General features: G+C 73.6%; 51 protein-coding genes, 1 pseudogene and 1 riboswitch (1 of these 53 running past the window's edge). Of the genes and pseudogenes, 21 read left to right on the forward strand and 31 right to left on the reverse strand.

Features of this window, described 5'->3' with window-relative positions:
- Nucleotides 1-42 precede the first annotated feature (42 nt).
- Entirely contained in the window at nucleotides 43-531 is a 489-nt protein-coding gene (locus tag ACZ3KJ_RS19520; RefSeq protein ID WP_401695461.1) for a MarR family transcriptional regulator, read from the reverse strand.
- A 178-nt stretch (nucleotides 532-709) separates the two neighbouring features.
- Between ACZ3KJ_RS19520 and ACZ3KJ_RS19525 the strand changes: the two genes are divergently transcribed.
- The 6 genes from ACZ3KJ_RS19525 to ACZ3KJ_RS19550 all read left to right on the forward strand — a co-directional run bounded on the left by ACZ3KJ_RS19525 (nucleotide 710) and on the right by ACZ3KJ_RS19550 (nucleotide 6302).
- Complete coding sequence (locus ACZ3KJ_RS19525; protein ID WP_467528617.1) at nucleotides 710-1852, forward strand: PP2C family protein-serine/threonine phosphatase; 1143 nt, start codon at nucleotides 710-712, stop codon at nucleotides 1850-1852.
- A 195-nt stretch (nucleotides 1853-2047) separates the two neighbouring features.
- Nucleotides 2048-2230, forward strand: a riboswitch (cobalamin riboswitch).
- Nucleotides 2231-2260: 30 nt separating this feature from the next.
- Entirely contained in the window at nucleotides 2261-2968 is a 708-nt protein-coding gene (locus tag ACZ3KJ_RS19530; protein WP_467528463.1) for an energy-coupling factor ABC transporter permease, read from the forward strand.
- Nucleotides 2965-3408 carry an energy-coupling factor ABC transporter substrate-binding protein gene (locus tag ACZ3KJ_RS19535; protein ID WP_467528465.1) on the forward strand — a complete coding sequence of 148 codons (444 nt, stop codon included), beginning with the start codon at nucleotides 2965-2967 and terminating at the stop codon, nucleotides 3406-3408. The genes ACZ3KJ_RS19530 and ACZ3KJ_RS19535 overlap by 4 nt, the downstream gene beginning before the upstream one ends.
- A 5-nt stretch (nucleotides 3409-3413) precedes the next feature.
- Nucleotides 3414-4163, forward strand: a complete 750-nt coding sequence (gene cbiQ / locus ACZ3KJ_RS19540; RefSeq protein ID WP_467528466.1) for a cobalt ECF transporter T component CbiQ — start codon at nucleotides 3414-3416, stop codon at nucleotides 4161-4163.
- Nucleotides 4160-5014, forward strand: coding sequence for an energy-coupling factor ABC transporter ATP-binding protein (locus tag ACZ3KJ_RS19545; RefSeq protein ID WP_467528468.1), 855 nt, complete (start codon nucleotides 4160-4162; stop codon nucleotides 5012-5014). The genes cbiQ and ACZ3KJ_RS19545 overlap by 4 nt, the downstream gene beginning before the upstream one ends.
- Nucleotides 5015-5102: 88 nt before the next feature.
- Nucleotides 5103-6302: an amidohydrolase gene (locus ACZ3KJ_RS19550; RefSeq protein ID WP_467528470.1), complete on the forward strand. Its 1200-nt coding sequence runs from the start codon at nucleotides 5103-5105 to the stop codon at nucleotides 6300-6302.
- A 122-nt stretch (nucleotides 6303-6424) separates the two neighbouring features.
- Here the strand turns inward: ACZ3KJ_RS19550 and ACZ3KJ_RS19555 are convergent, their stop codons facing one another.
- The 10 genes from ACZ3KJ_RS19555 to ACZ3KJ_RS19600 form a co-directional block, all read right to left on the reverse strand.
- The gene (locus tag ACZ3KJ_RS19555; RefSeq protein ID WP_467528471.1) at nucleotides 6425-7972 is read right to left on the reverse strand and encodes an ABC transporter ATP-binding protein; all 1548 of its coding nucleotides are present in this window, start codon (nucleotides 7970-7972) and stop codon (nucleotides 6425-6427) included.
- Entirely contained in the window at nucleotides 7969-8772 is an 804-nt protein-coding gene (locus tag ACZ3KJ_RS19560) for an ABC transporter permease (RefSeq protein ID WP_467528473.1), read from the reverse strand. The genes ACZ3KJ_RS19555 and ACZ3KJ_RS19560 overlap by 4 nt, the downstream gene beginning before the upstream one ends.
- Complete coding sequence (locus ACZ3KJ_RS19565; protein WP_467528618.1) at nucleotides 8769-9722, reverse strand: ABC transporter permease; 954 nt, start codon at nucleotides 9720-9722, stop codon at nucleotides 8769-8771. The genes ACZ3KJ_RS19560 and ACZ3KJ_RS19565 overlap by 4 nt, the downstream gene beginning before the upstream one ends.
- A 2-nt stretch (nucleotides 9723-9724) precedes the next feature.
- Entirely contained in the window at nucleotides 9725-11293 is a 1569-nt protein-coding gene (locus ACZ3KJ_RS19570; protein ID WP_467528476.1) for an ABC transporter substrate-binding protein, read from the reverse strand.
- A gap of 66 nt (nucleotides 11294-11359) precedes the next feature.
- Complete coding sequence (locus tag ACZ3KJ_RS19575; RefSeq protein WP_467528619.1) at nucleotides 11360-12202, reverse strand: class I SAM-dependent DNA methyltransferase; 843 nt, start codon at nucleotides 12200-12202, stop codon at nucleotides 11360-11362.
- A gap of 80 nt (nucleotides 12203-12282) precedes the next feature.
- Entirely contained in the window at nucleotides 12283-13545 is a 1263-nt protein-coding gene (locus tag ACZ3KJ_RS19580; RefSeq protein WP_467528478.1) for an MFS transporter, read from the reverse strand.
- Nucleotides 13542-14582, reverse strand: a complete 1041-nt coding sequence (locus tag ACZ3KJ_RS19585) for a dipeptide epimerase (RefSeq protein WP_467528479.1) — start codon at nucleotides 14580-14582, stop codon at nucleotides 13542-13544. Before ACZ3KJ_RS19585 ends, ACZ3KJ_RS19580 begins: the two co-directional genes overlap by 4 nt.
- Nucleotides 14579-15667 (reverse strand): PLP-dependent cysteine synthase family protein, encoded by a 1089-nt coding sequence (locus ACZ3KJ_RS19590; RefSeq protein ID WP_467528481.1) that lies wholly within the window; start codon nucleotides 15665-15667, stop codon nucleotides 14579-14581. The genes ACZ3KJ_RS19585 and ACZ3KJ_RS19590 overlap by 4 nt, the downstream gene beginning before the upstream one ends.
- A complete protein-coding gene (locus tag ACZ3KJ_RS19595) occupies nucleotides 15664-16473 on the reverse strand; it encodes a Rossmann-like domain-containing protein (RefSeq protein WP_467528621.1) in 810 nt (269 codons plus the stop codon). The genes ACZ3KJ_RS19590 and ACZ3KJ_RS19595 overlap by 4 nt, the downstream gene beginning before the upstream one ends.
- A gap of 332 nt (nucleotides 16474-16805) precedes the next feature.
- A complete protein-coding gene (locus ACZ3KJ_RS19600; protein ID WP_467528483.1) occupies nucleotides 16806-18062 on the reverse strand; it encodes an ATP-grasp domain-containing protein in 1257 nt (418 codons plus the stop codon).
- A 261-nt stretch (nucleotides 18063-18323) separates the two neighbouring features.
- On the opposite strand from ACZ3KJ_RS19600, the gene ACZ3KJ_RS19605 reads away from it, so the two are divergent.
- Nucleotides 18324-19883: a hypothetical protein gene (locus ACZ3KJ_RS19605; RefSeq protein WP_467528484.1), complete on the forward strand. Its 1560-nt coding sequence runs from the start codon at nucleotides 18324-18326 to the stop codon at nucleotides 19881-19883.
- 66 nt (nucleotides 19884-19949) lie between these two features.
- Entirely contained in the window at nucleotides 19950-20606 is a 657-nt protein-coding gene (locus tag ACZ3KJ_RS19610; protein WP_467528486.1) for a DUF6629 family protein, read from the forward strand.
- On the opposite strand, the gene ACZ3KJ_RS19615 is transcribed toward ACZ3KJ_RS19610, so the two are convergent.
- A complete protein-coding gene (locus tag ACZ3KJ_RS19615; protein ID WP_467528622.1) occupies nucleotides 20591-21118 on the reverse strand; it encodes a flavin reductase family protein in 528 nt (175 codons plus the stop codon). The genes ACZ3KJ_RS19610 and ACZ3KJ_RS19615 overlap by 16 nt on opposite strands.
- A gap of 426 nt (nucleotides 21119-21544) precedes the next feature.
- Here ACZ3KJ_RS19615 and ACZ3KJ_RS19620 point away from each other — a divergent pair, with 426 nt between their 5' ends.
- The 3 genes from ACZ3KJ_RS19620 (at nucleotide 21545) to ACZ3KJ_RS19630 (ending at nucleotide 24065) form a co-directional block, all read left to right on the forward strand.
- On the forward strand, nucleotides 21545-21949 hold the full coding sequence (locus tag ACZ3KJ_RS19620) for a DUF4247 domain-containing protein (protein ID WP_467528488.1): 405 nt from the start codon (nucleotides 21545-21547) through the stop codon (nucleotides 21947-21949).
- A 71-nt stretch (nucleotides 21950-22020) separates the two neighbouring features.
- Nucleotides 22021-22458 carry a DUF350 domain-containing protein gene (locus ACZ3KJ_RS19625; RefSeq protein ID WP_467528489.1) on the forward strand — a complete coding sequence of 146 codons (438 nt, stop codon included), beginning with the start codon at nucleotides 22021-22023 and terminating at the stop codon, nucleotides 22456-22458.
- Between the two features lie 8 nt (nucleotides 22459-22466).
- Complete coding sequence (locus tag ACZ3KJ_RS19630) at nucleotides 22467-24065, forward strand: polyamine aminopropyltransferase (protein ID WP_467528490.1); 1599 nt, start codon at nucleotides 22467-22469, stop codon at nucleotides 24063-24065.
- Between the two features lie 488 nt (nucleotides 24066-24553).
- Here the strand turns inward: ACZ3KJ_RS19630 and ACZ3KJ_RS19635 are convergent, their stop codons facing one another.
- The 3 genes from ACZ3KJ_RS19635 to ACZ3KJ_RS19645 form a co-directional block, all read right to left on the reverse strand.
- Nucleotides 24554-25792, reverse strand: a complete 1239-nt coding sequence (locus ACZ3KJ_RS19635; protein ID WP_467528492.1) for an FAD-dependent monooxygenase — start codon at nucleotides 25790-25792, stop codon at nucleotides 24554-24556.
- A gap of 80 nt (nucleotides 25793-25872) precedes the next feature.
- Nucleotides 25873-26691, reverse strand: coding sequence for an SAM-dependent methyltransferase (locus ACZ3KJ_RS19640; protein ID WP_467528493.1), 819 nt, complete (start codon nucleotides 26689-26691; stop codon nucleotides 25873-25875).
- A gap of 117 nt (nucleotides 26692-26808) precedes the next feature.
- Nucleotides 26809-27468: a TetR/AcrR family transcriptional regulator gene (locus tag ACZ3KJ_RS19645; RefSeq protein ID WP_467528495.1), complete on the reverse strand. Its 660-nt coding sequence runs from the start codon at nucleotides 27466-27468 to the stop codon at nucleotides 26809-26811.
- 148 nt (nucleotides 27469-27616) lie between these two features.
- Between ACZ3KJ_RS19645 and ACZ3KJ_RS19650 the strand changes: the two genes are divergently transcribed.
- Together ACZ3KJ_RS19650 and ACZ3KJ_RS19655 are read left to right on the forward strand one after the other, a co-directional pair.
- Nucleotides 27617-28906, forward strand: a complete 1290-nt coding sequence (locus tag ACZ3KJ_RS19650) for an MFS transporter (protein WP_467528497.1) — start codon at nucleotides 27617-27619, stop codon at nucleotides 28904-28906.
- Between the two features lie 12 nt (nucleotides 28907-28918).
- Complete coding sequence (locus ACZ3KJ_RS19655) at nucleotides 28919-30697, forward strand: glycoside hydrolase family 3 protein (protein WP_467528499.1); 1779 nt, start codon at nucleotides 28919-28921, stop codon at nucleotides 30695-30697.
- Between the two features lie 175 nt (nucleotides 30698-30872).
- Here ACZ3KJ_RS19655 and ACZ3KJ_RS19660 read toward each other — a convergent pair whose 3' ends face one another.
- Entirely contained in the window at nucleotides 30873-32324 is a 1452-nt protein-coding gene (locus ACZ3KJ_RS19660; protein WP_467528501.1) for a catalase, read from the reverse strand.
- Nucleotides 32325-32500: 176 nt separating this feature from the next.
- Here ACZ3KJ_RS19660 and ACZ3KJ_RS19665 point away from each other — a divergent pair, with 176 nt between their 5' ends.
- Nucleotides 32501-32944, forward strand: coding sequence for a Fur family transcriptional regulator (locus tag ACZ3KJ_RS19665; protein ID WP_467528503.1), 444 nt, complete (start codon nucleotides 32501-32503; stop codon nucleotides 32942-32944).
- A gap of 175 nt (nucleotides 32945-33119) precedes the next feature.
- Here ACZ3KJ_RS19665 and ACZ3KJ_RS19670 read toward each other — a convergent pair whose 3' ends face one another.
- The 7 genes from ACZ3KJ_RS19670 to ACZ3KJ_RS19700 all read right to left on the reverse strand — a co-directional run bounded on the left by ACZ3KJ_RS19670 (nucleotide 33120) and on the right by ACZ3KJ_RS19700 (nucleotide 39478).
- Entirely contained in the window at nucleotides 33120-33380 is a 261-nt protein-coding gene (locus tag ACZ3KJ_RS19670; protein WP_467528504.1) for a type B 50S ribosomal protein L31, read from the reverse strand.
- A gap of 115 nt (nucleotides 33381-33495) precedes the next feature.
- Entirely contained in the window at nucleotides 33496-33660 is a 165-nt protein-coding gene (rpmG, locus tag ACZ3KJ_RS19675; protein WP_467528506.1) for a 50S ribosomal protein L33, read from the reverse strand.
- Between the two features lie 45 nt (nucleotides 33661-33705).
- On the reverse strand, nucleotides 33706-34620 hold the full coding sequence (locus tag ACZ3KJ_RS19680) for a bifunctional 5,10-methylenetetrahydrofolate dehydrogenase/5,10-methenyltetrahydrofolate cyclohydrolase (protein ID WP_467528508.1): 915 nt from the start codon (nucleotides 34618-34620) through the stop codon (nucleotides 33706-33708).
- 453 nt (nucleotides 34621-35073) lie between these two features.
- Entirely contained in the window at nucleotides 35074-35982 is a 909-nt protein-coding gene (gene purU / locus ACZ3KJ_RS19685) for a formyltetrahydrofolate deformylase (RefSeq protein ID WP_467528509.1), read from the reverse strand.
- On the reverse strand, nucleotides 35979-36851 hold the full coding sequence (locus ACZ3KJ_RS19690; protein WP_467528511.1) for a methylenetetrahydrofolate reductase: 873 nt from the start codon (nucleotides 36849-36851) through the stop codon (nucleotides 35979-35981). The genes purU and ACZ3KJ_RS19690 overlap by 4 nt, the downstream gene beginning before the upstream one ends.
- Before the next feature lie 111 nt (nucleotides 36852-36962).
- Nucleotides 36963-38309: an aminomethyl transferase family protein gene (locus ACZ3KJ_RS19695; RefSeq protein WP_467528513.1), complete on the reverse strand. Its 1347-nt coding sequence runs from the start codon at nucleotides 38307-38309 to the stop codon at nucleotides 36963-36965.
- Between the two features lie 185 nt (nucleotides 38310-38494).
- The gene (locus ACZ3KJ_RS19700; RefSeq protein ID WP_467528514.1) at nucleotides 38495-39478 is read right to left on the reverse strand and encodes an Lrp/AsnC family transcriptional regulator; all 984 of its coding nucleotides are present in this window, start codon (nucleotides 39476-39478) and stop codon (nucleotides 38495-38497) included.
- 481 nt (nucleotides 39479-39959) lie between these two features.
- Between ACZ3KJ_RS19700 and ACZ3KJ_RS19705 the strand changes: the two genes are divergently transcribed.
- A complete protein-coding gene (locus tag ACZ3KJ_RS19705) occupies nucleotides 39960-40892 on the forward strand; it encodes a LacI family DNA-binding transcriptional regulator (protein ID WP_467528516.1) in 933 nt (310 codons plus the stop codon).
- A 146-nt stretch (nucleotides 40893-41038) separates the two neighbouring features.
- Here ACZ3KJ_RS19705 and ACZ3KJ_RS19710 read toward each other — a convergent pair whose 3' ends face one another.
- Complete coding sequence (locus ACZ3KJ_RS19710) at nucleotides 41039-41230, reverse strand: hypothetical protein (RefSeq protein ID WP_467528626.1); 192 nt, start codon at nucleotides 41228-41230, stop codon at nucleotides 41039-41041.
- Here ACZ3KJ_RS19710 and ACZ3KJ_RS19715 point away from each other — a divergent pair.
- Nucleotides 41160-42147: pseudogene (locus ACZ3KJ_RS19715) on the forward strand (molybdopterin dinucleotide binding domain-containing protein); the annotation flags it as partial. The gene ACZ3KJ_RS19710 and the pseudogene ACZ3KJ_RS19715 overlap by 71 nt on opposite strands.
- 84 nt (nucleotides 42148-42231) lie before the next feature.
- On the opposite strand, the gene ACZ3KJ_RS19720 reads toward ACZ3KJ_RS19715, so the two are convergent.
- Nucleotides 42232-43629: a hypothetical protein gene (locus ACZ3KJ_RS19720; RefSeq protein ID WP_467528518.1), complete on the reverse strand. Its 1398-nt coding sequence runs from the start codon at nucleotides 43627-43629 to the stop codon at nucleotides 42232-42234.
- 395 nt (nucleotides 43630-44024) lie between these two features.
- Between ACZ3KJ_RS19720 and ACZ3KJ_RS19725 the strand changes: the two genes are divergently transcribed.
- On the forward strand, nucleotides 44025-45452 hold the full coding sequence (locus ACZ3KJ_RS19725) for a hypothetical protein (protein ID WP_467528520.1): 1428 nt from the start codon (nucleotides 44025-44027) through the stop codon (nucleotides 45450-45452).
- Between the two features lie 184 nt (nucleotides 45453-45636).
- Here ACZ3KJ_RS19725 and ACZ3KJ_RS19730 read toward each other — a convergent pair whose 3' ends face one another.
- The gene (locus tag ACZ3KJ_RS19730; RefSeq protein WP_467528522.1) at nucleotides 45637-47007 is read right to left on the reverse strand and encodes an NAD(P)-binding domain-containing protein; all 1371 of its coding nucleotides are present in this window, start codon (nucleotides 47005-47007) and stop codon (nucleotides 45637-45639) included.
- 204 nt (nucleotides 47008-47211) lie between these two features.
- Here ACZ3KJ_RS19730 and ACZ3KJ_RS19735 point away from each other — a divergent pair, with 204 nt between their 5' ends.
- On the forward strand, nucleotides 47212-47586 hold the full coding sequence (locus ACZ3KJ_RS19735; RefSeq protein ID WP_467528524.1) for an ArsR/SmtB family transcription factor: 375 nt from the start codon (nucleotides 47212-47214) through the stop codon (nucleotides 47584-47586).
- 112 nt (nucleotides 47587-47698) lie between these two features.
- Here ACZ3KJ_RS19735 and arsB read toward each other — a convergent pair whose 3' ends face one another.
- Nucleotides 47699-48796 (reverse strand): ACR3 family arsenite efflux transporter, encoded by a 1098-nt coding sequence (gene arsB, locus ACZ3KJ_RS19740; RefSeq protein WP_467528526.1) that lies wholly within the window; start codon nucleotides 48794-48796, stop codon nucleotides 47699-47701.
- Nucleotides 48793-49101, reverse strand: coding sequence for an ArsR/SmtB family transcription factor (locus ACZ3KJ_RS19745; protein WP_467528528.1), 309 nt, complete (start codon nucleotides 49099-49101; stop codon nucleotides 48793-48795). Before ACZ3KJ_RS19745 ends, arsB begins: the two co-directional genes overlap by 4 nt.
- An 81-nt stretch (nucleotides 49102-49182) precedes the next feature.
- Between ACZ3KJ_RS19745 and ACZ3KJ_RS19750 the strand changes: the two genes are divergently transcribed.
- From ACZ3KJ_RS19750 to ACZ3KJ_RS19760, 3 genes are all read left to right on the forward strand, one after another.
- Nucleotides 49183-49599 (forward strand): arsenate reductase ArsC, encoded by a 417-nt coding sequence (locus tag ACZ3KJ_RS19750; RefSeq protein ID WP_467528530.1) that lies wholly within the window; start codon nucleotides 49183-49185, stop codon nucleotides 49597-49599.
- Nucleotides 49600-49865: 266 nt separating this feature from the next.
- On the forward strand, nucleotides 49866-50975 hold the full coding sequence (locus ACZ3KJ_RS19755; RefSeq protein ID WP_467528532.1) for a DUF3500 domain-containing protein: 1110 nt from the start codon (nucleotides 49866-49868) through the stop codon (nucleotides 50973-50975).
- Nucleotides 50975-52384 carry a HupE/UreJ family protein gene (locus ACZ3KJ_RS19760; RefSeq protein ID WP_467528534.1) on the forward strand — a complete coding sequence of 470 codons (1410 nt, stop codon included), beginning with the start codon at nucleotides 50975-50977 and terminating at the stop codon, nucleotides 52382-52384. The genes ACZ3KJ_RS19755 and ACZ3KJ_RS19760 overlap by 1 nt, the downstream gene beginning before the upstream one ends.
- 120 nt (nucleotides 52385-52504) lie before the next feature.
- Here ACZ3KJ_RS19760 and ACZ3KJ_RS19765 read toward each other — a convergent pair whose 3' ends face one another.
- From ACZ3KJ_RS19765 to ACZ3KJ_RS19775, 3 genes are all read right to left on the reverse strand, one after another.
- Nucleotides 52505-53779 carry an MFS transporter gene (locus ACZ3KJ_RS19765; RefSeq protein ID WP_467528536.1) on the reverse strand — a complete coding sequence of 425 codons (1275 nt, stop codon included), beginning with the start codon at nucleotides 53777-53779 and terminating at the stop codon, nucleotides 52505-52507.
- A gap of 341 nt (nucleotides 53780-54120) precedes the next feature.
- Entirely contained in the window at nucleotides 54121-54984 is an 864-nt protein-coding gene (locus tag ACZ3KJ_RS19770; RefSeq protein ID WP_467528538.1) for an ABC transporter permease, read from the reverse strand.
- A 43-nt stretch (nucleotides 54985-55027) separates the two neighbouring features.
- Nucleotides 55028-56017: the 3' portion of an ABC transporter substrate-binding protein gene (locus ACZ3KJ_RS19775; RefSeq protein ID WP_467528540.1), read on the reverse strand. The gene runs 105 nt beyond the window's last position; only the last 990 of its 1095 coding nucleotides appear in the window; the start codon falls outside the window, past its right edge — the gene reads right to left on this strand; the stop codon is at nucleotides 55028-55030.

The raw sequence follows: 56017 nt of genomic DNA on the forward strand, positions 1-56017 counted from the left end.
CGGCCGCGGAGACGGCCACGGAGCGGGAGGGAGCGGGAATGGTCAGGCGATCCGGCTGCCGGAGTTCCCGGCGTCGTCGTGTATCAGCGTCGCCGCCGCGTCGCAGAAGGCCTCCAGCCCCTCCAGCAGCGCGACCCGCCGGGCGGCGGGCATCACCGCCAGCACCGCCTGCAACTGCTGTTCCCGGCGCACGCGCAGATCCGCGAGGAAGGCCCGCCCCCGGCCGCTGAGACGCAGCCGCACCTCGCGCCGGTCGGCCGGGCTCACCGCGCGTTCGACGAACCCGGAGGCCTGCAACCGGTCGCAGAGCCGGCTGGTCGACGGCGGGGTGGAGGCGAGCGAGTCGGCGAGGGTGCGCAGATTGATGCCCTCGTGGTGTTCGAGGATCAGCAGCACGCGCAGCTGGGAGGCGGAGGCGGGGGCGGTCGAGGCCCTGCCCCACAGGACTTCCAGCAGCTCCGCGGCCGTCGCGGTGACCCGTGCGACCTCTTCGGGCTCCGGGCGGTGGCGGAAGGCAGTCACGGTCCACACTCTCGCAGGCACTGGGTCGACCGCCAGCGTACTAGGGACCGCGCCGGCGGACCCCGTCGTACGCCCGGAGGGGGTACGACGACCCGGCGGGCGGCGTCCGCACCGAGGGCCCCGTGCGCGCACGGGGCCGCCGAGGATTCGACGAAAGGTTGATGTAGTGACCACCGTGAACGCACTGGTGACCGCCGAGCGCGCGCTGCGGGCAGCGGCTCCCCACGAGGTGCTCGACGCGGTCCGCGGCGTACTGCTCCGCCAGTACGCGGCGGACTCCGTCGAGCTGTACCTCGCCGACTACGGCCTGACCGTGCTGCAACCGGTATCCGAGCTGCCGCACACGGCGGAGCCGGTGTCGGTGCACGACGGCCCGGCCGGCCGGGCGTTCGGCGCGCAGGAGCCGTTCGTGGAATCGGTCGGGGACGGGCGGGTGCGGGTGCACCTGCCGGTCTCCGTGCGCGGCGACCGGCTCGGCGTGCTGACCGTGACCCTGCCGGAGCCGGCCGGCGACGTGCCGGCCGAACTCGCGGAGATCGCCCGGGCCCTCGGGCACGAGCTGGTCGTGGCCGACCGGGACACCGACCTCTATGTCCAGGCGAGACGCAAGGACCGGCTCACCCTGGCGGCCGAGATGCAGTGGCACCTGCTCCCGGGCCGGTCGTGCAGCCGCCCCGAGTTCGATCTGGGCGCGCAACTGGAGCCCGCCTACGCGGTCTTCGGCGACAACTACGACTGGTCGGTGACGGCCGACCGCCTGATGCTGTACGTCACCAACGGCATGGGCGAGGGCACGGAGGCGTCCCTGCTGACCGGCCTGGCCATCACCGCGCTGCGCAACGCCCGGCGGGCCGGGCTGTGCCTCGCCGACCAGGCGGCGCTCGCCGACCAGGCCGTGCACGCCCACTACCGGGGCCGCCGCTACCTGTCCGTCCTCATGCTCGACCTCGACCTCACGACGGGACGCGCCCGGGTGGTGGACGCCGGCTCCCCGCGGATGCTGAGGCTGCGCGACGGCCGTGTGGAACGGATCCCCCTCGACGCCCAGTTGCCGCTCGGCATGTTCGAGGAGACCGACTACGTGGAGCAGGAGGTGCGCGCCGAGCCCGGTGACCGCCTCGTCTTCGTCAGCGACGGCGTGCACGCGGTCTCCTCCCCCGGCGGAGAGACGTACGGCGACGCCCCCCTCGCCCGGGCGATCCAGGCCACCCGCCTGCTGCCCGCGGCCGAGGTACCGCACGCCGTCCTGCGCGAACTGAACCGCCACCGCGGCGAACGGACCCCGGAGGACGACGCCCTGGTGGTCTGTCTGGACTGGCGGGGGCGCTGATCCGGGAGAGCGGCGGGGGGCGGTGGGCCCGTCGGGCGCACCGGCGGGCGCGGGCGCGTCGTGTGCGGCAGACACGAGCCGGGGCGACACACGGCGAGCCGGGCGGCGTGCTTGGTCGGCTGTGCGCCGGGGTGTGAGCCGCCGCCCGCCGCTCGCGCGCCCCCGTTGCCGCTTGTCACCGCCCCGGTCCGCGCACTACTGTCACCACGCCTTGGTGAACGGGAAATCCGGTGTGATGCCGGTGCGGCCCTCGCCACTGTGATCGGGAAGTCCGGCTCCGGCCCTCGCGGGCAGCCACTGGGTCCTCGGACCCGGGAAGGCGGAGCACGGGCGGTGGTACCCGTCAGCCAGGAGACCGGCCAAGGCGCGTCAACCATCCACGAGGTGCTGGAGAGGGTCTGCTGAGCCATGCACATAGCCGAGGGTTTCCTTCCTCCGGCGCACGCGGTCGCCTGGGGCGTCGCGTCGGCGCCGTTCGTCGTCCACGGAGTCCGCGCACTGAGCCGTGAGGTGCGCGAGCACCCGGAGAGCACGCTTCTCCTCGGCGCCTCCGGGGCCTTCACGTTCGTCCTGTCCGCGCTCAAGCTGCCCTCGGTGACCGGCAGTTGCTCGCACCCCACCGGGACCGGCCTGGGCGCGATCCTCTTCCGGCCGCCGGTCATGACGGTGCTGGGCACCATCACCCTGCTCTTCCAGGCGCTGCTGCTCGCGCACGGCGGGCTGACCACGCTCGGCGCCAACGCCTTCTCGATGGCGATCGTCGGGCCCTGGGCCGGCTACGGCACGTACCGGCTGCTGCGGCGGTTCGCCGTGCCGCTGATGGTCACGGTGTTCTTCGGCGCGTTCGTCGCCGACCTGTCGACGTACTGCGTCACCAGCGTGCAGCTGGCGCTGGCGTTCCCCGACCCGGGCAGCGGGTTCCTGGGCGCGCTCGGCACGTTCGGCTCCGTCTTCGCCGTCACGCAGATCCCGCTCGCGGTGAGCGAGGGCCTGCTCACCGTCCTCGTGATGCGCCTGCTGGTGCAGTCCAGCAAGGGCGAACTGACCCGGCTCGGCGTGCTCGTCACCGGGCGGCGGTCGGCGCAGCCGACCGGGACGGAGGCGGTGGCCCGGTGAACCGCAACACGAGGATCAACGCCCTGCTGCTGCTCGTGGTGGTCGCCCTCGCGGTGCTGCCGCTGGCCCTGGGCCTGGGCGACGGCAAGAAGGAGCCGTTCGCGGGCTCCGACGCCGAGGCGGAGACGGCGATCACCGAGATCGACCCGGACTACGAGCCCTGGTTCTCCCCGCTGTACGAGCCGCCCTCCGGTGAGGTCGAGTCGGCGCTGTTCGCCGTCCAGGCCGCGCTGGGCGCGGGCGTCCTCGCCTACTACTTCGGCCTGCGCCGGGGCCGGCGGCAGGGCGAACAGCGGGCGAGGGCCCTGCCGGACGGCCCGGGGACCGCGCACCGGACGGTCCCGGACGCCGGCGCGGACGGCGCGGAGCGTGCGGAGGCGACCGCGCCGGCGGACGGCGCCCCCGGCGGCGCCGGGAAGTCCGCGCGCGGACGGGCCTGACCCTCGTGCTGCCGATCGACGCGGCGGCGCACAGCAGCCGCTGGCGCCGCCGCCACCCCGTGGACAAGGCCGTACTCGGACTCGGGCTGACCCTGCTCGCGATCTCCCTGCCGCCCTGGCCGGGCGCGGCCCTGGTGCTGGTGACGGCGCTCGCCGTGCTGCTGGGCCCGGCGGGAGTGCCGGCCCGCCGGCTGTGGCGCGCCTACCGGGTGCCGCTGGGCTTCTGCGCCACCGGTGCCCTGCCCCTGCTGGTCCGGGTGGGCGGGCCCGGCGCCTTCGTGGGCCTGGCCGACGGCGGGCCCGCGCGGGCCGGGGAGCTGATGCTGCGCACCTCGGCCGCCTCCCTCGGCGTGCTGCTGTTCGCGTTCACCACCCCCGTGTCCGACCTGCTGCCGCGGCTGGTGCGGGCCGGCGTGCCCGCGCCGGTCGTGGACGTCGCCCTGGTCACGTACCGCATGAGCTTCCTGCTGCTGGACTCCGTGCGGCGGATCCGGGAGGCCCAGGCGGCCCGGCTCGGGCACACCTCGCGGGCCGCCGAGTGGCGCTCCCTGGCGGGGCTCGGCGCCACCGCCTTCGTGCGGGCCTTCGACCGGGCTGCGCGCCTGCACGCCGGGCTCGCCGGACGCGGCTACGACGGCACCCTGCGCGTCCTGGTGCCCGAGGCCCGCGTCTCCGTCCGCTTCACGGCCGCGAGCTGCGCGCTCCTCGCAGCGGTGGCCGCCCTCACCCTCGTCCTGGAAGGCCCCCTGTCATGAGCGAGCCGGTGGCCCTGCGGGGCGTCTCCTTCGCGTACGAGGACGGCCCGGCCGTGCTCGACGGCCTCGACCTCGCGGTCCGCGAGGGCCGCGCGCTCGCCCTGCTCGGCCGCAACGGCAGCGGCAAGACGACCCTGATGCGGCTGCTCAGCGGCGGGCTGCGGCCGCGCGCCGGGACGGTGACGGTCGACGGGCGGCCGGTGGCGTACGACCGCAAGGGGCTGACCGGGCTGCGGACGACCGTCCAGCTGGTGGTGCAGGACCCGGACGACCAGCTGTTCGCCGCGTCCGTCGCGCAGGACGTGTCGTTCGGGCCGCTCAACCTCGGTCTGCCCGACCCCGAGGTACGGGCCCGGGTGGCGGAGGCGCTCGCCGCCCTGGACATCACCGCCCTCGCCGACCGGCCCACGCATCTGCTCTCCTACGGGCAGCGCAAGCGGACCGCGATCGCGGGCGCCGTCGCGATGCGGCCGCGCGTGCTCGTCCTCGACGAGCCGACCGCCGGACTCGACCCGGACGGCCAGGAGCGCCTCCTGGCCACGCTCGACGCCCTGCGCGCCGCCGGCACCACGGTCGTGATGGCCACGCACGACGTCGACCTGGCCCTGCGCTGGGCCGACGACGCGGCCCTCCTCACCCCGTCCGGCGTCCACACCGGGCCCGCCGCCCCGACCCTGGCCCGCGCCGACCTGCTCCGCGCGGCGGGGCTGCGGCTGCCCTGGGGCGTCGCCGCGGCCCGACTGCTGCGGGCGCAGGGCGCGTTGGCCGAGGGCGAGGCCGGACCGCGCAGCCCGGAGGAGCTGGCCGCCCTGGCGGCGGCCGTCCCGTCCCCCCTGCCCGCCGACGGCTGAGGCGGGCCCGTCCGGCGGGGTGTCGACCTGCCGCCCGGTGGAACCCGGTGGGTCGGAAGGACAACCCCGCCGACGCCCGGGAGGCCGTGTGCACCGCGATCCCGACGCCCTCCACCGCCGCGTCCACGAGGAGGTGACGGAGCGGGCGGACGCCCTCTGGGGCGTCGCGTCGGCGCTGCACGCCGACCCCGAGTACGCCTTCGCCGAGCGGCGGGCCTGCGCGCTGCTGACGGGTGAGCTGCGCCGGGCCGGATTCGAGGTGCGGCAGGACGTGGCGGGGCTGCCGACCGCGTTCACCGCGCGCCACGGCCGGGGGCGGCCCGCGGTGGCACTGCTGCTGGAGTACGACGCCCTGCCCGGCCTCGGCCACGCGTGCGGGCACAACCTGATCGCCGCCGCCGGCCTGGGCGCGGCGATCGCCGCCCGCGCCGCGCTGGGGCCGGACGCCGGGTCGGTGCTGGCGGTGGGCAGCCCGGCCGAGGAGGGCGGCGGGGGCAAGGTGCTGGAGGTGGAGGCGGGCGTCTTCGACGACGTCGACGCCGCGCTCATGTTCCATCCGGGGGTGTACGACTGGGTCCGGGCGCCGCTGACGGCCCAGGAGCAGTACCGGGTCGGGTTCCACGGCCGCGCCGCCCACCCGACGGGCAACCCCACGGAGGGCGTCGACGCGCTCGCGGCCCTCGTCGAGCTGTTCAACGTGCTGGCCGCGCTCGGCCGGCGGCTGCCCGAGGCCTCGCACGTCCAGGGCATCGTCACGCACGGCGGCACGGCCACCAACATCGTGCCCGAGTACGCCGAGGGGCTGTTCGGGCTGCGCGCCGCCACCACGGAGGCCCTGGACGACCTCGCCGGGCAGGTGCGGTCCGCCGCCGAGGGCGTGGCGCTCGCCACCGGCACCACGTGCGCCGTCGAGCGTGCCACCGTGCGCTACGAGCACTTCCGCGACAGCGGGGCGCTGTCGGGGCGGTTCGCGGCGCACCTGCGCCGGGCCGGCATCACCGTGACGCCGCCCGTGCCGGGGGTGTACCTCGGCTCGTCGGACATCGGGAACGTCAGCGGGCGGGTGCCGGCCATCCACCCCTTCGTCGCGATCATGGGCGAGGACGGCTCCGACCACACACCCGAGTTCGCCGCCGCCGCGGCCTCCGACCGGGCCCGGCACGTCCTCCTGGCCGCCACGGAGGCCCTGGCCTGCACGGCGGTGGACGTCCTGTGCGACGCGGACCTGCGGGCCGAGGCGTGGCGCGGACACGACCACGCAACCACCACCGGCACCGCCCCGCACTGAGCGGACACGACCACAGGACCGCCACCGCCAACGCCCCGCACTGAGCGGGCACCGGCCGACACCGGCGCGTCCGGCCGGGCGGAGCGCCGTGCGGGGACCCTCCCGGGGTACGTGACCGCCGGTCAGGGCCGTGTGCCCGTCCCCAGGTGTGTCGTCGTCCGGGTCAGGGAGACGGTGAACGGGTGGCGTGGGTCGGTCAGGACGCGGTGCGTGGGGCCGTGTTCGACCAGTTCGCCCGCGTCGAGGACGGCGATGTGGTCGGCCAGGCGGGCGGTGTCCAGGTCGTGGGTGACGAGGACGAGGGACAGGTCCTCGCGCTCGCGCAGCAGACCGGCGAGGACGTCGAGGATGCCGCGCCGGGTGACGGTGTCGAGCCCGGAGGTGATCTCGTCGCAGATCAGGACGCGGGGCCGGGCGAGCAGGGCCCGGGCGAGGGCCGCGCGCTGGAGTTCGCCGCCGGAGAGCCGGGCGGGCCGGCGGCGGGGCAGGTCGGGCGGGAGGCCCAGCCGGGTCAGGGTGGTCAGGGCCTCCTCGCGGGCGGCCGCCGGGTCCGTGCCGCGCAGGCGTACCGCGGTGCGGGCGACCTGGTCCAGGACGGGCCGGTGTTCGTCGAAGGCGGCGCGCACGTCCTGGAACACGTACTGCACGGCGGCGAGCTGGGCGCGGGTGCGGTGGCGCAGGCTGCGCGGCAGCGGGGTGCCGTCGAGGAGGATCTCGCCGTCGTGGTCGCGGTGGAGGCCGGCCAGGCAGCGGGCCAGGGTGGTCTTGCCGCTGCCCGAGCGGCCGACGACGGCCAGCGAGGCGCCGGGGTGGAGGGCGAGTTCCGGGGCGCGCAGTGCCACGGCGCCGTGGTGGCGTGCGATGAGGTCGCGCACCCGCAGGGCGGGCGGCCGGCCGGTGTCCGGGGCGGGCCGGGCGCCGGCGGGCGGGCGCCGGGCGTCGAGAAGTTCCCGGGTCCAGGCGTGGCGGGGGGCGAGCCACAGCCGTTCGGGCGGGCCCGACTCCACGACCCGGCCCGCCCGCAGGACGAGGACGTCGTCGGCGAGGGCGCGGACCACGTCGAGGTCGTGGCTGAGCAGGACGACCGCGATGCCGCGGGCGGCGAGGGCCGCCAGCTGGTCGACGACGCGGCTCTTGGTCAGGGCGTCCTGGCCGGTGGTGGGTTCGTCGGCGACGATGACGCGCGCCCCCAGCAGGAGTGCCTGGGCCAGGACGAGGCGTTGCTGCTGGCCGCCGGAGAGCTGGTGCGGGTGCCTCCGCACCAGCGCCTCGCCGTCGGGGAGCTGGGCGTCGGCGAGGGCGCGCAGGACGAGCGCGCGGGCCGCCGGGCGGCGCTGTCCGCGCGGCAGGTGGCGTACCCGGAGGCGGGCCAGGTCGTCGAGGAGCGCGCCGGCGCGGCGGGCGGGGTTGAGGACGGCGGCGGGGTGCTGGGGCACGTGGCCGACCGGGCCGTCGCGGGTCAGGCGTACCTCCCCGGTGACGTGCGCGCCGGACGGGAACTCCCCCAGCAGCGCCAGGCCCGTCGTGGTCTTGCCGCTGCCGGAGGCGCCGACCAGGGCCGTCACCCTGCCGGGCAGCACCCGCAGGCGCACGCCGTCGACGAGCGCGCGCCCGTCGACCTCCACCCGCAGGTCGCGGAGTTCGGCGAGCGGGTCGGTGCCGGGGCTCACGGGCGGGGTTCCCCCTTCTTCGGTGTCCTGTGCGACGCGGCGTCGAAGAGCAGGTTGGTGCCGGTCGTCAGCGCGACGATCAGCAGGGCGGGCACCACCACGGCCCAGGGCTGCACCCACAGGCCGGTGCGGTTGCGGTCGACCATGACCGCCCAGTCGGCGGCGTCCGGTGCGACGCCGACCCCGAGGAACGCCGCCGTGGACACCAGGTACAGCACGCCGGTCAGCCGGATGCCGGCGTCGGCGGCGAGGGTGCGCAGGCCGGCGCGGGCGACGTAGCCGACGCCGATCCGCCAGACGCTCTCGCCCTGCATGCGCAGCGCCTCGACCGCCGGGCGCGCGGCCGCCTCACCGGCCGCCGCCCGTACGATGCGGGCCGCGTCGGGCACGTTGACCAGCGCGACGAGCAGCGCGAGCCCGGCCGCTCCGGGCTCGAACACGGACGCCACGAGGAGGATCAGCAGCAGCGACGGTACGGCGAGCAGCACGTCCAGCGGCCGCATCAGCAGCTCCTCCAGCCGGGGTGCGCGGGTGAGGGCGCCGGCGAGGCCGACCGGAACGGCGACCAGGTAGGCGAGGGCGGTCGCGGCGAGCGCGGTGACGACGACGGTGCGTCCGCCGAGCAGCACCTGGTGCAGGACGTCACGGCCCACGAAGTCGGTGCCGAGCCGGTGCCCGTCGGCGAGGACGAAGGACGCGGCGCGCGGCCCGGGGTCCCCGGCGAGCAGCGGCCCGAGGAGCGCCAGGCCGAGGGGCACGCAGACGAGGGCCAGGCCCGGCAGGAAGCGGCGCCGGATCACGCGGCCACCGCCGCTCGGGGCGTCAGCCGGTGCGCGACCAGGTCCGCCCCGAGGTTGAGGACGACGGTCAGCACGCCGAACACCACCGCGAGGCCCTGCACGACGGGCACGTCGCGTTCGGCGACGGCGTCGAGCAGGACGGTGCCCAGTCCCGGGATCACGAAGAGTGCCTCCACGACGATGACACCGCACAGCAGCCAGTCCACGGTGCGGGCGAGCTGCTGGACGGCCGGGGCGAGGGCGTTGGGCAGGGCGTGGGCGTAGCGGACGCGGGCGCCGGGGACGCCGTAGCGGTGGGCGTGCGCCGCGTACGGCGAGGCCAGGGCGTCGATCATGCCGGCGCGGACCAGGCGGCTCAGTGAGCAGACCGGCCGGGCCAGCAGGACGAGGACGGGCAGGACGAGCGCGGCGGGGTGGCCGAGCAGGTCGGTGCCGTAGCCGACGGCGGTCGGCGGCAGCCAGGCCAGTTTCAGCGCGAGGACCGTCACCAGCAGCACGCCGAGGGCGAATTCGGGGACGGCGTACACGGCGAGCGTCACGGAGCTGATCAGGCGGTCCACGAGCCGGCCCTCGTGGCGGGCGGCGAGGACGCCCAGCCCGAGGCCGGCCGGGATCAGCAGGGCGAGGGTGAGCGCGGCCAGCAGCAGGGTCGGGCCGAAGCCGTCGGCGAGGTACCCGCTCACCGGGCGGCCGGACGTCAGGGAGGTGCCGAGGTCGCCGTGGGCCAGGCCCGCCGCCCAGTCGGCGAGCCGCTCGTGGGCCGGGCGGTCCAGGTGCATGGCCTCGCGGAGGGCCGCGACGCGCGCGGGGTCGGGCTGGTCGCCGGCGAGGGCGACGGCGGCGTCGCCCGGCAGCGCCTCGGTGAGCGCGAAGACCAGCAGCACCACGGCCACGGTCTGGACGGCGCCGAGGAGGAGCCGCCGGGCGGCGAAGGAGCGCGGGCCGCTCACGCTCACGCGAGCCACACCCGGTCGAAGCGGGCCCAGTCGAGGGTGTTGGCGGGCGCCGTGGTCTCGACGCCGCGCACGTTCGTCGCCGTGCCGATGATCCAGTCGGCGAAGCCCCAGACGAGGAATCCGCCCTCGGTGTACAGGCGGCGCTGCATCCGCTCGTAGACGGCGGCCCGTGCGGTCGTGTCGCGGGTGGACTGGGCCTGCTGGTAGAGGGCGTCGAAGTCCTGGTGCCGCCACTGGGTGGCGTTGGTGGTGGAGTCGGTGAGCAGCCGCTGGGAGAGGTGGGCCTCGATGGGCATGGCGCCGGAGCGGTAGCAGCACAGGGTGCCGTTGTCGAGGATGTCGGCCCAGTAGGAGTCCTTGCTGCCCGTCCGCACCTCGACGGTGACGCCCGCCTTCGCGGCCTGGTCGCGGAAGACGGTGGCGGCCTCGGTGAACCCGGCGGCGACGGCCGAGGTGTCGAGGGTGACCTTCAGCTTCTCGGCGCCGGCCTGCTTCAGCAGGGCCCGGGCGCGGTCGAGGTCCTGCTCGCGCTGGGGGAGTCCGTCGGCGTAGTACTCGTAGCCCTTGCCGAACAGGTCGTTGCCGACGACGCCCGCGCCGGAGAGGGCGCTGTCGACGAGTTCCCGCCGGTCGGCGATGAGGAAGAACGCCTGCCGCACCCGCGCGTCGTCGAAGGGGGGCCGGTCGGTCTTCATGCAGAAGGCCTGCATGGCGCTGTTGCGCAGCCGCACGATCTCGATCCGGCCCTGTTTCTCGTGGGCGCGGGCGGTGGTGGGGTTGAGTTCGTGGGCGTATTCGACCTGGCCGCCGAGGAGGGCGTTGACGCGCGCGGACTCCTCGTTGGCGACGACGAACTCGATCTCGTCGAGGTGGGGGGCGCCCTCCCAGTAGGCGTCGTGGCGGCGGAAGACGGCGGAGCGGCCGGGGGTGAAGGAGACGAAGCGGAAGGGGCCGGAGCCGATCGGCTTGCGGTCGAAGTCGCCGGCGCCCTCGGGGACGATGTACGCGCCGAACGCCGCCAGGACGTTGGGGAATTCGGCGGTCGGCCGCTTGAGGACGAACTCGATGCTCCGCTCGCCGGTGGCGCGGCTGGCGTCGAGGTCGATGGGCTCCAGGGACGCCTTGGCGCGGAACGCCTTGTCGGGGTCGGCGATACGGCGGTAGCTGTGGAGGACGTCGTCCGCGGTGACGGGGCTGCCGTCGTGGAAGGTGGCCTCGCGCAGGGTGACCTGCCAGCGGTCCAGGGTGGTGTTGGGCTCCCAGCCCGTGGCGAGGCGGGGCCGGGCGGACAGGTCGGGGCCGTAGTCGGCGAGTTTGTCGTACTGGGCCTTGGCGCGGGCGGCGTCGGCGAAGAGGTTGGCCAGGTGCGGGTCGAGGGTCTCGCTCGCGCCGCCGCCGGCGAAGGCGGCGCGCAGCCGGCCGCCCTTCTTGGGTCTGCCGTCGCCGCCGCCGGTCTTCCGGTCGTCGCCCGTGCCGCTCCCGCAGCCGGTGAGGGCGAGGGCGGCGGCGCCGGTGGCGGCGAGGAAGCCGCGGCGGTGCGGGCCGGGGAAGCGTGCGTCGTCCATGCGTGCCCCTTGGAGTGGGTGGGGTGAGTGGGATGAGTGGGGTGGGTGGGGTGGGTGCGGGGTGGGTCAGCGGGGGGTGCCGCGCAGGCGGGCCACGACGTGCAGCCGGTCGCCGTCGGTCGTCGCGCCGGGCTGGTCGCCCTCCTGCCAGGCCGGTTCGGTGCGCGGGCCGGGGCCGTCGTGGAGGTCGAGGACGTCGAAGCCGTGCGTGGTGAGGAAGTGCCGCAGTTCCTGCGGGAACAGCAGCCGCCACGCGGAGTGCTGGGCGACGGGCGGGGAGCCGTCGTCGGTCGTCCAGACGCGGATCCGGCGCAGGAGTTGGGCGGTGCGGTCCACGGACAGGTTCGTGGTGGAGCGGTGCCGGACGCCCTGCCAGTGGAAGGTGTGGACCGTCGGGGCGCCGAGGAGGTCCGTACGGCCCAGGAGGTAGGCGCCGTTGCGCATCTCGGCGACGAGCAGCCCGCCGGGGGCGAGGGCGTGGCGGCAGGAGGTGAGGAAGCCGTCGAGCTGGGCGTTGGTGTGGCAGTACAGCAGGGAGCTGTCCAGGCAGACCACGGCGTCGAACGCGGCCCGGCCGAGGTCGAATCCGTGCAGGTCGGCGTGGACGTAGGCGGGGCCGGGGTGGTGGGTGCGGGCGTGCGCCAGCATCGCGTCGGAGAGGTCGGCGCCGGTGACCGTGCGGCCGGCGGTGTGCAGGTGGGCGGCGTCGCGGCCGGTGCCGCAGCCCATGTCCAGGACGCGCGGCCCGGCGCCGTGCCGGCGCAGGCAGTCCTCGGCCCAGCGTCCGGCGAGCCGCCCGGGGTCGGGGAAGCGGGCCTCGTACAGGGCGGGGTGGTCGGTGAGGAGATTCCCGGCGGGAGGTTTCCCGGTCGGCGCGCGGTGCTCCTCGCCGGTGGGGGGCCGACCGATCGGCGCGCGGCGCTCCCCACCGGCAGGAGACTGTCCGGTCGTCACACCGGGCTCCCCACCGGCAGGAGACTGCCCGGTCGTCACGCGATGCTCCTCTGCTCGGCCGGTGCCGCGGTGGCCGGCACCGGGCTGCCGGGCAGTGCGCCGCGTCGGTGCAGCCAGGCCACCCCGGCCGCCGAGGCCAGCCCGAACAGCGCGCAGGACACCCAGGGGAGCCACCCGGAGCCGCCCCGCTCGCCGGTGTCCATGGCCCAGCCGACGGCGGTGTTGCCGACGGCGGCGGCGACGCCCGAGACGACGTAGAAGATCCCGAAGTAGGTGCCGGTCAGGCCGGGGCGGCCGAAGTCGGGGATCAGCTCCATGACGAAGGGCGTGGCGACCATCAGGCCGACGTACAGCAGGAGGGCGCCGAACAGGACGGGGACGGCGTCGAGCCACCCGCCGGGCGGGGCGTCCGCCACCGTCGCCGGGGGCAGGAACGCCAGGCCCGTCAGGGCGAGGCCGGCGGCGATCCAGCGGGCCCGGCTGCCCCGCGCCTTGAGGGAGCGGGTGATGCGCAGTTGGAGGGCCAGGTTGGCGAGCGTTCCGACGAGGAAGACGAGGCCGGCCGCGCCGTCCCAGCCGGTGGCCCGCCGGGCGCCGTCGGGCAGCAGCAGGTAGAGCTGGCTCTCCAGGGTGAACAGGCCGACCATGGCGACGGCGAAGGCCAGGAAGGTCCGGTTGCCGACGACCTCGCGCCAGTCGGTGAGGACACTGCCCGCGCTGGGCTCCGTCTTCCGCGCGGGCAGGACGAGGGCCTGCGCGACGGTGAGCACCGCGAAGATCCCGGCGGCGGTGAGCGCGCAGGTGCGGAAGTCGGCCAGCAGCAGGGCCCCGCCGAGGAGCGGGCCGATCAGCGCGCCGGCGGTGGCGAACACGTTGAACAGGGCGAACGCCTCCGCCTTCCGCTCCCCCGCCTCCTGCGTGAGGTACGCCCGCACGGCCGGGTTGAACAGGGCCCCGGCGAGGCCGCTGAGGACGGACGCGGCGAGCAGCACCGGCAGCCCGTCGCCGAGGGCGAACAGCGCGAAGCCGAGGGTGCGCAGGGCGCACCCGGCGATGATCACGCCGCGGGCGCCGAGCCGGTCGGCGGCCGAGCCGCCGATGAGGAACAGGCCCTGCTGGCTGAGGTTGCGCACGCCGAGGACGAGGCCGACGACGGCGGCGGACAGGCCCAGGTTCTCGCCGAGGTGGGTGGCGAGGTAGGGGACGAGGAGGTAGAAGCCGGTGTTGACGCCGAACTGGTTGACCAGCAGCAGCCGGACCGCGAGCGGGAAGCGGCGCAGCTCGTGCCACGTCCTCACGTGCCCCCCACCTCCTCGACGCCGAGTCCGGGGCGGCCGCCCGCCCGGACGACGCCGTCGGCGCCGCCGATGCCGGTCCACGGGTCGTGGGCGAGCAGCAGATGGCCGTCGAGGTCGGCCCAGCGGGCGCGGTCGGCGAGGTGGACGGCGGGGGCCAGCCCGAGGGTGCTGGCGGTGAGGCAGCCCAGCATCAGCTCGGTGCCGCTGCCCTCGATCGCCTCCGCGATGCGCAGCGCGGCGTGGACCCCGCCGCACTTGGCGAGCTTGACGTTGACGCCGTGGACGCGTCCGGCCAGCCGGCGGACGTCGTCGAGGCCGACGGCGTCCTCGTCGGCTATCACGGGGAGCGGGGAGCGCGCGGCGAGGGCCGCGAGGGCCTCGGGGTCGCCGGGCGCGAGGGGCTGTTCGACGGCCTCCACGCCGAGGTCGGCGAACCGGGGCAGCAGGGCGTCGGCCTGCCGTGCGGTCCAGGCGCCGTTGGGGTCGAGGAGCAGCCGGACGCCGGGCGCCGCGTCCCGTACGGCCCGGACGCGCCGCACGTCGTCCTCGGGGTCGGGGGAGCCCGCCTTGACCTTGAGGGTCCGGAAGCCGCGGGCGGCGAGGCGGCGGGCCTCGGCCGCCGCGTGCGCGGGCGGGGTGATGCCGAGGGTGCGGGCGGTGGCGGCCGCGGGGGGCGCGGGGGTGCCGAGGAGCCGGTGGACGGGGGTGTCCGCGTGCCGGCCGGCCAGGTCGAGGAGCGCGGACTCGACGGCGGCGGTCACGGCGGGCGGGGTGCCGGGGGCGGTCGCCTCCCCGTGCCGCAGGGCGTCCAGGGCGCTCTCCGGGCCTGCGTAGCGGCCGAGGTCGACGGCGGTGAGGAGCCGTACCAGGGTGTCGGTGTCGAGGCCGTGGTACACGCTGGTGACGGCTTCGCCGTGGCCGCTCAGTCCGTCGTGCTCGACGGTCAGCCAGACGGCGTCGCGGGCCGTCATGGTGGAGCGGGAGATGCGCAGCGGCTCGGCGAGCGCGAGCCGCGCGGTGCGCAGTCGGGCCTTCACGGGGCGCCCTGCCAGGACGGGAGGCCGGTGAGCGGGTCGGTCACCCTGGTGCAGCGCGCCCAGCCGGTCGCCTCCGCCGCGTGGGGGTGGGGGATCTCGACGGGCCGGGTGGCGGCGGCGTCCGGGTCGAGGCCGTGGCCGGTGGTGAAGTCGTCGTCGTAGACGGTGCCGAGGTAGCGGTGCGGTCCGTCGGGGAAGACGGTGGCGACGACGGCCCCGGGGTGGACGCGGGCGGCCCAGGCGGCGACGCGGGCGGCCGCCCCGGTGCTCCAGCCGCCCGTGACGAAGCTGGTGCGGGCCAGGGTGCGGCAGGTGTCGACGGCTTCGGCGGGGCCGACCCAGTGGACCTCGTCGAAGGCGTCGTGGGCGACGTTGCGGGGGTGGATGCTGGAGCCGAGGCCGCGCATCAGGCGGGGGCGGGCGGGCTGCCCGAAGATGGTGGAGCCGGTGGCGTCGACGCCGATGAGGCGCAGGGCGGGCCAGTGGCGGCGCAGGGGGCCGATGAGGCCGGCGCTGTGGCCTCCGGTGCCGACGCTGCACACCAGGATGTCCAGGTGGTCGAGCCGGTCGGTGAGTTCGGCGGCCAGGGAGGCGTAACCGGCGGTGTTGTCGGGGTTGTTGTACTGGTCGGGCCAGTAGGCGCCGGGCAGGTCGGCGAGCAGGTCCCGCAGCCGGGCGAGGCGGGCGGCCTGCCAGCCGCCCTGGAGCGCGGGACGGTCGACGATCTCCAGCCGCACCCCGTGGGAGCGCAGCAACTGCCGCATGGACGGTTCGAGTTCGCGGTCGCCGACCAGCACGACCGGATGGCCGAGCGCCTGCCCGGCGAAGGCGAGGCCGAGGCCGAGCGTGCCGGAGGTGGACTCCACCACCGGTGCGCCGGGCCGCAGTTCACCGCGTTCGCGGGCGCCGAGCAGCATCGACACGGCGGCCCGTGCCTTCATGCCGCCGGCGGCGAGCCCTTCCAGTTTGGCCCAGAAACCGGGGTGGGGGGCGGGCAGGTCGGCGGTGACCCGGACGAGGGGGGTCCGGCCGAGCAGCGACAGCAGTTCCGGGCGCGCGGTGGGGCGTACGGCGGTGACGGTCATCGTCCGCCTCCGGTGCTCCGGTACCGGTGGAGGGTTCCGGGGCCGCCGTCGAGCCAGAAGAAGGGGTACGGTTCCGCGCACACCGCGCTCACCCCGTGTCCGAGGAAGCGGGGCAGGACGGCGCTGCCGGTCTGGGCGAACACCACCAGTTGCTTGCCGTGCGCGAGGGCGTGCCGGCGCAGGGGTTCGAAGGTGCCGTTGCCCAGGGTCATGCCGGAGACGAGCAGCGCGTCGCAGCGGGCGGCCGCGGTGAGCGCGTCGGTGACGACCGGCTCGTCCCACTCGGTGACCCCGCCCTTGAGGTCGCAGGGGACGTAGCGCAGGCCGCGGGCGCGCAGGGCGTCCAGGAGGGAGTTGACGACGCCGACGACGAGCACGGTGGCCCCGGCCGGCAGGTCGAGCAGGGCGACGACGGCCTCGGCGCGGGCCCGGGACTTCTCCAGCGAGGTCCCGGCGGGCAGCGCGAGGGGGCGGGCCCCGCTGCCGGGGCCGTGCGGGGTGACGTGCATGAGGTAGGCGTCGAGCGCGGCCAGCCGCACCGCCGGCAGGGGGTGGTCCAGGAGGCTGCGCACGTCGGCGCCGACGCAGTCGTCGAGGACGCTGTCGGGCAGTTCGCCGGGCTCGACCGCGCAGGAGCCGACGGCCTCGGCCAGGCGCAGGCTGAGGACCTCGTTGCGGTAGCCGGTGCCGCGCCCGTCGTGCCGTACGGCCTGGCGGGTGGTGAAGGCGACGGCGATCCGCCGGGTGGCCGGGTCGGGGCCGAGGACGCCCGACCGGACGCGGTCGACGAGGCCGTCGTACGACAGGTGCGTGAGGTCGTCGTGCGCCGGGTGCGCGGGACCGCCGTGCGACGGGCGGGCCGGGCCGTCGTGCGCCGGGTGCGCAGGATCGCCGTGCGACGGACGGGCCGGACCGCCGTGCGACGGGTGCGCGGGACCGCCGTGCGACGGACGGGCCGGACCGCCGTGCGACGGGTGCGCAGGATCGCCCTGCGACGGACGGGCCGGACCGCCGTGCGACGGGTGCGCAGGATCGCCGTGCAACGGGCGGGCCGGACCGTCGTGCGACCGACGGGCCGGGCCGTCGTGCGCCGGGGTGGGATCGTCGTGCGACGGGTGGGCGGGGGGGCGGACGGCGGTCATCGGATCACCAGCTCCGTGCGCAGCGTGGACAGCAGGTGTTCGACGCGGGCGCGGGCGCCGAGGCCGTCGGGGTCGCCGGCCATGACGTGGCCGAGGTACTCGTTGTTGCTGCCCGCGGCCCGCACGGCGCGGCCGGGTTCGGCGAGCTCGGCCTCCAGCACGTCCTTCTCCCGGGCGAGGTGGGTGCCGTCGAGCCGGTCGAGGGTGCCGGCGCGGTCGGGGACGAGGAAGCCGATGGCGGCGCTGCGCAGCCCGGTGTCCGTGCGCCTGAGGTCGGGTGCGCGGCCGAGGGCGACGTCGACGAAGGCGGCGGCGAGGTCGATGCCGGTGACGTGGCGGACGAGTTCGGTGATGCGGTTCCCGGCGGGCCGGGGGTTGACCTCGACGACGCGCGGGCCGGAGGAGGTCAGTTTGACCTCGGTGTGCGCCACGACGCCGTCGGTGAGGCCGAGCGCCTTCAGCGCGTCGAGGGCGGTGTCCACGGCGGCCTCGGTGTCGGCCGGGGTGAGGGCGGCGGGGAACATGTGGCCGGTCTCGACGAAGGCGGGCGCTCCGCCGACGCTCTTGTCGGTCACGCCGACCACGTGGACCGCGCCGGCGTGCGACACGGTCTCGACGCTCACCTCGGGGCCGTCGAGCAGTTCCTCGAGCAGCACGGCGGGTTCGCGGCGCTGGCCGCGGGCGTTGACCGGGAAGCCGGCCAGGGCGCGGACCGCGTCGGCGAGCTGCTCCTCGTCGTCCACGCGGCGCACGTACATGCCGGCGCACAGGTCGACGGGTTTGACCACCAGCGGGTAGCCGATCTCCCGTGCGGCGCGGGCGAGTTGCGCCCACTCCTCGTACAGGGCGAAGCGCGGGCCGGGCAGTCCGGCGTCGGCGAGCACCCGGCGGGTGGCGTCCTTGCGGCAGGCGTTGTGGACCGCTTCGGGGCCCGGGCCCGGCAGGCCGAGGTGTCCGGCGATGCGCGCGACCGCGGGCAGGTAGTAGTCGCAGGAGGTGAGCACGCCGTCGAAGCCGAAGGCCGCGTGCAGCCCTCCGGCCTGGGTGAGCAGGGTGTCGGGGTCGTTGGTGTCGGCCGTGACCACGTTGCGGGCGCCGAGCAGCGGGTGCGCCGCTCCCTCGGGGGCCGCGCGCAGGTAGTGGTGCAGGTCGCGGGTGAGGAAGGTGAACTCGTGCCCGCCTTCCCGGACGGCCCGTGGCAGCAGTCTGCTCATCGACCCGACCCAGCTCTCGACCATCAGCAGATGAGCCACGGCTCCCCTTCGCAGTACCTGAGTTGAGACGCGGGCGGCCCCACGCTCCCGGAGGGGAGGGGACCGGCCCTGCGCACCGACACGCTAGCGATAATCATTTTCATTTACCAGTCCCCCGCGGCCCTGATCCACGGCGCGGCGGCACGGAACACCGCCGCCGGGAGCCCCGAGGCGGCCGGACCGGGCCCTGTTCGGCTGTCAGTGCCCACCCGTAGACTGACAAATCACGGAAGCAAGAGCGCAGTTGACGGGGGGCCAGACATGTCCGGTGACGGGTACGGCAGATACGACCACGGTTTCGTCGTCCCGCCGATGCCGACGGCCCCGCCGCCGCCCCCGGCGGACGGCGCGCGGGCCGTCGCGGTGGCGGTGCTCAACCTCAGCGGCCTGGGACTGGGGTACGCCTGGGCGCGCCGCTGGGTCCTGACGCTGCTGTGCTGGATCGCCACCGCCGCCCTGCTCCTGGTGGCGCTGCCGGCCGACCCGGACGGCGTGCCGGGCTTCGCCCTCGTCCTGTACGCCGTGTTCCTCGCCGTGGTGGCGGCGCACGGCGCACGGGTGGGCCTGCGCGCCCGTACGGCGGGGCCTGCGCCGCTGGCGCTCGTGCTGGGACTCGTCCTGCTCGCCGTGCCGGCCGGGGGCGTCGTGCTCTACGACGACGCGCGGGACGAGGCGGTGCAGCAGATGCTGCTCGACCGGCTGGAGGAGGCCGACCGGCTGGTCGAGCGGTCCGGCAGACAGGCGTTCAGCATCGGCGAGGACGGCTACCGCGAGGCGCTGGAGACGTACGAGGACCTGAGCGCCGACCATCCGGACTCCCGCGCCGCCGGCCGGGTGCCGAACCGGATGAAGACCTTCTACTCGACGGTCGGCGCCTCCTACGCGACGGGCGACCACTGCGCGGCGATCGAGCCGCTGACCTTCCTGCGCAAGGTCCCCGACAGCATGCCCCGCACGGACCTGGGGGAGCTGGAGGAGTGGCCCGACGACCGCCTCGCCACCTCGCTCTACACCTGCGCCTCCGAGGCCCTGACGGCCGGCGAGACCGGCTGGGCGACGCACTTCGGTGAGCTGCTGACCACCTTCCCCGACTCCGAGCAGGCCGCGCGGGTCGAACCGGCGGTGGGCGCCGCCGTCACCGCGGCGTCGAAGGAGCTGCGCGGCGGCGAGCCGTGCACGGCGGTCCAACGGCTGCGGAGCCTGAGCTCCGACATCGACGGTCTGCCCGGCGAGGAGGCGGGCGTCGACGACACCCTCGCCCAGGACGCCGGACGGGCCACCGCCAACGCCGACTCGGGCACCTACCTGTGCGGCGTGGACCAGTACAAGGACGGCGACTTTGAAGCGGCGCAGACGACCATGGACGAGTTCGTCGAGGAGAACAAGAACAGCAAGAACCGCGCCCTCGCCCAGAAGATAGCGATCGCGGCGGAGATCGCCCAGACGGTGCCGGCCGCCGGGAAGCGCCTGCCCACGACCCGCAGCGGCGGCAGCATCTCGGTCACCGTGCAGAACGACAGCCCCGACGACATCACCGTGCTCTACACGGGCCCGGTCACCGGCAGCTTCACCCTCAAGGCCTGCGGCAGCTGCACGACCTACTCCCTCAGCAGCACCCTCTCCCCCGGCTTCGAACCGTGCAGCAGCGGCAAGAACTACCCGGAGCGCACCATCAGCCTGCCGCCCGGCACCACCTATTTCCTGCACAAGCCGCAGGGCGACAGTCTCTCCTCACCCGCCTCGGACACCGCCAAGCTCTCCTCGGGCTACATCTACACGGAGTGCGCCTACGCGACGCAGACGCTGGGCACGGGCCTCTGACGTCGGGTCCCGGGCGGTCCCCGTGTCGGCCGGTGCGGTCGCGGCGGGGGGACGTAGCGTGGCGTGATGTGCTGGAGTGCGACGGCCGATCTCGTGGCGGGCGCCGGGGTGGCCGCCGTCGGGGTGGCCTGTGTGACACGGGTGCGTGACCGCCGGGACCTGCCGCTCGCGGCGCTGCCACTGCTGCTCGGGGCGCACCAGGTCGTCGAGGCGGTGGTCTGGCGTGCGGGCGGGGGCCGGGGGCCCGCCACCGTCGTCTGGGCCGTCATCGCGCTGCCGGTGCTGGCGGTGTGGGTGCCCGCGGGCGTGCTCTGCGCCGCCCCCGCGCACGCCCGGCGCCGGCTGACCGTCCTGCTCGCGGCGGGAGTCGCCACCGCCGCGGTGCTCGCCCACGGTGTGGCCACCGGCCCGGTGACGGCCGAGATCCGCGGCCGTACGGTCGGCTACGCGCTCGACCTGTCCCGTCCGCCCGTCCTCGTCGCCGGCTACCTCCTGGCCACCGTGGGCTCCCTGCTGCTGTCCGGCGACCGGCGGCTGCTGGGGCTGGGTGTCCTGGTGGCGGTGGGCGCGGTGCTCTGCTGGGCGCTGTGGAGCCTGGAGTTCGTGTCGACGTGGTGCGCGTTCGCGGCCGTGTGCTCGGTGGTGCTGCTGGGCTGGGTCCGCGCCCGTCCGGCCGGCCGCCGGGTGCCGCCGTCGGGTGCTCGGGGTCAGTCCACCGGGTGACCCGGCTCGATGCCGAGGGCGTCACCGAGCCGTAGCAGGGGGCCCTCGCCGGTCCGTGCGTCCCACCTCACGGGTTCGAGGACGAAGCCGACGTGGTCGCCTCCGTCCACGCACCGCACGACCGCTCCCACGAAATGGGCCGCCGCGTCCTCCAGCACCACCGTCCCGCCGTGCCCCGGCGTCCAGCGGACCCGCGTGAACTTGTCGACCCGGTCGCCGGTCTCCCCGCCGAACAGGGCCGCCAGCTCGTGCTGCTGACGGGTCAGCAGATGCACGGCGAGGAAGTCCGCGGCACGGGCCACCCGGTAGGTGTGGTTGGCCTTGGACAGCCACACCACGTACCGCACCGGCCGCATGGAGCACTGTGAGGAGAACCCGACCAGGCACCCCGCCCGCTGCCCGTCCGCCGCGGCCGTGACCACGCACATCTGCGGGTCCAGCCGGTCCGTGAACGCGTCGACGTCCACCGCTTCCTCCCCTTGGGTCCTGTCCTCGCGGCGACCCGCCCGCATCTGACGCCGGGTCACCGCCTTCACCCTCCGAGTGCCCCGCCGTCCCGGGCTCGCACCACTGCGCGGGGTCGAGGGCCGGGGTGCGGCGATCAGAAGCCGATCATTCGTTTACCGGTCCCTCAAACCACCTGCGCCTCATGTGCCATACTCAGCCCGCTTGTAACACAATCCGACCGGGGGGTCCGTGTGTACGCCTGTTCCCTGGGCGCCCCACGGCAGGCGCGCCCCCGGCACCGCACGCCGGATCCACGACGCCCACGCCCCCGCGCGGTCCCCGCCGGCCCACCGGAGCCGATGACGCCCGCGCCCGCCGGGACCCGCCCCGGACCGCCCCGGACCGCCCCGACGGCGGGCCGTCCCGCGCCACCGGGCACCCGCGTCCGCACAACGGCCAGAACGTACGACGTACACCCGGCTGGAGGCCCGATGAAGAGCTCCCGACCCGTCCGCGCAGCGGTGGCGGCCCTGCTGGCCGCGGTACTGCTCACCGCCTGCTCCTCCGACGGCGCGGACGACGGGGTCCCGCGCGAGTGGATCGAAAAGACGTACACCGCGAGCGGAACGGGCTGGCTCGACGCCGACAGCACCCCGCCCCAGGTCGCCGACGCGATCCACGGCCATCGCCAGGCGCTCGACCGGGCGTACGGCGACAGCATGGTGTTCCTGCGCTACGGCGACGACATGGTCACCCTCTCGCCGCAGCCGAACGGCAGCCGGATCGAGATCGAGGACTACCGCAACGGCTACCACCGGCACAGCCAGTACCTCACCGCCTGGCCCGACCCGGACAGTTCGAGCTTCCGCGGCGGCGGCCCCGGTGAGGGCAAGTGACACCCCGCCCCCGACGGCGCACCGCGGGCCTGAAGACGTGAAGACGTGAAGACCTGGAGAAAGGCAACGCAGTGACCGAGATCTTCGAGTCGACCGGCCAGGCCCTGCTCTACGGAGTCGTGGGCCTCGTCGTGATGGCCGTCGGCTTCCTCGCCCTCGACCTCGTCACGCCCGGGAAGCTCTTCCACGTGGTCTGGAGGGACCGCAACCGCGGCGCGGCCGTGCTGCTGGGCAGCCAGTCCGTCGCCGTGGGCTACGTCGTCATGGAGGCCATCGGGGCCAGCGAGTCCGAGCTGGGCCTGGGCTACGGCCTGGTCAGCACGCTGCTCTACGGACTGGCCGGAGTGCTGGTGATGACGCTGGTCGGCATCGTGATCGGGCTGTTCACCCCCGGCCGGATGGGCGCGGTCGTCCTCGACGACAACGACGGCCGTCCGCACCCGGCCGCCTGGGTCCAGGGCGGCATGTACCTGGGGACCGCCTTCATGGTCGGCGCCGCACTCTCGTAAGCGCACCCGTGACCACCGCCCTGCACGACCGCGACACCGCGGCGCCCGCCCGCCCCCCGGCCGCCCGGCACTCCCGGGGGGCCCGCTTCCTCCTCCTGTTCAGCGTCTTCCTCTGCGCCGCCTGCGGCCTGGTGTACGAACTGGCGCTCACCGCGCTGGGCAGCTACCTCATCGGCAACTCCGTCCTCCAGACCTCCGTCGTCATCTCGGTGATGGTCTTCGCGATGGGCGTGGGCTCGCTCGCCGCGAAACCCCTGCGCCGCCGCCCGGTGGGGGCGTTCGCGCTGGTGGAGGGGGCGCTGGCGCTGGTGGGCGGCCTCTCCGTCCTGGTGCTGTACGCGGCGTTCGCCTGGCTGCGGCTCTACACCCCGGCGATGGTCGTCGTCGCCCTCGCGGTCGGGCTGCTGATCGGGGCCGAGATCCCGCTGCTCATGACGCTGCTCCAGCGCATCCGGCGGCAGGAGGCGGGCAGCGCCGTCGCCGACATGTTCGCCGTCGACTACATCGGGGCGCTCGTCGGCGGCCTGTGCTTCCCGCTGGTGCTGCTGCCGACGTTCGGCCAGTTGAAGGGCGCGCTGGTGGTCGGCGCGGTCAACGCGGTGGCCGGCGTCGTCGTGGTGGTGTTCATCTTCCGCCGGCAGACCCGGCGGATCGTCCGCGTCGGCCTGCTCTGCGGCGTCGCGGCGGTGCTGGCCGTGCTCGGCACGGCGTACGCGCTCGCCGACGACCTGGAGGTGACCGCACGGCAGCAGATGTACCGGGACCCGATCGTCCACGCCGAGACCACCGCGTACCAGGAGATCGTCGTCACCCGCTCCACCGCCTTCACCGGCGAGCCCGACATGCGGCTCTTCCTCAACGGCGACCTCCAGTTCAGCTCCGTCGACGAGTACCGCTACCACGAGTCGCTGGTGCACCCCGCGCTGTCGGGCGGCCGGGACAACGTGCTGATCATGGGCGGCGGCGACGGGCTCGCGCTGCGCGAGGTGCTGCGGTACGACGACGTGCGGCACGTGACGCTCGTCGAACTGGACCCGGCGATGACCCGGCTGGCACGCGGCTTCGCACCGCTGCGCGAGCTGAACGACGGGGCGCTGGACGACCCGAGGGTCGAGGTGGTCAACGCCGACGCGTTCAACTGGCTGCGCGACGCCCGGCAACGGTACGACGCCGTGATCGTCGACTTCCCTGACCCGGACACGGCGGCGCTGGCCAAGCTGTACTCGGTGGAGTTCTACAGCCTGCTCGGCCAGGTGCTGACCCCGCGGAGCAAGGTGATGGTGCAGAGCGGGTCGCCGTTCTTCGCCCCGAAGACGTTCTGGTCGATCGCGGCGACGATCGGGACGGCGGGGTACGCGACGACGGAGTTCCAGATCGACGTGCCGAGCTTCGGCAACTGGGGCTTCGTCCTGGCCATCCCCGGCGACGGCACGCCCCCGCCCCTGCGGCTGGCGTCCGACGCACCGCCGCTGCGCTACCTCGACGACGCGGTGCTGGAGGCGGCCACGGTGTTCCCCGTCGACCGCCGCCGGGTCGACGTACGGCCGAGCACGCTGATGGATCCGGCGGTGCTGGAGTACGTGCAGAACGAGTGGCGGAACTACTGAACCCGGCCCCTGGGCCCGGCCCCCGTGCCCGGACCACCGGGCCCGGACCAAACGGGCCGGGACCACGGGGCCCGGACCACGGGGCCCGGACCGCCGGGCCGGGACCACCGGGCCGGGACCGCCATGCCCGAACCACTGGGCCGGGACCGCCATGCCCGGACCAAACGGGCCGGGACCACCGGGCCCGAACCACTGGGCCGGGACCGCCGGGTCCGGCCGCCGCTCCCGAACCGCCGATCCCGGACCGGCCTCGAACCGCCGATCCCGGACCGACCTCGAATCGCCGGTCCCGGACCGACCCCGACCCGCTGCCCCAGGACCGAGCCCGATCCGCCACCCCGAAGCGACCCCGGACCAACCCCGAACCGCCACCCCGAACCGCCACCCCGAACCGCCGACCCCGACCCGCCGGTTCGGGCCCGCCCCCGGACCGCCGACCCCGGACCGACCCCGGACCGCAACTCCGGCCCCCCTCCCGACGGGCCCCCTCACCGGGCCGGTGGTTCCTCCGGGGCGTCCGCCGCCCAGGCCGCCGCGTGGGGGCCGAACTCGTTCTCCGCCGCGTACGCCGCCATGCGGGCGTCGCGGGCGCGGGCCTCGGGCCCGTCCGGCAGGTGGTAGTCCTCGCCCGCCCGCGCGGACCCGGCCTGCACGCGCGTGGCGGTCGCGAGCCGCCGGCGCACGTACCGGTCGAGCGCGGCGGGCACGTCGGCCGCCGTCGCCCCCGCGAGGGCGTCGCCGAGCACGGCCGCGTCCAGCAGCGCCTGCGCCGCGCCCTGGGCCTGGAAGGGCACCATCGCGTGGGCGCTGTCCCCGAGCAGGGTCACCCGCCCGGAGTTCCACCGCGCCAGCGGGGCGCGGGTGTGGAGACCGTGGCGGAGCATCCGCCCCGCGCGTTCGAGGACCCGCACCACCCGGGCGTCCCATCCGTCGAACTCGCGGAGCTGCTCCCCCGGTTCCGCCCGGTCGGTCCACGACTCCCGCGCCGCCTCCGCCCGGAACACGGCCACGACGTTGAGGAGTGCGCCGCGGCGCACCCAGTAGTGCACGACGTGCCGGCCCGGTCCGAGCCAGAGGGCGTATTCCGGCAGGTCGAGGCCGGCCACCTCGGCGGCCGGGAGCAGCGCCCGGTACGCGGCGGTTCCCGAGTAGACCGCCTCGTCCGCGCCGAAGAGCCACCGGCGGGCCGTCGAGCGCAGTCCGTCCGCGGCCACGACCAGGTCCGCGCCGAGGCGCTCACCGCCCGCCGTCGTCACGTGGGCGTACTCGTCGTCCTGTCCGACGCGGACGACGGCGCTGTCCAGGCGCACCGACCGGGACGGCACCGCGGCGGCCAGCGCCCGGTGCAGATCGGCCCGGTGGACCTGGAGATAGGGCGCACCGAACGCCTCCTCGGCCGCGCGCCCCAGTGTGGCGCGGCAGATCTCCGCCCCGTCGGACCAGGTGCGGAAGCTCAGGTGGGAGGGCCGGTCGGCCCGTGCCGCGACCGCGTCGAGCAGGCCCAGCCGGCGCAGCACGCGCGTCGCGTTGGGCGCGAGCTGGATCCCGGCGCCGGCCTCGGTGAACCGCGGCGCCCGTTCGACGACGGTGACCTCGCACCCGGCGCGGCGCAGGCTCACCGCGGCGGCCAGTCCCCCGATGCCCGCCCCCACGACGATCGCCCTCATGCCGCGCCCCCCACCTCGCCGGATCGCACGGCGTGCCGTGGATCCTCGCACGCGGCGCACCGTAGCCCCTTCCCCGACGCCGAGGGAAGGGGGCCGTCCCCGGGTGCCGTCGCGCCGCCGGGGACGCGGCCGGGCGCGGGTCAGCCGTTCTTGCGGGCCACTCCGCCGTAGATACCGATCGGCGGGGCATTGCGCGGGTCGGGGTCGTCGGGACGCCAGTCCGGGACCGGGACGAGGCCGGGCTCGACCAGGGTGAAGTCGCCGAAGAAGTCCAGGATCCGGGAGTGCGTCCGGAGGTTCATGGTCGCGCTGGCGCTGTTGTAGACGGCCGCGGCGTCCTCCCGCCGGTCCGCGTGGACGTCGCCCGTCGCGTGCGACAGGACGAGGTAGGAGCCGGTGGGCAGGGCGTCGCGCAGGGTGGCGACGATGCCGTCCGGGTCGTCCGCGTCGGGCACGAAGTGCAGGAGGGCCACCAGCATCAGGGCCACCGGCCGGTCGAAGTCGATGATCTTGCGCACGTCGGGGTGGTCCAGGATGCCGCGGGGGTCGCGCACGTCGGCCAGGACGACGGAGGTGTCGGTCCCCGCCATGAGGGCCATCGAGTGGGCGCTCACGATCGGGTCGTTGTCGACGTAGGCGATGCGGGTGTCGGGCGCGATGGCGTGCGCTATCTGGTGGACGTTGGGCTCGGTGGGCAGGCCGGTGCCCACGTCGAGGATCTGCCGGATGCCGCCCTCCGCGACGACGTGCCGGACGGCGCGGTGCATGAACTGCCGGTTCGCGCGGACGCCGACGCGTACCTCGGGCGCGGACTTCATGAACTCCTCGGCGGCCTCCCGGTCCACCTCGTAGTTGTCCTTGCCGCCGAGGAAGTAGTCGTACATCCGGGCGGGGTGGGGCTTGCTCGTGTCGATCTCGATCGACTGCGGGCGGCCGCCGCCGCTGCTGGGGGAGGTCATGATGCCTTGCTCCGTCCTGGACTCGCACCCGGCCACCGGTGGGACACCGCGGTGACTGACTGTCAGAACGGTATCCTGGCACGTCTCGTGGGCCGGCGCGTACCGGCGGACGGCGGTTCAGGCGCGGGCGGGCAGTCCGGAGCCGTCGACGGTGAGGTCGCGCAGCAAGCGGTCGAGGTAGGCGCGCAGCCGGCCCGCCATGTCGTACGTGCCCAGCGCGAGCGCCCACTGGAGCTGGAGCCCGTCCATCACGGCGGCGATCTCCGAGGCCGTGCCCTCGCAGTCGGTGTCCGCCGCGAGTTCGCCCCGGGCGACCGCGGCACGCAGGGTCTCGGCGACCTGCTCGACGACCAGGCGGTAGCGGCGGACGAAGTAGTCGTGGGCGGGGTGGCCCGTCTCCCCGGCCTCGGCGGCGAGGACGTTGAACATCTTGGTGCGTCCGGGCCGCGCCGCGTTGTAGCGGGCGAGGTCGATCAGCGCCTCGAAGGCCTCGACGGCGGTGCGCGGTCCGGGCGAGAAGAACCGCACGACGTCCTGCTCGTCGCTGTGCCGCAGGACCGAGACGAGCAGGTCCTCCTTGCTGCGGAAGTGGTGCAGGAGACCGCCCTGGGTGATGCCGACGTCCTTGGCGATGCGGGCGAGCGAGGAGGCGTGGAACCCCCACTGGGCGAAGTGCCCGACGGCGACGTCCAGGATCCGGGCGCGGCGCTCGTCACCCACGGCGTAGCCACCGCGGGCGACGGTTCGACGGGGCTTGGTGTCCTGCTTGCGGTCCATGCCGGTCACCCTAATCCGTGCCCACACAACGCTCAGGGGGATGTGATTCAAGCCACGAACAAAAACCTACTACCCACTCGGTTTTTTGCTTACGGTGAGGGCGCCGGGACGGCGAGGAAGCCGTCCCCCCTGCCATTGGAGAGCCGCCATGGCCGTCGTCCCCGACGCCGCGCAGAGCGCCGAGTCCCCCGCTCAGGCCTCGCCCACCCCACCGCCCCCAGCCCCCGGAACGCTGGTTTTCGGCCTCGCCTTCGCCCAGTTCGGCGTGATGGTCTCGCTGCTGACACCGGTGATGGTCACGCTCGCGCTGCGCGTCGCGCAGATCGTCCCGGAGGCCGGCCGGGGAACCGCCCTCGGGCAGGTCCTCTCCCTCGGCGCGATCCTGGCGATGATCGGCAACCCGGTCTTCGGCTCCCTGTCCGACCGCACCCGCGGCCGCTTCGGCCGTCGCCGGCCCTGGCTGGTCGGCGGCATGGCGGCCGGCTTCCTGGGCCTGCTCGTGGTCGCGCTCGGCGGCAGCGTGCCGGTGCTCATGCTCGGCTGGGCGCTCGCCCAGCTCGGCGGCAACGCGGCCCTGTCGGCGGTCGTCGCCTGCGTCCCCGACCTGGTGCCCGAGCAGCAGCGCGGCAAGGTCTCCGGCATCGTCGGCATGATGACGTCGGTGGCGATGGTGGCGGGCACCGTCCTGGCGAACGTGTTCAGCGACAGCCTCGCCCTGGCCTTCGTCGTGCCGGCCGTGCTCGGTCTGGCCGGCGTGGTCTACCTGGCCGTGGTCATGAAGGACCGCCCGGCCGCCGCGGGCGCCTTCGCGCCGTACGGCGTGCGCGAGTTCCTCCGGTCGTTCTGGGTCGACCCCCGGCGCCACCCCGACTTCGCCTGGAACTTCGCCGGCCGCTTCCTGGTCTTCGTCGGCATCTCCTGCGTGACCAGCTACCAGGTGTACTTCCTGATGGACCGGCTCGGCTACGGCGCGTCCGAGGTCTCCGGCAAGATCCTCGTCAGCACGGTCGTCATGGTCGCGGCGGTCGTCGCCGGCTCGCTCCTCGGCGGTGTCCTCTCCGACCGGTCGGGCCGCCGCAAGCCGTACGTGCTCGGCTCCTCGCTGCTGCTGGCCGTCGGCCTGCTCCTGATCGCGACGGCCTACTCCTTCCCGTTCTTCCTCGCGGCCATGGTCGTCTTCGGCTTCGGCGAGGGCCTGTACCTCTCGGTCGACGTCGCCCTCGCGGCGGCCGTCCTGCCGAACCCGGAGGAGTCCGCGAAGGACATGGGCGTGCTCAACATCGGCAACGCGCTCCCGCAGTCCCTCGTCCCCATCGTCGCCCCCGCCTTCCTGGCGATCGGCGGCGGCGGCCAGAACTACGGTGCGCTCTTCCTCTTCGGCACCATCGCGTCCGTGCTCGGCGCCCTCGCCGTCCAGTTCATCCGCAGCGTCAAGTAAGGCAGCCCCGTCATGACATCCGCGTCCCAGGTCCGCAACGAGGGCCACCCGTACCAGAACGCCGAACTCCCGGTGGAGCAGCGGGTCGAGGACCTCCTCGCCCGGATGACGGTCGCCGAGAAGGCGGGCCAGCTCTTCCACGCCATGCTGGCCATGAAGCCCGACGGCTCCACGGTCGAGAAGGGCGACCCGGGCATGGTGGCCATGGACACCACCCACATGCTGCACGGCCAGTACCTGACCCACTTCAACCTGCTGGGCAGCCATGAACCGGCCGCCATCGCCCGCTGGCAGAACACGCTCCAGGCGATGGCCGCCGACACCCGCCTCGGCATCCCGGTCACCCTCTCCACCGACCCCCGCCACGCCTTCACCGACAACGTCGGCGCCTCCTTCAACGCCGGCGCCTTCTCGGCCTGGCCCGAGCCGCTGGGCCTGGCCGCCCTGCGCGACCCGCAGCTCGTGCACGACTTCGCGGACACCGTGCGCCGCGAGTACCTCGCCGTCGGTTTCCGCGTCGCCCTGCACCCCCAGATCGACCTGGCGACCGAGCCCCGCTGGTCACGGCAGAACGGCACGTTCGGCTCGGACGCCGCCCTCACCTCCCGGCTCGTGCGCGCCTACGTCCGCGGCCTCCAGGGCGAGAAGCTGGGCCGGCACTCCGTCTCGGCCATGGTCAAGCACTTCCCCGGCGGCGGCCCCCAGAAGGACGGCGAGGACCCGCACTTCCCGCACGGCAAGGAGCAGGTCTACCCGGGCGGCATGCGCGACCTGCACCTGGAGCCGTTCAAGGCGGCGATCGACGCCGGCTGCGCGCAGATGATGCCGTACTACGGCCAGCCCATCGGCACCGACTGGGAGGAGGTCGGCTTCGGCTTCAACAAGGACGTCGTCCAGGGGCTGCTCAGGGACCGGCTCGGCTTCGACGGCATCGTCTGCACCGACTGGGGCCTGATCACCGACGCGGAGATCTTCGGCGAGCCGCACCCGGCGCGGGCCTGGGGCCTGGAGTCGCTCTCGGAGGCCGAGAAGGCGGCCCGGGTCCTGGAGGCGGGCTGCGACCAGTTCGGCGGCGAGTCCCGCCCCGAACTCGTCGTGGAGCTCGTCGAGTCGGGCCGCCTGCCCGGGTACCGCCTCGACGCGTCCGTGCGGCGCGTCCTGCGCGAGAAGTTCGTCCTCGGCCTGTTCGACGACCCCTACGTCGACGTGGACCGGGCCGCCGAGACCGTCGGCCGCGCCGACTTCAAGGACGCCGGCGCGCGGGCCCAGCGCCGCTCGCTCACCCTGCTGACCAACGGCCGCGCGACCCTGCCGGTGACCGGACGGCCGAAGCTGTACGTGAGGAACGTCCAGGAGGAGACGGCGGGCGCGTACGGGCAGGTGGTCGCCGACCCCGCCGACGCGGACCTCGCCGTCCTGCGGCTGCGCACCCCCTACGAGCCGCGCGCCAACAGGTTCGAGTCGTTCTTCCACTCCGGTTCCCTCGCCTTCCCCGAGGAGGAGCTGAAGCGGATCCTCGACCTGCTCGACACCGTCCCGACCGTCGTCTGCATCAACCTGGAGCGCGCCGCCGTGATCCCGGAGATCGCGGAGCGGGCCGCCGCCCTGATCGCCGACTACGGCGCGAGCGACGACGCGCTCCTCGACGTGGTCTTCGGCCGGGCCAGGCCCGAGGGCCGGCTGCCCTTCGAGCTCCCCCGCTCCATGGAGGCGGTCGCCGCCTCCCGGCCCGACGTCCCCGACGACACCGCGGACCCCGTCTTCCCGCACGGGGCCGGCCTGTCCCTGTGACCGGTGCCGCCGCGGACGGGCCGCACGGGGAGGGTCCCGGCGGCCCGGTGCCCTCCCCGTCCGGACCCGACACCGCGCCGGTTCCGGTACGGCCCCGCCCTGACACGCCGGCGGGCCCGGCCCCCCGAGGGGAACCGGGCCCGCCGGCCGCGTCGAGCGGTCCCGTGCCGGCGCGTCAGCCGCGCAGGGCCCGGACCGCGGCCTCCAGCCGCTTGCCGTAGTCTCCGTCGGCCCGGCGGAAGTTGTCGATCGCCCGCTCGGCGATGTCGTCGCGGGAGACCTTGGCGATGAAACCCGCCAGGTTGCCGATCAGGCGCTCCTTCTCGTCCTCGGTCATCAGGCGGTAGAGGTTGCCCGCCTGCACGAAGTCGTCGTCCTCGGCGTGGACCGGGGTCACGTGGTGGCCCGTCGCCCCGGTGACCGGGGTGGCGCCCCACAGCGGACGGTCCGTCTGGAACGGGCCGCCGAAGCTGTTCGGCTCGTAGTTCTTCGCGCCGCCGTGGCGGCCGTCGTACAGGAAGCCGTCACGGGAGTGGGTGCGCGCCTCGGTGGCGTGCGGACGGTTCACCGGCAGGTGGTCGGCGTTGATGCCGACGCGGTAGCGGTGGGCGTCGCCGTACGCGAAGAGGCGGCCCTGGAGCATCTTGTCCGGGGACGGGCCGATGCCCGGCACGAAGTGCGCGGGGCTGAAGATCGACTGCTCGACCTCGGCGAAGATGTTCCGCGGGTTGCGGTTGAGCTCCAGCCGGCCGATCCGGACGACCGGGTAGTCGGCGTGCGGCCACACCTTGGTCAGGTCGAACGGGTTGAACCGGTAGTGCGCCGCGTCGGCCGCCGGCATGATCTGCACGCCCACGGTCCAGGAGGGGAACTCGCCCCGCTCGATGGACTCGCGCAGGTCGCGCTGGTGGGAGTCGGGGTCCGCACCGGCGAGCCGGCCGGCCTCGTCCGCCGTGAGGTTCTTGATGCCCTGGTCGGTCTTGAAGTGGTACTTGACCCAGAAGACCTCGCCGGCCTCGTTGTTCCACTGGAAGGTGTGCGAGCCGAAGCCGTCCATGTGGCGGTACGAGGCGGGGATGCCGCGGTCGCCGAAGAGCCAGGTCACCTGGTGGGTGGACTCGGGCGACAGCCCCCAGAAGTCCCAGACGTTGTCCGCTTCCTGCGAGCCCGTGTACGGGTCGCGCTTCTGGGTGTGGATGAAGTCGGGGAACTTGATGGCGTCCCGGATGAAGAACACCGGGGTGTTGTTGCCGACGAGGTCGTAGTTGCCCTCCTCGGTGTAGAACTTCACCGCGAAGCCCCGCGGGTCGCGGACGGCGTCCGCCGCGCCCAGGTTGCCGGCCACGGTCGAGAAGCGCAGGAAGACCTCGGTCTCCTTGCCGACCTCGGAGAGGAACGCGGCACGGGTGTACGGCGTCACGTCGTCGGTCACCGTGAAGGTGCCGTAGGCGCCGGCGCCGCGGGCGTGGACGACACGCTCCGGGATGCGCTCGCGGTTGAAGTGGGCCAGCTTCTCCAGCAGGAGCTGGTCCTGGACGAGGACCGGGCCGCCGGCGCCCGCGGTCTCGCTGTTCTGGTTGTCGGCGACCGGAGCACCGGCCTCCGTCGTGAGAGGTCCCTGGGTCACGTGCGCCTCCTGCGTCGTTCTCGTCGTTCCGTCCCGTGGCCGGAGGCTCCCTCACCCCTGCGAGGTCCCCGGCCAGAACCGGTTTCGATCCTACATTGGACTATGTCTAAGTCAAGCGTTACTCCAGAGCCGTACTCATTCAGGAACTGGTCGCCCTTGTTGTTAGGATCAAGTCCATGAGCGACCTTGTGGAACGGCTGCGCGAAGGCGGATGGCGGATGACCGCGCAGCGGCGCGTGGTGGCCGAGGTCCTGGACGGCGAGCACGTCCACCTGACGGCCGACGAGGTCCACGCGCGGGCCGCCGCCAGGCTGCCGGAGATCTCCCGGGCGACGGTCTACAACACGCTCGGGGAGCTGGTCTCCCTCGGTGAGGTGACCGAGGTCGCCACCGGCGGGCGCGCCACGCGGTACGACCCGAACACCCGTCACCCGCACCACCACCTGGTCTGCGCCGGGTGCGGCGTGATCCGCGACGTCCGACCGAGCGGCGACCCGATGGCCGCCCTGCCCGATGCGGAGCGCTTCGGGTTCACGCTCTCCGACGTCGAGGTGACGTACCGCGGACTGTGCCCGGCCTGCGCGCCGTCACCCCGACAGAGCGGCACGACACCGCGCTGAAAGCGGAACGGCCACTGCTCGGGTCACCCGGAGGCGGCCGGCCGGGCTTGATCTCGATGCGGCAGATGCCGACGTTCCGCTGGCCGCCGTTCTCCGGGTCGTCGCCCGGCGGAATCACGGCCGGCCCGGCACCGCACTCGCGGTGCCGGGCCGGAGGACCGGACAGTGTCCGCCGTCAGCGGCGGACCGGAGCGGTGGCGCCGTAGCGCCGCTCGAAGCGCTCCACCCGTCCCGCGGTGTCCACGACACGCGAGGTGCCGGTGTGGAACGGGTGGCTCGCCGACGAGATCTCGACGTCGACGACCGGGTACGTGGCGCCGTCCTCCCACTCGACCGTGCGCTGCGTGCGGACGGTGGAGCGGGTGAGCAGCTGGAAGCCTGCCGCGCGGTCGCGGAAGACGACCGGGCGGTACTCGGGGTGAATGCCTTGCCTCATGGGGTGTCCTTCCTCCTGGGTCCTCCGCCGTGGCGCGACGGAGGCGGGGGCGGCGTTTTCGTGTAGCGGGCCGGCGCTCTCCGCGGGGGAGGCCAACGCTCTCCGCAGGGGGAGGTCAGCGCTCTTCGCGGAAGAGGACGTGTTCGCCGGCCACCGGGTCGTACTTGCGCAGGACCAGCCGGTCGGGATCGTTCAGACGGTTCTTGCGGGTCACGTAGGTGACTCCCGTGCCGGCCGTCGACTTCAACCGGACGACGGGCCGCGTGGTGCTGCGTGCCATGAGGTGCTCCTTCCGCCACCACCCGAGTCGCTTGACTCGAACATGTCATACATGCTCTGCAACAAGGCTGCCCGGTGCCGCATTCCCGGCGCCCCGGCCTCCCGTAGCGGGCGCGTCATGGGCGGCCCACTCGGCGGCCCGGAGCGTGTTGACCAGCAGCATGGCGATGGTCATCGGGCCCACGCCGCCGGGTACGGGCGTGATGCGGCCGGCGATGCCGTCGAGTTCGGCGGCGCGGACGTCGCCGGCCAGGCCGTCGGGGGTGCGGTGGATGCCGACGTCGATGACGGTCGCGCCGGGCGTGATGTGCTCGGGGCCGATGAGACCCCGTACCCCGGTGGCGACCACGACGATGTCGGCGGGCCGGGTGACGGCGGGGAGGTCGGTGGTGAACTCGTGGGCGACCGACACCGTCGCGCCGCGCCGCAGCAGCAGGTGCGTCAGGGGGCGGCCGACGAGTTCGCCCCAGCCGACCACGGCGACGCGCGCGCCGCGCAGTTCGATGCCCTCGGCGTCGAGCAGTTCGACGACGCCGCTGGGAGTGCAGGGGCGCAGTCCGCGCGCGCCGCGGGCCAGCCGTCCGGCGCTGGCCGTGGTCAGTCCGTCGACGTCCTTGGCCGCGGGGATCCGGTCGATCAGCGCGGCCGCGTCGAGCCCGTCGGGCAGGGGCAGTTGGAGGAGGATGCCGGAGACGACCGGGTCGGCCGCCAGTTCGTCGATGACCGCGGCGACCTCCTCGTGGCCGGCCCTCCGGGAGAGGTGGCGGTGGACGTCGCGCATGCCCGCCTCACGGATGGCGCGGCGTTTCGCGGCGACGTAGACGGCGCTCGCCGGGTCGTCGCCGACCAGCACGGTCGCCAGGCCGGGCACGTGTCCGGTGCCCGCGGCCCGGGCGACCCCTTCGGCGACCCGGGCCCGGATCCTCCGGGCGATCCGGGCACCGTCGATCGTGGTTGTCATGGTGGCGCACCGCTTTCTGCTGGTGAACGAATCGCCCGGCGGAGAGGACCGCGCGGGGACCGCGGCCGTGTGCGACCGCGGTCGTACGGCGGCGCCGCGGACCGGGCGGCGGTGAGCACCGGAGCGGCGGTGAGCACCGGAGCGAACCGGGCGTGAGGTCCGCGCCGGTCCGCCGCGCCCGCGCCGCCCCGACGGCCCGTGGTCCGGCGCGCGACAGGACCGCCTGTCCCCCGCTCCGGGGAGATTCCCGGCGGCTTTCCGGGCGGCTTTCCGGGCGGTTTTCGGGACGGTCTTCCGGACGGTTCTCCGGACGGTCTTCCGGACGGTCTTCCGGACGGTCTTCCGGACGGTCTTCCGGACGGTTGCCCGGACGGTCTTCCGGACGGTTGCCCGGACGGTTCTCCGGACGGTTTTCCGGTCGGGTTCCTGCCGGTTCCGTGGAGGAACGGCGCTTCAGGCGAAGACGATGGTGTGGTTGCCGTTGCGGATGACCCGGTCCTCCGCGTGCCACAGCACCGCGCGGGAGAGGACGGCGCGCTCGACGTCGGCGCCGCGCCGGGAGAGGTCGGCGGCGGTGTCGGCGTGGGTGACGCGGACGACGTCCTGTTCGATGATCGGGCCCTCGTCGAGGTCCTCGGTGACGTAGTGCGCGGTGGCCCCGACCAGCTTCACGCCGCGCTCCTTGGCCTTGGCGTACGGGCCGGCGCCGATGAAGGCGGGGAGGAAGGAGTGGTGGATGTTGATGATCGGTACGCCGACCTTCTCGATGAAGTCCGCGGACAGGATCTGCATGTAGCGGGCCAGGACGACGAAGTCGACGTTGTCCTTCAGCAGCCGCAGGTGCTCGGCCTCGGCGGCCGACTTGTCCGGGCCCATGGACGGGACGTGGAAGAACGGGATGCCGAAGCCGCGCACCTCCTCGGCGACGTCCGGGTGGTTGGAGATCACCATCGGGACGGCGACCGGGAGCTGGCCCCGCCGGTGGCGCCAGAGCAGGTCGAGCAGGCAGTGGTCGGACCTGGAGGCGAAGATCGCCATCCGCTTCGGCACCGACAGGTCGCGCAGTGTGCAGGCGAGGCCGTACTTCCTCACCAACTCCTCCTCCAGGTCGGCCCGGAGGGCCGGCAGGGCGGCCTGGAGGCCGTCCAGGCCGAAGACGGTGCGCTGGAAGAAGGCGCCCCCCTGCGGATTGTCCGAGTACTGGTCGAGGGAGACGATGTTGGCGCCGTGCCGGCTGAGGACGGCGGTCACGGCCGCGACGATGCCGGTGGCGTCGGCGCCCTGGACGATCAGTGCGGCCTGGTGGTCCGTCCCCTGCTGCTTCTTGGCCGTGCCGGCCGGTGTGGCCTGGGTGACCGTCATGCGAGAGCTTCCTTCCTGAACTGCGCGATCCATGCGGAGGTGGCCTTCAGACCGCCGAACGTATAGAAGTGGATCTTCACTTCGCCGTGCCGGACCCGGTCGTACCCTTCGGCCAGGGCGCGCAGGAACCGGTCCGGTCCGGCGGTGCCCATGAGGTTGGTGATCGACAGGCCGTACTTCTTGGCGATGGAGGCGCTGGTGCCGACGCCGAACCGGGTGGCGTAGGACATCAGGCGCCGCACGCCCGCCGGTCCCGGGACACCGATGCGCACCGGGAGCGTGATGCCTTCGCCTCGGACCCTCTCGATCCAGGCGAGGACGGGGTCGACGTCGAAGCCGAACTGCGTGATGACGCTCCCGTCCAGCCGCTGGGCGGCCAGTGCCGCGCTCTTGTCCCGCAGCGCGGACCACAGCGCGTCCGTGCCGATGGCCGGGTGGCCTTCCGGATAGCCGCTGATACCGACGTGCCGGACCCCGTACTCCCGCAGCAGGCCCGACTCGATCAGGGCGAGGGAGTCCTCGTAGGGCCCTTCGGGACGGGCGGGGTCGCCGCCGACGGCGAAGACGTCGTCGCCGGTCCCGTCGGCCCGGAGCCCGGTGAGGAACTGTTCGAAGTCGGCGCGGGAGCCGAGGCGGCGGGCGGAGATGTGCGGTACCGGCACGAAACCGAGGCGTTTCACCGCTCGCGCGGCCTCGAGCCGCATCCGCAGGTCCTCGTTGCCGAGGAACGTGACGTTGATGCGGGTGCCCTGCGGGATGAGGCCGGCGGCCTCCTCCAGCCTGGGCACGTCCTTGCCGGTCATCTCCAGGGAGAAGTCCTCCAGCAGCGAGGTGCTGACCGCCGCGGAGGACGTGCTGAGGGGGTTCATCGTGCTCCTTGTCGAGGCGGGGCGCGGTGCGGCCGGCCCGGTGGGCGGGCCGGGGTTCCGGCCGGCCGCTTGCGGCGCGGGACCGGCCGTACCGCGTGGTGCCGGTGCGCGTCAGGCGTCGCGGCGGTACTCGGTGCGGGCGTGCCGGTCGAACGGGCTGGGCTGCACGGTGGCGCGGACGCGCGGGAACCCGAGGTCGGCCTCGGGGTCGGTACCGGTGCCGGGGTGCTCGCCCCAGACCACGGTGACCTCGGTGCCGGGGGCGGCGTACGCGGGGTCGATCAGGGTCTGGGACAGGACGCTGCCGACCGGGTCGATCGACGCGGTCTGCATGGTGACGCCGACCGGCCCCGCGGACGTCTCCACGCGGTGGCGGGCGTAGCTGAGCACGTAGCCGGGGTCCGCTCCCCCGCCGAGCACACGGCGCACGTCGTCGGAGTCGAGGACCAGGGTCACCTTCCTGCGGAGGCCGTCGTCCTTCCTGGCCTCGAGCAGGGCGTCCCGGCCGTGGAAGTCGTGACCGAAGTGGATCATCTTCCCGTAGCCCAGCTCGAACGGGGAGACGTAGTAGTCCTCGATGTCCGGCGAGAAGAAGCTGCCGTGCAGCGGGCGCTTGCCCTCGATGCCGAACAGCGGGAGCCACCTGCGGTACTCCGTCAGCTCGGGGTCGGTGTAGATGCCGGGGACCGGCGAGGGGATCCAGCCGCTCTCCACGCTCGGCGTCGCGTACGCCAGGGCGCCGACCTGGACCAGGCCGAACGGTTCCCCGGCCGTCAGGAACGCCTCGTGCACGAAGGAGGCGTGCTCCCAGGGGCCGATGAACTCGTAACCGGCCTGACCGGCCATGCCGTGGCGCAGCGCCTTGAAGGCGCGGCCGTCGAGCGTGACCGGCGTGGAGTGGAAGAACTTGGTCTCCGGTACCGGACCGCCGAAGACCTCCTCGATCAGCGCGAGCGCCAGCGGGCCCTGGATCTGGTAGCGGAAGAGCTTGGGGTCCCCGCCGCCGGGGCGGAAGGCGGAGGACGGGTCGGTGGCGAAGGAGACGTCGTACCCGCCCTTCTCCGCGTGGTACCGCACCCAGTGCTGGGACGCCGGAACGCCACTGAGCAGATAGGCGTGCTCGGCCTCCCGGGAGAGGATGCCGTCGGTGACGATGTGGCCGTGGCGGGTCACCGGCACGTACTGCTTGGCCTGCCCGACCGCGAACTTCTCGAAGTTGTTGGCGCCGTGGTCGGCCAGGAGCCGGGTGGCGTCCGGGCCCTCGATCCACAGGTCGAACATGTGGTGCGACAGGTTGAGCAGCGCGACGCCCTCGTGCCACGACGCCTGTTCCTTCCGCCAGCCGGCGTACTCCCGGTCGACGACCTCGGGCGTCCACGGTTCCGCGCCCGGCTGCCACAGCAGGTCGATGGGCGAGCCGGCCTTGTCGATGCCGTCCTGAAGGCTGGGGGTGGTCATGCGACTCCTTCGTCCGAGGGGCTAAATCGATTTAGTGAGCGGGTCGGGCCGTTCGCGGCTCAGCATGGAGAAGATCGCGGCGAAGCGTCCACTAGAACGATCTAGCGCAAGCTAGCAGAGAGTGTCTTCCCCTGGCGATATGCGCGTCACGTCTTCCTCGCGGCCGAAGCCGGTGTCGGTCCGGGTCAGCGGCGGGGATCGTAGGTGAGGGCCTTGACCTCGCGGAGGGTGGGAACGGCTTCGACGGCCCGGACGCCCGCCAGGGAGCCGACCTGGTCGGCCAGGTAGGCGAACAGCTCCTCCGTCGTACGGCACAGCACCGAGACCACCACGTTGACCCGGCCGCTGACCATCGCGGCGAAACGCACCTGGCGGTGGGCGGCGAGTGCCTGCCCGACGGAACGCAGCCGCCTCGGTTCGACCCTCAGCCACAGCACCGCCTCGGTGCCGTGGCCGAACGGCTCGTGGTCGTGCTCGACGTCGAAATAGAGCACGCCCGTCCCGCGCAGCCGGTGCAGGCGCCGCTTGATCACCGACTCCGTCCGGCCGGTCGCCGTCGCGAGATCGAGGGCCGTGGTCCGCCCGTCGTGACGCAACAGCTCCAGCAGGGCCTCGTCGAGGGCGTCCAGGACGACCGGCTGCGCCACCGTCTCGGGCGGGTCCGGGCGCAGCGCGGCCTCCTGCGCGGGTTCCAGCGCGTCGATCTTGTTCAGCCAGCCGAGCGGGCCGCCGTAGAAGTGGTGCAGGACGCAGTAGGCGTCGACCGACGTGACCCTCCGGGTGCGCGGGAGCCGCTCCAGGAGCAGCTCGTCCCGGTCCTGGCGGCTGCGCGGCTTCATCGCGCACATCACCTCGGTACCGCCGGACATCAACCCGATGTAGGAGGTGTCGGGCCGGCGTGCGAGGGCGTCGGCCAGGGGCGTGGCGGCGTCGGGGGTGCAGCGCAGACGCACGATCCAGTCGGTGCGCCCCAGCCTGCTGTGGTCGGCCATGCCCAGCACCCTGAGCCGTACCTCGCTCCGCAGCCGCCGGTAGCGGCGGGCGACGGTCTGGTCGGAGACGCCGAGGACCTCGGCGATCCGGCTGAAGGGCGCCCGGCCGTCCAGTTGCAGTGCCTGGAGCAGGCGCAGATCGAGTGCGTCGGGCTGGTACACGGGTGCTGCCTTCATCGCCCCTTCTCGGATCCGCACCCGTCTTCTCGGGTACGTGCTTGTCCATCGCCGGTACGTGCGCGTCCGTTGCCGGTACGTGCTTGTCCTTCTCGGGTACGCCCTTGTCGTTCCGGGGCACTCCCTTGTCCTTCTCGGATGCGCACCTGACATTCTCGGTGCGCACCTGCCGCGGCGCAGGCGCGCACGGAGCCGCGTGGCTCGCGGCGCGCACGGAGCCGCGTGGCTCGTCGCGGCCTCCACCGCTGCTGCGCTCACTCCGGGCTCCTTCGCGTCCGTAGGCGGACCGCCGTCGTTCGAACGACCTGGGAACCATGCGGTGCGCTCGGCGGACGAGGCGAGCCGGAGGGTCCGCACGGCCCGAATCCGACATGAGCGATGCTCTCCGGGGCCGCAAGTTCCGCCTCCGGCCGGATCCCTAGAATGGCGGTGCGCCGTCCCAGGGGGCGTACGGTGCACGGACCGCGTCGAAGCAGGGGTGATGGGCACTTCCGGAAGAGTCACGCTGAACGACGTGGCGGCGGCCAGCGGGGTCTCCCGCGCCACCGTCAGCTTCGTCCTCAACGACGACCCCCGCCAGACGATCTCCGCCGCCACCCGGGACCGGGTCAAGCAGGCCGCCCGTGACCTCGGCTACGTACCGCACGGAGTCGCCCGGGCGCTGCGCGAGGGCACCTCCCGCGTCGTCGTCCTGAACATCGACGCGGGCCTGGAGGGCGCGTACTCCCGCAGTTACGTCCAGGGGCTCGACGCGGAACTGGCCGCCCACGAGCACGTCCTGCTCGTCCGGCACGGACACCACACGCCGCAGTCCACCCGGCAGGTCCTCGACGCCATCGCCCCCCGCGCCGTCATCCGCTTCGGCGAGACCTACCTCACCGGCCGCGAACTCGACGACCTCGGCGGCGGCTGGCGCGACGGCCTCGCCGCCCACTCCGCGCTGCAACTGCGGCATCTGGTGGAGCACGGCCACACCCGCATCGCCGTGGCCCTGCCCGACACCGCATCGCCGCTCGCCGCGGCCCGCTCGAAGTTCACCGGGCAGGCCGCGAGGAATCTCGGGGTCGCCACCCCGGGCTCGTTCGTCACCCCCCTCGACCGGGCCGCCTGCGCCGAAGCCGTCGCGGCGTTCCTCACCGGCGCCCCCGAGGTGACGGCGATCGCCGGCTTCAACGACGACGTCGCCCTGCGCGTGCTCATGGCCCTGCACGACCTGGACCGCCGGGTGCCGGACGAGGTGGCCGTCATCGGCTTCGACGACAACGGCTACGGTGCGTACGTCACCCCCTCGCTGACCACCGTCAACGTCGACGCGGAAGCCCACGGTCGGCTCAGCGCCCGCCTCGCCCTGGGCCTGGACACCGGCGGCCTGCGCCCGCCGCCCGCGCGCGTGGTCGTCCGGCAGTCGGTCTGACCGCCGCGCGCCGAGGACGCGGGCTCGCGCATGGCCCGCCCGTCCCGTGCCCGCCGGCACCCGGGGCCGCCGTACCCGGCCGGCACCCGTGGCCGCCGCGCGCGGTCGGTGGCCGCCGAAGTCGCTGTCCGCCCGCGCACCGACGTTCAGTGCGGTGCCGGCCCCTCGACGCCCTCCGCCGGCGCGGTCCCGGGAATCCGTTCGAGAGCGGCTGCCATGTCGATGCCGTCGGCGGCCGCCATGAGGGCCCGTGCCGCGACCGAGGCGGGTTCACGCCGCAGGACCAGCAGGCCCATCTGCTCGGTGCGCACCGGTTCCACCAGGGGCACCGCACGCATGCCCCGGTCCTTCCTCGACGCCCTCGGCGAGGAGTTCTCCTTCACTCCCCGCCGGCTGACCGCGCACATCTCCACCAAGCTCAACCGCTCCCACGCCGTGTGCGGCCGGACGGCGCTCATCCTCCCGACCCTGGGCCGCAGCGACCGCGACGTCCAGGCGGGCGGGGAGCAGTTCATGACGGTCGAGGACTCGATGAGCGAGGTGCACGCCACCCGTGGGCGGCTCGCCCCGGCCTCACCGCACCTGCTGAGCGAGGTGTCCATCATCAGCCGCCTCGCCCGGCTGACCCTCGGGGACGAGCCCGGCATCCCGTGGGAGGAGTTCGAGGCCGACTACGACACCGTCCGCGACCGGATCGCCCGCGTCGTGCCCGGCTTCGAGGACTACAACACGCGCGTCCGCCGCCCCGGCGGCTTCCGCCTGCCCAACCCCGGTCGACCGCAGGGAGTTCCGCACGCCCAGCGGCAAGGCCGTCTTCACCCGCAACGACTTCACCGCGCTGCGGGCGCCCGAGGGACACCTCATCCTGCAGACGCTGCGCTCCCACGACCAGTGGAACACCGTCCCCTACGCCATGGACGACCGCTACCGCGGCATCACCGGCGGCCGGCGCGTGGTCCTGGTCAACGCCGCCGACATCGCCCGGCTGGGGCTGGCCGACCGGGACCTGGTGGACCTGGTGGGCGTCTGGGAGGACGGCAGGGAACGCCGGGCCCCCGGCTTCCGGGTGATCGCCTACCCGACGCCGGAGGGTTCCGCCGCCGCGTACTACCCGGAGACCAACGTCCTGGTCCCCCTCGACAGCGTCGCCGACATCAGCAACACCCCGACCTCCAAGGCGGTCGTGGTGCGGCTGGAACCCGCCCCGGACCACCGGGCGGCCGCGGAGTCCGGCGGGGCGGCAGCGGCCCGCTGACCGGCCCGCCTCCTCGACGCGGGCGCCGCTGCCGACCAGGCGGCACGCCCGTCGGCCGCGGCCCCCGCGTCGGGGCGAGCGGGGTCAGCCCAGGGACTTGATCAGGCGTTCGATGCGGGCGGCGACCTTCTCGGCGGTGCCCTCGACGTAGAAGCCGTCACGGGCCTCGTAGGTGTGATGGTCGAAGTTCCAGCGGTCGGGCATGTTCTTGGCTCCGCCGTCGAACATCGACATGACGAACGTGCTGGGGAAGGACGACGCCTCACGGATGGCGTTCGCGGTGCTGGTCGACAGCTCCGGCTGCACCCCGGCGAAGACTCCCCTGCCGACCTGGAAGACCCAGATCGGGACGTCGACGTCGGTGGTGGGCGTGTAGGTGGCGGTCGTGACCGGTCCGGTGGGGTGATCGGTCGTCATCTGGGTGGTGGTGACGGTGTCGGTGAGCAGCCGCACGGAGACGTTCTTGCCGCTCTCGTAACGGGTGATGGCCTGCGCCACCCGCACGATCTCGTTGCCGAGGCGTTCGCCCTGGGCGGTCAGCAGGGCGAAACCGGCGTCCCGCAGGTCGACGCCGTAGGTCCACCCCTTGTCCTTGTCGATCGTGTAGCGCTTCGAACGGTACGCCGGGAACTGGTCGCCGCACGCGCCCACCAGCCAGAACCCGATGGCGCCCGGGTACTGGTCCTCCACGTGGGCGACGGCGGCGCCGGCGAGGTCGGCGGTGATCGGCAGGCTGCCGTCGGCCATGGTGGAGTCCTGCATGACACAGGACTGGACGTTGTAGTTGGTCAGGACGGCGATCGGGTCGCCGTCGAGGTCGTTGAAGCGGACCACGTAGACACCGTCGTCGGAGACGCCCTGTTCGTTCACGCCCAGCCAGTAGCCGTCCTTGGTGGCGACGTTGCGGTTGACGTTGACGTCGGCGGCACCGGTGCCGTAGCCGACCTGCGCGTCCTGGAGGTTCTCGACGGCGTCGGCCACCGCGGCCCCGGCCGCGTCGGCGATGCTCCGCACATAGGCGGCGGCGCCGGCCGAGGAACTGGCGGCCGCGACGTGCGGGGCGGAGAAGCAGTGGGTCACCGTGACCATGATGTCCGCCGCCGGGATGCCGGTGGCCGCGGTGACGGCCGTGCGCAGCAGCGCGACGGCCTCGGCGCTGATCGACGTCAGGTCCAGCACGGCCAGGGCGAAGCTGCGGGAGCCGGACTCCACCAGCAGCACACGGACGTACAGGTCGTCGTGGACGGAGGTGAAGTTGTCCAGCGGCAGGATCGAGGCGGTCGGGGTGAAGGCGGCCTTGCCCGCGCCCACCCGCAGGCCGGTCGTCGACCGGGGGGCGGCCCCGGCCGCGGACGCCCCGCCCACCACCGTGCCGGCCGCCGCGGCGAGGGCCGTCGCCGCGACGAACACCCGTCGGCTCACCTCCCCCGAGGAGCCGGATTCCGCGGACTCGCCGGACTCGTTCCCGTGTCGCTCGGACATTTCAAACCCTCCATCGAAAAAGCGGATCGGCTCGCGCGGAATTCTGGTTCCACGGCCATTTATTCCTTTACGGCCGACAGGGCGCCGTAACACCGAGGAAGCATCACAGCGTTTCCACCCAGCAGCAATTCGCGGGCTGCAAGCTGAGGTTTCATCCGCCGCGTGTTGACGCGCGACGATCCCCCGCAGACCCTGCTGACCACGGCGGGAAAGGGGAGCGACCTCAAGCGGACCGGACTTCTTCCGGGCCAAGAGGTAAAGGAAAAACAAAATACACAGGAAACTCGGCGGCGCGGATTTTCACAGCCTTTCCACTGCTTCCGCCGCCGATCACTAAACACCGACATACGAGGAGTCAGGTCTTGAGGAGCAGGCGTGCATTCATAGCGGGATCCGTGGCGACGGGACTCGCGGTCGCCGGCGGAGCCGCCTTCCAGGCCTCGGCGGCCGCCGAGGAGAACGGCGGGGCCGCCCCCCGGCACGGACGTGTCCGCGGTGTCACCGCCATCACACAGGTCTACGGAGACGGCCAGAAGTTCGTGGCGGTGGCGGTGGAGTACGACCGCGACATCGCCGACCGTCACCTGACGACGTCCACGTTCGCGGTCGACGGCCGGACGGTCACCGGCGTGTACGCCAACCGTGCCGCGGAGCGCGCCGACCACGGCCGGGACGGCCGCTTCGTCATCGTCGAACTGTCCCCCGACGACGCCGACGCGGCGCTGTGGGCGACCGGAGGGGGCGGCGGGGCGCCCTCCGCCTCACCCAGCGCCACCGCTTCCGCCTCGGCTTCTGCCTCAGCCACGGACTCCGCTTCCGCTTCGGCTTCTGCTTCGGCTTCTGCTTCGGCTTCTGCTTCGGCTTCTGCTTCGACTTCCGCTTCTGCGAGCGCCACCGCGCAGAGCGGCCCGACCATCCGCACCCCGTCGGCCACCCTGACCCAGACCGGAACCGTCTCCACCACCGACGGGCACCGCTACGAGGCCGACGGCACCGTCCTGAGCACCGACCGGGTCGTCAACCCGATCGTGGACGACTTCCGCCAGTTCACCTTCGAGGACCCGGAGACCGGCGAGAGCCTCGACTACAACCTCTTCGTCCCGCGCGACTACGACCCGCGCAAGCGGTACCCGCTGGTGCTGTTCATGCATGATGCGAGCGTCGTCGGGGCGCCCGTGCTCGGCCCGCTGGTCCAGGGGCTGGGCGCCGTGTGCTGGGCGAGCGAGGAGGACCAGGCGGAGCGGGAGTGCTTCGTGCTGGCGCCGCAGTACCCCTCGGTGGTCGTCGAGGACGACTACCGGCCCACCGCCCTGTTCGACGCCACCGTCCATCTGGTCGAACACCTGACCTCGACGTACGGCATCGACCCGAAGCGCCGCTACGCCACCGGTCAGTCGATGGGCGCCATGATGTCGCTGGGCTTCGGCATCCGCCACACCGACGTGTTCGCGGCCCTGTACGTCGTCGCCGGCCAGTGGCCGGCCGAGCAGGCCGTTCCGCTGGCCACGAAGAAGATGTGGGTCCACGTCTCCGAGGGGGACACCAAGGCGTTCCCCGGCGAGAACGCCATCATGCGGGTCATCGAGGCGGAAGGCACCGAGGTGGCCACCGCGGCCGGCTGGGACGCCCGGTCCACCCAGGCCGAGTTCGCCGCGGCCGTCCGGGCGATCGAGGCCCAGAAGGCGCCGGTGCAGTACACCACGTTCCTGAAGGGCACCGTCGCCGGGAGCGACGGCAACGCCGGTTCCGAACACATGGGAACGTGGCGGTACGCCTACAGCATCCCCGGGATACGGGACTGGGTCTTCCGCCAGTCCCTGTAGGCCGCTGTCGGGCGTCAGGGGACGGGCCCCACCGCCGGCGAACAGCCCGGCTGCGAGCCGGTGCCCGGGCCGGGGCCGGTGCAGCGGGTTCCGCCGGGCCGTTCGGCCAGGGGGCCGGCGCCGGCCTTGACGCCGTACGCCGCCGGGCGCGGGACATGGTGGTCCTCCCTGCCGGGGAGCGGGGTCAGCAGCCGCCGGGGGCGGCCGGGGCTCCGACGCCGATCCGCACGGCGGCGGGGGCGGCGCAGCATCCGGCTGCCCGGCCGCCGGCGGGGGTGCCGGGGTCGTCGAACAGTCCGGAGCCGCCGCACACGCCGGTTTCGGGCAGGGTCAGTTCGACGCGGTCGGCCGCGTCCAGGTCGCCGGCGACGGCGGCGACGACGGAGCGGACCTGTTCGTAGCCGGTCATGGCCAGGAAGGTGGGGGCGCGGCCGTAGGACTTCATGCCGACCAGGTGGACGCCGTTCTCGGGGTGGGCGAGTTCGCGGTGGCCGTGGGGGCGGACGGTGCCGCAGGAGTGCTGGTTGGGGTCGATCAGCGGGGCGAGGGCGACGGGGGCCTGGAGGCGCTCGTCCAGTCCGAGGCGGAGTTCGGCGAGGAAGGACAGGTCGGGGCGGAAGCCCGTCAGCACGATCACCTCGTCCACCGGCTCCGAGCGGCGGCCGTCCTCGGCGACCAGGATCAGGCGGCCGTCGGCGTCCCGCTCGAACGCCTCGGTGCGGAAACCCGTGACGGCGTCGGCGTGGCCGTCGTCCACGGCGGCCTTCGCCGCCAGGCCGAGGGCGCCGCGCGCGGGCAGCCGGTCGGCTTCCCCGCCCCCGAAGGTGGTGCCGGAGATGCCCCGGCGCAGGACCCACACGGCGTGCGTGCCCGCGCCGTCGTCGGACTTCGCGAGGTCGGCGAGGGAGGCCAGCGCGGTGAACGCGGAGGCGCCCGAGCCGATCACGGCGGTGCGCCGTCCGGCGTACCGGGCGCGGACGGCCGGGTCGGCCAGGTCCGGGACGCGGTAGGTGATCCGGTCGGAGGCCGCCGCCTCGCCGAGGGCGGGCAGGCCGCTGCCGCCGGCCGGGCCGGGCGTGGTCCAGGTGCCCGAGGCGTCGATCACCGCGCGGGCGGACAGGCGCTCCTCGCCGCCGTCGGCGTGCCGGACGTGGACGACGAAGGGCTGCGCTTCGCGGTCGGCGTCGACGACGCGGTCCCGTCCGGCCCGGGAGACGCCGGTCACCCGGGCACCGGTGCGGACGCGCTCGCCGAGGGCGGCGGCGAGCGGGGCCAGGTAGAGGTCGGCCCAGTCGCCGCCGGACGGGCAGGTCGCCGTGTCGGGCCGCACCCAGCCGGTCGACGCGAGGAGTTTCTCGGCGACGGGGTCGACGACCTCGCCCCAGGGGGAGAACAGCCGCACGTGGGACCACTCGCGCACCCCCGCGCCGGCCGCCGCACCGGCTTCCAGGACCAGGGGTTCGATGCCGCGGTCGACCAGGTGTGCGGCGGCGGCCAGGCCGATCGGACCGGCCCCGATCACGATGACGGGCAGTTCGGTGGTGGGCGGGGTCACGGCGACTCCTTGCCTGTTTCGACGTTTGTCGATGCCTTGCCGTGATCCAGGATGGCACCGGCATCGACAAGCGTCAACATAGACATTCGTCGAAATGAGAGGCGCTTCGGCCGCCAGGCCCTCCGACCGCCAGGCCCTCCGACCGCCCGCCCGGCGCGCGGCCGCCCCTCCCCGCCCTGCTTCGACGCGTGTCAACATAGACGCATGTCGATGACGAAGGCGCTGCCGCTGCCCGAATCCGGCGACCGCGACGTGACGCCGTGCTGCCCGCCGCTGACCGAGCGCCCCATGACCGCCGAGGAGGCCGCGACGGCCGCCCGTATGTTCAAGGCGCTCGGCGATCCGGTCCGGCTGCGGCTGTTCTCCGCGGTGGCCTCCCACGAGGGCGGCGAGGCGTGCGTGTGCGACATCTCCGACGTCGGCGTCTCCCAGCCGACCGTCTCCCACCACCTGAAGAAGCTCAAGGACGCCGGACTGCTCACCTCGGAGCGGCGCGGCACATGGGTGTACTACCGGGTCGAGCCGTCCGTCCTCGCGGCGATGGGCCGGCTGCTGGCGCCGCCGGCGACGGCGGCGTGACCGGCGACCGGGGGCGGGGGAGGCCGACGGGCGCGTCGAGTGCGGTGATCGTGCCGCCGGCCCGTCCGCGCGGCAGCCGCACCCCCGCGGAGGTGACAGCCGCGCGGCCCGCTCACCCGACCGGGGCCTGGCTCCGATCGGCGAACTTCCGGCGCCAGGCCAGGGAGACGTACACCAGCGCCACCAGGACGGGGACCTCGATGAGCGGGCCGACGACGCCGGAGAGCGCCTGGCCGCTGGTGACGCCGAAGGTGCCGATGGCGACCGCGATGGCCAGCTCGAAGTTGTTGCCCGCCGCGGTGAACGCGAGGGTCGCGGTGCGGTCGTAGGTGAGGCCGATGGCCTTGCCCAGGGCGAACACGCCGAACCACATCACCGCGAAGTAGACCAGCAGCGGCAGGGCGATGCGGACGACGTCCAGCGGGCGCGAGGTGATCGTCCCCCCTTGCAGGGCGAAGAGGACGACGATCGTGAACAGCAGCCCGTACAGGGCCCACGGTCCGGCCTTCGGCAGGAACCGCCGCTCGTAGGACTCGCGGCCGAGCCGCCTCTCCCCGATGCGGCGGGTGAGGAACCCGGCGACCAGCGGAACGCCCAGGAAGACGACCACGTTCAGCGCGATCCTCCCCGGGGAGACGTCCAGGTGCTCGCCGTCGCCGAGGCCGAGCCGGCCGGGCAGCAGGTCGAGGTAGAACCAGCCCAGCAGGCCGAACGCGATGACCTGGAAGACGGAGTTGAGCGCGACGAGGACGGCGGCGGCCTCCCGGTCGCCGCAGGCGAGGTCGTTCCAGATGATCACCATGGCGATGCAGCGGGCCAGGCCGACGACGATCAGGCCGGTGCGGTACTCGGGCAGGTCCGGCAGGAAGATCCAGGCGAGCGCGAACATCACCGCCGGTCCGACGACCCAGTTGACGACCAGCGACGACACCATCAGCTTCTTGTCGCCGGTGACCGCGTCCAGGCGGTCGTAGCGCACCTTCGCCAGAACCGGGTACATCATGACCAGCAGTCCGAGGGCGATGGGCAGGGAGATCCCGCCGATCTCGACCTCGGCGAGCACGTCGTCCAGGCCGGGGACCAGCCGGCCCAGCCCCAGGCCGACGGCCATCGCGGCAAGGATCCACACGGCCAGGTAGCGGTCCGGGGTCGAGAGCCCGGCGGCGACCGGGACGTCCCCGGTCCGTGCGGCGGGCCGGGCGGGGGTCACGGACAGGCCCGCTTGGCGCCGGCGGTGGCGCGGGCGGTGGCGGCGAGGTCGGCGAACCGGGCGGCCAGGCCCTCGACGACCTCGGGCTTGAGCCGGTAGTAGGTGAACCGGCCGCACGGCTCGGTGTCCACCACCCCGGCCTCGCGCAGCACCTTCAGATGGTTGGACAGGTTCGTCTGTCTGGCGCCCGTCTCCTCCACCAGGTGCGTGGTGCACAGGGTCTCGCGGGCCAGCAGGGTCACGATCCGGAGCCTGAGCGGGTCGGCCAGCACCCGGATCAGTTCAGTGTCGACTGACGTCAGCATGGACTGATACTGTCACATCATCGGGCGCTGATACCAGCCTGGGCCGACCCACCCGCCGCCCGCCCCGCGAAGGAGGAACCGATGTCCGCCCCGCTCGCCTCCGTGCTGTTCGTCTGCGTCCACAACGCCGGCCGCTCACAGATGGCCGCCGGATTCCTCGACCACCTGGCCGGCGACCGGATCGAGGTCCGTTCCGCCGGATCGATGCCGGGCGACCGGGTCAACGCCGCCGCCGTCGAGGCCATGAGGGAAGCCGGCGTCGACATCTCCGCCGCCACTCCGAAGGTCCTCACCACCGAGGCCGTCCGGGCGTCCGACTACGTCATCACCATGGGCTGCGGCGACGCCTGCCCCGTCTTCCCCGGCAAGGAGTACCTCGACTGGGCTCTGGAAGACCCCGCCGGCAAGGGTGTCGAAGCCGTCCGCCCGATCCGCGACGAGATCAGGACCCGCGTCGAAGCCCTCATCGCCGCGATCGACGCCCGCCACGAGGCCTGACGGCCACGGCCCCGCCGCCGGCGCCCCATGCGCCCCCTGCGCCGCCTGCCCGCGCCGACGCCCTGAGGCTCACAGGTGAATCGGCGATTCACAGGAGAATCAGATCCCGCATCAATGTCGTTCACAGCGACAAACGGTCGACTTCAGCCCGTCCACGCAACGGCAGCAGGACTCCCCCACCGTCCAGATTGTCCGGAGCATGACAATCGCAGTGCTGAAGTGGTGTCCGGGGTTCTGCGAGCCCTCCTCCCGAAGGGACCGGGTAGATGCCAGAAGACAGCAACAATCCCAGGTTACGCAGCAATTGGACACGGGCGGGCGTCGCCCTCGCCGCGGGAGCGGCCCTCCTCTTCGGAGGGGGCTACGTCCACGCGAACGCGGCGACCGGCCAGAGCGACTCCGCCAGCGCGTCGGCGGCCACGGCCGTGTCCACCGCGGCGGTCTCGGACGTGGTCACCGCGGCCGACGCCTTTGTGGACACCCTGTCCACGAGTCAGCAGGGACAGGTTCTCCTGGGCTTCACGGAGGCGAACGCCACCGCCTGGTCGAACCTCCCCTGCGGTTCCTCCTGCCGGGTCGGCATCCAGCTCGGCTCGCTCAGCACCGCGCAGCTGACCGCCGCGAAGGCGGTGCTGAAGGCGGCCGCGGGCACCGCCAGTGGTACCGGGTACGACCAGATCTCGCAGGTCCTGGCGGCCGACGACGTCCTCGGCCAGAGCGCGAGCGGCTACGGCAGCGGCAACTACTACCTGGCCTTCCTCGGCACCCCGAGCGAGACCGGCACCTGGCAGCTGCACTTCGGCGGACACCACCTCGCGGTGAACCTCACCTACGGGGGCGGCGAGGTCACCGGTGCCAGCCCGTACTTCGTCGGGGTGGAGCCGAGCAGCTGGACCTCGAACGGCACCACGTACGCGCCGCTGAGCGGACAGCGCAACGGCCTGCTCGCCCTGCTGAGCAGCCTGAGCAGCAGCCAGCTCACCCAGGCCAAGCTCTCGCAGTCCTTCGGTGACGTGCTGCTCGGCCCGGGCAAGGACGGACAGTTCCCGACGACCAAGGTGGGCCTCCCGGTCAGCGGGCTCAGCAGCGCCCAGAAGCAGCTGGTCCTCGCGGCCATCACCCCGTGGGTCAAGGTCGTCGACGACTCGACCTCGTCCGAGCTGCTGGCCGCCTACGAGTCGGAACTCGACCAGACCTACATCGCGTACTCCGGCAACGCCGGCCTGAGCAGCCAGGGCGACTACGTGCGCATCGACGGGCCGGGCGTGTGGATCGAGTTCGTCTGCCAGAACGGTGTGATCTACCGCAACCAGGTGCATTACCACACCGTGTACCGCGACCACACCCGCGACTACGGCGGGGAGTTCTCCTTCTGATGAACCGTCCGCCGCTCTCGATGTCACCGGCGCCGCGGTCGGCGCCGCGCAGGGTGGCCGGGATGGTGGTGGCGGTCCTGGCGGCGCTGCTCTTCGCGGCGCCGCCGTCCGCCGCGCATCCCATGCCGCACTCGGTCGTGGTCCTCGACGTGCACGAGGCCTCGGTGACCGCCGAACTCGCCCTCCCGGTCGCCGACTTCGCCACGGCCAGCGGTATCGCCCTGGACGACACGACCACGGCGCGACAGCTCTCGGCCCGCGCCGCCGAGGTCCGCCGCTATCTGACCGCACACCTGCACCCCGCCACCGGCGAGGGCACGGCATGGGACGTGACCGTCGGGTCCATGGCTCTCGGCCGGGCGGAGCAGACCTCCACCGGTGTCTACCGCGAACTGACCGTCCGGGCCACTCTCACACCGCCGCCCGGCGGGGACCCGCGCCGCTTCGTCCTCGGCTACGACGCCGTCGTCCACCAGGTCGTCACCCACACCGTCCTGGTCTCCGTCCGCCAGGACTGGGCCGCCGGCCGGGTCGGTGAGGAGGGCCAGGACACCACGACCCAGGTCGGTGTCATCAGCACCGACACCCGGACCATGACCGTGGCCCCGCTCACCGTCGACCTCGACGACGCGAGCGTCTGGCGCGGCACCTGGGCCATGTTCCGGCTCGGCGCCGACCACATCCTCGAAGGCACCGACCACCTGCTGTTCCTGCTCATCCTGCTGCTGCCCGCACCCCTGTCGGCGGCCCGGAACCGCTGGCGCGGGCTCGTGGACACCCGGACCGCCGTCATCCGCATCGCCCGCACCACCCTCGCCTTCACCTGCGGGCACTCGATCGCGCTCGCCGTGAGCGCGGTCGGCCGCCTCGACGTCCCGGCCCAGCCGGTGGAGGCGTTCATCGCCCTGAGCATCCTCGTCGGCGCCGTCCACGCCGTCCGTCCGCTCTTCCCGGGGCGGGAAGCCGTCGTCGCGGGTGTCTTCGGCCTCGGGCACGGCCTGGCCTTCTCGCTCACCCTCGCCGAGATGGACCTCTCCACCACGCAACTGGTCCTCAGCCTCACGGGGTTCAACCTCGGCATCGAGTGCATGCAACTCCTCCTCGTCCTGCTCGCCCTGCCGAGCCTGATGTGCCTCACCCGGCTGCCGAGGCACTCCGCCGTGCGCATCGCCTGCGCACTGCTGACCGCCGGCTTGGCCCTCGGCTGGCTGCTCGACCGCCTCGGCCTGGCCAACCCCGTCGCGGGCGCCGCGGACAGCGCCGGGACGCACACGTCCCACCTGCTCGTCGTCCTCACCGCCACCGCCCTGCTCGCCGTCCTCCGGATGATCACCGTCCGCCGTCGCGGCGAGGGCACCGGAAGGAGGACCGGCACAGGACCCGCGGTCACCGCGGGACGGCTGGACTGACGGTTCGCCGTCGGGGCGCACGCGTGGCCGGACACGGACCGCTCACCCCGACGGAGCCGGCGTTCGCCCACGGGCCGCGGCGAGTCGAACCCGCGCATGGTCCTCAGCTGAGCGCCCGGTTCAACGGCCGCGGGCGGATCGGCCGGACGTCGTCAGCGTCAGGACGACGAGGCCGACGCCCGTGGCGGCGAGGCCGCCGACGAGGAGAGCGCCGCGCGCCCCCCAGGACGCGCCGACGGCTCCCACGGCCGGTGCGCCGACGACCGTGCCGCCCAGCCAGCCGATCGACCAGAGCGACAGCACCCGCCCACGCATCTGCGGTGCGGCTCCCAGTTGCATCAGTGTCTTGGCCGAGGAGTTGAACGTGATGGAGGCCGCGCCGACGAAGACCAGGGCGACCAGCGCCACCGCCAGTGTCGGCGCCAGGGCCGCGGCGCAGATCAGCGCTCCCCAGATGACCGCCGACACCGACAGGGAGCGGACGCCGAGCCGGCGGCGGCGTACCGCGGCGAAGCCTCCCAGGACCGCGCCGGCGCTCATCACGGCCATCGCGGCACCGTAGCCGGTGGGGCCGACGTGGAAGGCCGATGTGGTCAGCAGCGGCAGACTGACGGGGAACTCCCAGGTGAGGATGCCGGTCACGTACACCATCGCCATGGGATACAGCAGCTCGGGTGTGTGCCGGACGTAGGCGACGGCGGCGCGGATCTGGCCTTTGGCGCGGACCTCGCGCTCCGCCGGATGCATGTCCGCCCTCCGCAGCATGAGCAGGCTGGCGATGACGGCCAGGAACGAGACGGTGTCCAGGGCGAAACAGGGGGTCACCCCGAGTGCGGCGATGACCATGCCGGCGAGGCCCGGTCCGACGAGTTTGGCGGTGTTGATGAAGGTGGAGTTGATGGCGATCGCGTCGGCCAGGTGTTCGCGGTCGACGAGTTCGCTGATCAGGCTCTGCCGGGCGGGGTTGTCGAAGACGTTGGTGAGGCCGACCGTCAGCATGAGCAGGATGAGCAGCGGCAGGGTCATCAGGCGCGCCCAGCTCAGGACGGTGAGCACCGCGGCCTGGACGGCGAAGCAGACCTGAGTGGCCGTCAGCAGCGTCCGGGTGTCATGGCGGTCCACCACCAGTCCGCCCCAGACGCCGAGCAGCAGGACGGGCAGGTACCGGGCGCCGGTCACGATGCCGAGCATCGTCCCGCTGTGCGTCAGTTGCAGGGTCAGCCAGCCGACGGCGATGTTCTGCATCCAGTTGCCGACCACGGACGTGGTCTGTCCGAGCGCGTACAGCCGGTAGTTCCTGATGCGGAGCGACGCGAAGCCGCTGAGGCGGGGGGTGTCTTCGTGCGGGGGCGCGTGGCGTCCCCCGAGGAAGGGCCCGCCACGGCGGGCGGTCATCGGCGCACCCGCCCCACTGCGGGAGCGGGGCCGGTCACCGGTGCCGGGAAGGGCTGCGGCGGTCCCGGCCACGGCGGTGGCGGTGTGAGGCGCGGGAGGCGGTGCGTCGGGTGCGGACGCGTCGTTCCGCCGGCCGCCGCGCGCGCGGAAGGAGGGGCGGCGGTCGGCCGCGAGTGCGTCATGGGGCTTCGTCTCGAACCGGGCGGGGGGCCGGACGGGGTGGTCCGGCCCAGGAGGTGAGGTGGACGGGGTTCGGGCTGCGACGGCGCGTCCGGCGGCCGCGGGACCGGGAGTCCGCTGGACCCCGGGTCCGGCACGGCCGCGGGACGCCGTCACCCGGTTCAGCCGCTCTTGCCCCTCGACCGCCGGTCCCCCAGGCCGAGACGCCTCAGGGCCAGCGTGTCCAGGCCGGTGAGGATGCCGTTGAGGATGAGCGTCATCGCCACCAGGATGATCAGGCCCGCGAACTCGGTCGGAGCGTCGAGGTTCGTGGCCGCGGTGAAGAGCTCGTGGCCGATGCCCTCGGTGGAGGCGATGAACTCACCGCCGATGACGCCGAGGATCGCCAGCGGCCCGCCCGTCTTGAGCGCCGCGAAGAACGGTGCGGCCAGCGTGGGCAGCGTCACGTAGCTGAGCACATGGTGCCGGCGTCCGCCCATCACCTGGACGATCTCGACGAGTTCGCGTTCCCGCAGCCGCAGGCCCAGGTAGACGTTGTAGAAGACCACGAAGGCCACGCCCGCGGCCGCGATCGTGATCTTCGACATGGGGCCGATGCCGAAGAACAGCAGGAAGAGCGGCGCGAGAGCGATCTTGGGGATGCCGTTGACGGCCGCGATCAGCGGCTCGAACACGCGGCCGGCGAGCGGCACCGAGCCCAGTACCAGGCCCATCACGGTGCCGATCGCCACACCGATCCCGAAACCGGCCACGATCTCGAAGGCCGTCGTCTTGATGTCGGTCCATCCGGCCGACGAGCCGAGCAGCGTCCACAGGGCGTGCGACACGTCGGTCGGCTTGCTGACGGCGTACTCCGGCAGGACGGGTCCGCTCATCACCTGCCAGAGGACGAGCGTCAGGGCGATCACCGCGAGGCGCAGGACCACCACCAGGGCGGTGCCCCGCCACTCGCTGTTCCCGGCGCTCGCCGTCCGGGGCGCCTTCACCTCGGTCTTGCTTTCTGCACTGCTGGTAGCAGTCGCCATCGTCTGCTCCTTTCAGTTCGCGGGTGTGGCAGGCCCGGCCGTCTCACGGCAGGTACTTGTTCGTCCAGTCGTCGCTGGTGACCTCGGCGCCCGCGGGCAGCGTCCCCAGGCTGTCGAGGAACGCCATGGTCTTCTTCCAGCCGGCGGCGTCCATCGCGCCGCTCGCGGGCCAGTCGACCTGCTGGAGGCTGGCCTGCACGACGCTGTCCGGCACGCCCTTGAGCGACTTCTGCGCGGCCTTCAGCACCGTCCGGTCGTTGCTGTCCTCGAGGTGCGTGTCCATGTAGGCCGTGGCCTGCTGGACCGCCGTGACGAACTTCTTCACGACGTCGGGGTGGGCGCCGGCGTAGCTCTTCTGCGTGACCACGACCTGTCCGTAGCCGGCCTGTGCGGCGGCCCACTCCGGAACCTTGAACGGGTCGGCGACCACGACACCGTCCCCGTCGTTCTGGATCTGCAACGGGATCGGCTCCGAGGTGACGAACCAGTCGATCTGGCCGCTGTTGATGGCGGCCTTGTCCGCGGCCGGGCTCGGCAGCGACACCCACGTCACCTTCTTGTCGGGATCGACGCCGTACTTGTCGAGGAAGATGCCGGCCTCGGCCTTGGTGTTGGCCGAGCTGGCGCCGCCGGTGGAGCCCGCCAGCGCCTTGGCCACCTGCTCGGCAGGAGACTCCGCGGTCAGCTCGTGGGCGTCGGCGAACTTCTTGCTGACCACGAGACCGAGCGGGTTGCCCAGACCGTCGGCGGAGACCGCGATCTGCGGGAGCCCCTTGGCGAGGGCGGACACGAACCCGGTGGGGCTGCTGTCGAAGAACTGCACCGACCCCGACTGGAGCGCCGAGGGGCCGGTGGCCGCGGTCAGCGTCACGAACTTCACCTCCAGGCCCTGCTTGCGGAAGTAACCGTTGGCGTCGGCCACCTGGAGCGGGGTGTCGAAGATGCTGCCTCCGCCACCGACCGTGACCTGGACGAGTCCGTCCGAGGTCGTGGTGGTGCCGGAGCCGCCGCCGCAGGCGGTGAGCAGCGCCGG

Source organism: Streptomyces sp. NPDC003248, from assembly GCF_055563235.1.

Excerpts from the sequence above, each read along its gene's own strand:
- ACZ3KJ_RS19750 (WP_467528530.1), top strand. The coding sequence starts at position 49,183 with ATGTCCGCCCCGCTCGCCTCCGTGCTGTTCGTCTGCGTCCACAACGCC.
- ACZ3KJ_RS19655 (WP_467528499.1), top strand. The coding sequence starts at position 28,919 with ATGACATCCGCGTCCCAGGTCCGCAACGAGGGCCACCCGTACCAGAAC.
- ACZ3KJ_RS19605 (WP_467528484.1), top strand. The coding sequence starts at position 18,324 with ATGTCCGGTGACGGGTACGGCAGATACGACCACGGTTTCGTCGTCCCG.
- ACZ3KJ_RS19545 (WP_467528468.1), top strand. The coding sequence starts at position 4,160 with ATGAGCGAGCCGGTGGCCCTGCGGGGCGTCTCCTTCGCGTACGAGGAC.
- ACZ3KJ_RS19720 (WP_467528518.1), bottom strand. The coding sequence starts at position 43,629 with ATGTCCGAGCGACACGGGAACGAGTCCGGCGAGTCCGCGGAATCCGGC.
- ACZ3KJ_RS19610 (WP_467528486.1), top strand. The coding sequence starts at position 19,950 with ATGTGCTGGAGTGCGACGGCCGATCTCGTGGCGGGCGCCGGGGTGGCC.
- ACZ3KJ_RS19615 (WP_467528622.1), bottom strand. The coding sequence starts at position 21,118 with ATGCGGGCGGGTCGCCGCGAGGACAGGACCCAAGGGGAGGAAGCGGTG.
- ACZ3KJ_RS19710 (WP_467528626.1), bottom strand. The coding sequence starts at position 41,230 with ATGCGTGCGGTGCCCCTGGTGGAACCGGTGCGCACCGAGCAGATGGGC.
- ACZ3KJ_RS19680 (WP_467528508.1), bottom strand. The coding sequence starts at position 34,620 with ATGACAACCACGATCGACGGTGCCCGGATCGCCCGGAGGATCCGGGCC.
- ACZ3KJ_RS19745 (WP_467528528.1), bottom strand. The coding sequence starts at position 49,101 with ATGCTGACGTCAGTCGACACTGAACTGATCCGGGTGCTGGCCGACCCG.
- ACZ3KJ_RS19665 (WP_467528503.1), top strand. The coding sequence starts at position 32,501 with ATGAGCGACCTTGTGGAACGGCTGCGCGAAGGCGGATGGCGGATGACC.
- ACZ3KJ_RS19645 (WP_467528495.1), bottom strand. The coding sequence starts at position 27,468 with ATGGACCGCAAGCAGGACACCAAGCCCCGTCGAACCGTCGCCCGCGGT.
- ACZ3KJ_RS19770 (WP_467528538.1), bottom strand. The coding sequence starts at position 54,984 with ATGGCGACTGCTACCAGCAGTGCAGAAAGCAAGACCGAGGTGAAGGCG.
- ACZ3KJ_RS19590 (WP_467528481.1), bottom strand. The coding sequence starts at position 15,667 with ATGACCGTCACCGCCGTACGCCCCACCGCGCGCCCGGAACTGCTGTCG.
- ACZ3KJ_RS19690 (WP_467528511.1), bottom strand. The coding sequence starts at position 36,851 with ATGAACCCCCTCAGCACGTCCTCCGCGGCGGTCAGCACCTCGCTGCTG.
- ACZ3KJ_RS19755 (WP_467528532.1), top strand. The coding sequence starts at position 49,866 with ATGCCAGAAGACAGCAACAATCCCAGGTTACGCAGCAATTGGACACGG.
- rpmG (WP_467528506.1), bottom strand. The coding sequence starts at position 33,660 with ATGGCACGCAGCACCACGCGGCCCGTCGTCCGGTTGAAGTCGACGGCC.
- ACZ3KJ_RS19765 (WP_467528536.1), bottom strand. The coding sequence starts at position 53,779 with ATGACCGCCCGCCGTGGCGGGCCCTTCCTCGGGGGACGCCACGCGCCC.
- ACZ3KJ_RS19670 (WP_467528504.1), bottom strand. The coding sequence starts at position 33,380 with ATGAGGCAAGGCATTCACCCCGAGTACCGCCCGGTCGTCTTCCGCGAC.
- ACZ3KJ_RS19700 (WP_467528514.1), bottom strand. The coding sequence starts at position 39,478 with ATGAAGGCAGCACCCGTGTACCAGCCCGACGCACTCGATCTGCGCCTG.
- ACZ3KJ_RS19640 (WP_467528493.1), bottom strand. The coding sequence starts at position 26,691 with ATGACCTCCCCCAGCAGCGGCGGCGGCCGCCCGCAGTCGATCGAGATC.
- ACZ3KJ_RS19695 (WP_467528513.1), bottom strand. The coding sequence starts at position 38,309 with ATGACCACCCCCAGCCTTCAGGACGGCATCGACAAGGCCGGCTCGCCC.
- ACZ3KJ_RS19530 (WP_467528463.1), top strand. The coding sequence starts at position 2,261 with ATGCACATAGCCGAGGGTTTCCTTCCTCCGGCGCACGCGGTCGCCTGG.
- ACZ3KJ_RS19650 (WP_467528497.1), top strand. The coding sequence starts at position 27,617 with ATGGCCGTCGTCCCCGACGCCGCGCAGAGCGCCGAGTCCCCCGCTCAG.
- ACZ3KJ_RS19735 (WP_467528524.1), top strand. The coding sequence starts at position 47,212 with ATGTCGATGACGAAGGCGCTGCCGCTGCCCGAATCCGGCGACCGCGAC.
- ACZ3KJ_RS19760 (WP_467528534.1), top strand. The coding sequence starts at position 50,975 with ATGAACCGTCCGCCGCTCTCGATGTCACCGGCGCCGCGGTCGGCGCCG.
- ACZ3KJ_RS19570 (WP_467528476.1), bottom strand. The coding sequence starts at position 11,293 with ATGGACGACGCACGCTTCCCCGGCCCGCACCGCCGCGGCTTCCTCGCC.
- purU (WP_467528509.1), bottom strand. The coding sequence starts at position 35,982 with ATGACGGTCACCCAGGCCACACCGGCCGGCACGGCCAAGAAGCAGCAG.
- ACZ3KJ_RS19705 (WP_467528516.1), top strand. The coding sequence starts at position 39,960 with ATGGGCACTTCCGGAAGAGTCACGCTGAACGACGTGGCGGCGGCCAGC.
- ACZ3KJ_RS19620 (WP_467528488.1), top strand. The coding sequence starts at position 21,545 with ATGAAGAGCTCCCGACCCGTCCGCGCAGCGGTGGCGGCCCTGCTGGCC.